Genomic DNA, 51,341 nt, shown 5'->3' on the forward strand with positions numbered 1-51,341 from the left:
AAAATCGGCGAAATCAACAAGAAGTACAAGCTCGGCTACGAGAAGCCTTCTGTTGACGACATCCAGGGCTGGATTGATCGTAGTAATGTTGAATGTTGATTGTTGAATGTTGAATTATGAGCAGCGCAAAAGATTTACTTATGACCAAGAGTATGGATTTTGCTGTACGCATCGTTAATCTATACAAATGGTTATGTAACGAGAAGAAGGAGTTTGTTTTAAGCAAACAACTCCTTCGTTCTGGTACTAGTATCGGAGCTAATCTTTCCGAAGCTCAGTCAGCAATCAGCAAAGCAGACTTTGCTGCAAAGGTTTACATTTCTCGCAAAGAAAGTAAAGAGACATTATATTGGATAGAGCTTTTGTATCGAACTAAATACTTAGACGAAAAGCTATACCTATCTATATATAAGGATGCCAATGAAATGGTAAGTCTTCTTGCTTCTGTTACTAAGAAATTACAACCAGACAGCCATTAAGTCTCACAACATCCAGCATGCAAGGCGTATGCCAACTCAACATTCAACATTCAACATTCAACATTAACATGTATAATTGCGGTAAAATAGCGATAATTGGCGGCGGTAGCTGGGCTACGGCAATAGCCAAGATTGTGGTGGGTCATACTCATCACATAGGCTGGTATATGCGTCGCGATGACCGCATCGAGGACTTCAAGCGCATGGGGCACAACCCTGCCTATCTGATGTCGGCACGATTCAATGTAGATGAGATTTTCTTCTCTTCCGACATCAACAAGATAGTGCAGAACTACGATACACTCGTGTTCGTCACCCCGTCGCCTTATCTGAAGAATCATCTCAAGAAGCTCAAGACGCGACTCAGCGACAAGTTCATCATCACAGCCATCAAAGGTATTGTGCCTGATGAAAACCTCGTTTGCTCAGAGTATTTCCATCAGGTTTACGATGTGCCTTACGAGAACCTCGCCTGCATCGGAGGTCCTTCTCATGCCGAGGAGGTGGCACTGGAGCGACTGAGCTATCTCACCGTGGGCTGTAGCGATACCGAAAAGGCGTGTGCCTTCGCCAACGATTGTCTGGCGAGTGAATTCATCAAGACCAAGACTTCGAGCGATGTCATCGGTATCGAATACTCTTCGGTTCTGAAGAACGTATACGCCATCGCAGCAGGTATCTGTGGCGGTCTGAAGTATGGTGACAACTTCCAGGCGGTACTCATGTCAAATGCCGTTCAGGAGATGCACCGCTTCCTGACAGCCGTCCACCCTATCGACCGAAGCATGTACGACTCAGTTTATCTGGGCGACTTGCTCGTAACAGGTTACAGCAACTTTTCCCGCAACCGCACCTTCGGAACCATGATAGGCAAGGGCTACAGCGTGAAGAGTGCGCAGATAGAGATGGAGATGATTGCAGAAGGATATTTCGGCACCAAGTGTATGAAGGAAATCAATCGCCACATGCACGTCAACATGCCGATTCTCGATGCTGTATATAATATATTGTACGAGCGCATCAGTCCGCAAATCGAAATCAAACTCTTGACCGACTCGTTCAGATAGGCACATCCTATCCTTCGGTTTCGGCAGAAGAGTTTGTCTTCAAGTAGTAACATTAACACATTCATTTAGATATTAAAAGAAAAATGAAAAGTATCAGCTTAAACATTACAAAGGCTGCATCATTCCTTGCAGAAGGTGCAGTAAAGGCTTACGAGCCTAAGGTTAAGGCCGCTCAGGAAGCTCTTGAGAACGGCACTTGTGAAGGTAACGATTTCTTGGGATGGTTGCATTTGCCATCTTCTATCACTCCTGAGTTCCTCAATGAGATTCAGGCTGTTGCCAATACTTTGCGCGAAAAGTGTGAGGTGGTTGTTGTAGCAGGTATCGGTGGTAGCTACCTCGGTGCACGCGCCGTTATCGAAGGCCTCGGCAACTCTTTCGCCTGGCTCGTAAACGACAAGAAGAACCCTACTATCCTCTTCGCAGGTAACAATATCGGTGAGGACTACCTCTTCGAGTTGACTTCTTTCTTGAAGGACAAGAAGTTTGGTGTCATCAATATCTCTAAGTCTGGTACCACCACTGAGACTGCTCTCGCTTTCCGTCTTTTGAAGAAGCAATGCGAGGATCAGCGCGGTAAGGAAGAGGCTAAGGATGTTATCGTAGCTGTAACCGACGCCAAGAAGGGTGCTGCACGTACTTGTGCAGACAAGGAGGGTTACAAGAGCTTCATCATCCCTGACAATGTAGGTGGCCGTTTCTCAGTTTTGACTCCAGTAGGTTTGTTGCCTATCGCAGTAGCTGGTTTCGATGTAAAGCAGCTCGTTGCTGGTGCGGCTGACATGGAGAAGGCTTGCGGCAAGGACGTAGCTTTCGAGGAGAATCCTGCTGCTATCTATGCAGCTACACGTCAGGCTCTCTATACTCAGGCTGGCAAGAAAATTGAGATTGTATGCAACTTCCAGCCTAAACTTCACTACTTCGCTGAGTGGTGGAAGCAGCTCTATGGTGAGAGCGAGGGTAAGGATCAGAAGGGTATCTTCCCAGCAGCTTGCGACTTCACTACCGACCTTCACTCTATGGGCCAGTGGATTCAGCAGGGCGAGCGCTCTATCTTCGAGACTGTTATCAGCGTAGAGACTCCTAACGAGAAATTACTCTTCCCTCACGATGATGAGAACCTCGACGGTTTGAACTTCCTCGAGGGCAAGCGTGTTGACGAGGTGAACAAGATGGCAGAGCTCGGTACACGTCTGGCTCACGTTGACGGTGGTGTTCCTAACATTCTGGTTAACGTACCAGAGTTGAACGCTTACTACCTCGGTCAGCTGATCTACTTCTTCGAGAAGGCTTGCGGTATCAGCGGTCTCTTGGAAGAGGTGAACCCATTCAACCAGCCTGGTGTTGAGGCATACAAGAAGAATATGTTCGCATTGCTCAACAAGCCAGGTTATGAGGCAGAGAGCAAAGCTATCCAGGAGCGCTTGAAGAATGAATAATTGATGAAGGAAATTATTTTTAAATATATGAAAGAACACGGCTTTGGGGAATTCAACCCTAAAGCCGTGCTTTTTGATATGGACGGCGTGCTGTATAACAGTATGCCAAATCATGCTGTGGCATGGCAGGAATCGATGAAACAGTTTGATATCCACATGACAGCAGCCGATGCTTATGCCACCGAAGGAGCCCGAGGCATTGACACCATCCAGATGATGGTGAAGAAGCAGAAGGGCATCGACATCACGCTGGACGAAGCACAGAAGATGTATGATGTGAAGACCGAAATATTCCACTCGATGCCTACTGCCGAAATATTTCCTGGCGTAAAGGAAATAATGCAGAAGATTAAAGATGCCAGCATGCAGGTAGGAGTGGTAACAGGAAGCGGACAGCGCCCGCTCATCATGCGACTGCTCAACGACTTCGGCGATTTTCTGGATGAAGCACATATCGTAACCGCCTATGATGTAAAGCGCGGCAAGCCAAATCCTGACCCATATCTCATGGGATTGCAGAAGGCAGGAAACCTGAAACCCTGGGAAGGCATCGTGGTAGAGAATGCTCCTTTGGGCGTCCGTGCCGGCGTGGCAGCCAACATTTTTACGGTAGCAATTAACAGCGGTCCGCTACCAGATGAAGAATTATCCAATAAGGGTTGCAATCTACTCTATCACCAGATGACTGAATTCTGTGATGACTTTGAAAACCTGATTGCTAAGGCTTAATCCGGTTTACCCACAGATATTCTGACTTATTCAATAAAAAGACATCATTAAAAACATATAATGACATGAATAGAAAAGTAGCTTTAATTACAGGTATTACAGGCCAGGATGGTTCATACTTGGCTGAATTATTGTTGGAAAAAGGGTATGATGTTCACGGAACTATCCGCCGATCATCTACCGACTACCGCGAAAGAATTGCCCATTTGGAGGGTACACCTAATTTCCATCTTCACTATGCTGACCTCGGTGACTCTATGAGTATCATCCAGGTAATGAACAAGGTGAAACCTACTGAGGTATATAATCTGGCAGCACAGAGCCACGTACAGGTGAGCTTCGACTCCCCTGAGTTTACAGCAGATGTAGATGCTACCGGTGTGCTCCGTATCCTTGAGGCTATCCGCCAATGCGGTCTGGAGAAGACCTGCCGCATGTATCAGGCTTCAACATCAGAGCTCTACGGTAAGGTAGAAGAGGTTCCTCAGAACGAGAACACTCCATTCCACCCTTATTCTCCATACGCTGTTGCCAAGCAGTATGGTTTCTGGATTGTCAAGGAGTATCGTGAGGCTTATGATATGTTCTGCTGCTCTGGTATCCTCTTCAATCATGAAAGTGAGCGCCGTGGTGAGACTTTCGTAACCCGCAAGATTACTTTGGCTGCAGCCCGCATCAAGCAGGGCAAGCAAGACAAGCTCTATCTCGGTAACCTGGATTCGCTCCGCGACTGGGGTTATGCCAAGGATTATGTAGAGTGTATGTGGCTGATTCTCCAGGCTGAGAAACCAGAGGACTTCGTGATTGCAACCGGTAAGCAGCACTCTGTCCGTGAGTTCGCCCAGCTGGCGTTCCACTATGTAGGAATCGAACTGAAATGGGAAGGCAAGGATGAGAACGAGAAGGGTATCTGCGTTGAGGGTCCTGAGGAACTCATCGGCAAGACACTCGTTGAGGTTTCTCCTGATTTCTACCGTCCTACCGACGTGGTGAACCTCTGGGGTGACCCAACAAAGGCAAAGGCTAAGCTCAACTGGAATCCTAACACCACCTCTTTCGAGGATCTCGTAAAGATCATGGTAGAGAGCGATATGGCGAAGGTAGCTGCCGAGGATGCCAGTCAGAAGGTTCGCTGCAATCTTGCAGAATATTTGGAAAAGGGAATTGTTAAGTAATTATGTTGGATAAAAACGCAAAGATTTATATTGCAGGACACCACGGACTCGTGGGTTCTGCTATCTGGAATAACCTCAAGAAGAGAGGTTATAACAACCTGGTAGGTCGTTCTCACAAAGAACTCGACTTGACCGACCAGTATGCAGTAGAGAAGTTCTTTGACGAGGAAAAGCCTGATGCAGTAGTATTGGCTGCTGCCTTCGTGGGCGGTATCATGGCGAATTCATTGTATCGTGCAGACTTCATCATGCAGAATATGAAGATGCAATGCAACGTAATCAGCAACGCTTATTCTCATGGCGTGAAGAAGCTCCTCTTCCTGGGCTCTACCTGCATCTATCCTAAGAATGCACCGCAGCCTATGAGTGAAGATGTGCTCCTTACTTCTCCGCTGGAATATACCAACGAGGAATATGCCATCGCCAAGATTGCCGGACTGAAGATGTGCGAGAGCTACAACCTTCAGTATGGTACCAACTATATCGCTGTGATGCCAACAAACCTCTATGGTCCAAACGATAACTTCCATCTGGAGAACAGCCACGTAATGCCTGCGATGATGCGCAAGATTTATCTTGCCAAACTCATCCACGATGGCGACTGGCACAGCATCGAGGTGGATATGAACAAGCGCCCTATCAACCCTACTGATAAGCTCCGCGAAATCATCGGAGAGGGTAACGTAGACGGCAGCAACTCTCACGAGCGCATTCTGAAGGCGCTGGAGTTCTATGGCATCTACGACAACAAGGTAGTGCTTTGGGGAACAGGAAAACCATTGCGTGAATTCCTCTGGAGCGAGGATATGGCAGATGCCAGCGTTCACGTGCTCCTGAATGTAGATTTCAAGGACATCATCGGTATCGAGAAGTACAGTTCTGTATTCTATGGTGCCAAGGTAGATGGTGCTGTGGATAGAAACAACTCTGAGGGTCGTGGTGGCGCTATCCCATCTCTCGGTGAGATTCGCAACTGCCACATCAACGTGGGTACCGGCAAGGAGCTCACCATCCGTGAACTTTCTGAACTTGTAGTAAAGGCAGTAGGTTTCGAAGGCGAAGTAGAGTTTGACGCCAGCAAGCCAGATGGAACCATGCGCAAGCTCATCTCTGTAGATAAGCTCCACAGCCTCGGATGGACGCATAAGGTAGAGATTGAAGATGGTGTGAAGAAACTCTTCGACTGGTATCAGGAGAGTCTGAAAGGCTAATAAAGAATATCGACTATGGATACAGAACAACTTTCTATGACCAAGAAAACCCTTGTGGGAGTACAGTTTCTGTTTGTGGCTTTCGGGGCAACGGTTCTGGTGCCTCTTCTGATAGGCATCGATCCGGCAACGGCTCTCTTCACCGCTGGTGTAGGAACCTTTCTTTTTCACTTCATCACCAAGGGTAAGGTGCCTATTTTCCTGGGCAGTTCCTTCGCTTTTATCGCCCCTATCATCGCTGCAACCAAGCAATGGGGACTGCCGGGAACAATCGCCGGACTAACCAGCGTTTCTCTGGTGTATTTCGTCATGAGCTCCCTAGTGAAATGGCAGGGCAAGAAACTGCTGGACAGGATTTTTCCTCCGGTAGTCATCGGTCCCGCCATCATCCTCATCGGTCTCTCCCTTTCGGGCAGCGCTGTGGATATGGCAAAGACCAACTGGATTCTCTCCTTTGCATCGCTCATCACCGCTATCCTGGTGCTTACCTTCTGCAAGGGCTTGATGAAGCTGGTTCCTATCATTTCGGGGGTTATCGTGGGCTATGTCATCGCCATCTGCATGGGCGAGGTAGATTTCTCGGGCGTGGCAGCGGCATCATGGTTCTCATGTCCTGTATCCTTCGATACCATCACCCATTTCTCCTGGTCTCCATTCCTCTATATGTTGCCCGTGGCAATAGCTCCGGTACTGGAGCATATCGGCGATGTATATGTGGTGAGTGCCGTAGCCAAGAAGGATTTCGTGGCAGATCCGGGATTGCATCGCACGATGTTGGGCGATGGACTGGCATGTCTCTGTTCAGCCTTTCTGGGCGGACTTCCTGAGACCACTTATTCAGAGGTAACAGGTGCGATGTCTATCACCAAGGTAACGAGTCCTGCCGTGATTCGCATATCCGCAGCCACCGCCATCTGTTTCTCTATCGTGGGCAAGTTGAGTGCTTTGTTGCAGAGTATTCCTCAGGCGGTTTTAGGTGGCATCATGCTGCTGCTTTTTGGAACCATCGCAAGTGTGGGCGTTCAGAATCTGATGCAAAACAAGGTAGACATGAATGAAACCCGCAATGTTATCATCATCTCTGTGATGCTGACGATGGGCTTGGGTGGCGCCGTTCTCTCATCCGGTTCCTTCGCCATTTCCGGCATCGGTCTTTCCGCCGTCATCGGCGTAGTTCTCAACCTCGTTCTTCCTAAGACGAAGAAGAAAGAGGCATAAAAAAGGAAAAAGCTTTGAAAACAAGATTGTTTTCAAAGCTTTTTCCTTTTTTATTAGAACAAGAAGAGGGGTAAAACAAGGATTTTAACCTACTAAAACAGTTCTTTCAACTAAGAAAAAAAACATTTATACCTAGATAAAATCTCCGTTCATAGACGTTGAATGTCCGTTCAACGTCGCTGAACCGCCGTTCATAGACGCTGAACCGCCGTTCAACGTCTATGAACAGAGATTTCAATAGGGTTAAAGAACATTTTATCCTATAATCAACCAAGACTTTTCCTGAGATTAACACATTATTAATACAGGAAGAAGGAAGAAAGGAGATAAGAGAGATGAAGAAAAGACGTTGTTTCTATCTTGAACTAAACCGATTATACAAGAAAAGCGTGCAAGCTACATCTCTGTCGCCTGCACGCAGCCTCTTTTTATTTAATCGCGCTATGATATATAATAGCTTTTTACAATCTCGCTCCGAATCTTGCGCTTGGCAATGGAGCGGTAAAGTAATAGTTCTGGTCGTTATTCTTATCCAGGAAATTCACCTGCTTCATACCGAAGAATGGCAGACCACCAGGGAAGAGCGGAGTAAAATCGGTTACACCACCAGAGAGAGCAGGACTGTTATCCTGATACTCGAAATTCCAAGTCTTATCGAATGCCAATGGAGCACCATTCTCCACTTTATCAATCTCGCAGTTGATGTTCATCTTGTCGCTCTGAGTGAAACTCTTGAAGAGAGGGTTGAACTGACCAGCCACGCTGCTCTTGATATCAGTATCAAACCAGATGCCGAGATTTGCATCCTTTGCCATCTGCTCTACTCCTGTTGCGGTAGATGCAAAGTAGTAGTTTGGAGTAAGACGGCTGTGCTCCATATCAGCACCATCCTTCTTTGGCTGCTTCAGGCCGAAACGTGAATCATAGATGAGGTTGTTCACAAAGATTGGCTTCGCAGCCTTCTCTATCCATACAGAACCACCCTTCTTGTTCTTGGCACGGCGCCATCCGCAATTAACTACGGTATTGTTGTAAGCAGTCATCTCGGTAAGCGGAATCACCTCACTATTGCCGGCATTAGAGAGTTTGAAGGCGTTGGTGCAGGCGTTGTAGATGATGTTGTTGGCAACATCGAGTTTGCAACCAGCCTTTACGTTGATAGCCTCGCCGCCATCGGCTGCATTTCCGCTATCAGCGAATATATTGTTGATAATCATACCGTTACCACCAGTAAAGTAAGTCTGATCGTTGTAGTTGTCATGGAAGAAACTGTTTGCCATCACGAACTTACCATTCACATTACAGAAGTGGAAGGCTGGCACACCACCATCAATGGTAGTCTTGAAAAGCTTGTTCTGGAAAGAAGCAGAACTCTCGGTAGGAGTAGCACCGGCATAGGCCACATCTACGTGGTTGAGCACCACCTCTTCTGAATTGTAGCCGCAGATGATGCCGCCCCAATCGGCAGGTTTCTTGGTATCAGAAGTGATGGTAACTGGCTTCTCGGCGGTTCCCAGACAATAGAGATTGCCCAATACCACGATTTCTACCGGCACCTGAACCTCTGATTTGCAGGTAACAGTTACGCCCGGCTCGATGTAGAGCGATGTTCCTACAGGAATCTCCACGCTCTCGCTGAGGGTAGTATCCTTGCTCCAAACCAGAGAGCCTTTAGGATATTCTGCCACCTTAGTTGTAATGACATCTTTAGAACCCTGGTTCTGGTTGCCATCACTTCCATTAGCGCCATTATTCACGTAATCGTATGGATTTATATTATCGTTCTCGCAAGATGTGGAGAACATTGCAGCTGCTGCCATCATAAGCAAAGCTGCAAAAGTATTTATCTTTTTCATTTTTTACCTTTTTTTCTTTTTTACCTTTTTGCCTTTAAAAGCCTTTTTACCATTTAAAGCTTGTATCTTACGCCCAGTAGGAAGGTTCTACCGTACTTATAAGTACCTACGATGGTCTTATCGCTCTTCTGTCCCTCATACTCCAGGTTGCTCTTGTTCACGGTCTTCAAGTATCTCTCGCGCTTGGCATCGAGCAGATTGTTTGCCTTGAAGAAGATGGAGATGCCGTTCTTGAATTGCTTCTCGGCACTCAGGTCGAGACCGAACATCGCCTTATCCCACTGGTCGGCATCCTTGAAGGGAGAAACCAGGGCGAGCTTGGTGCCCGTGAAGGAAGAGGCCAACTGCGCATTCCAGCCATTCTCCGTATCCTTATATAATAAGGAGATATTGGCGGTATGAGGAGCCTGGTTAACCAGCGGACGGGTCTGGGTTACGCCCGATTTATACTCGGCACTCCCCTCCTTGTACTCACGCTTCGAGGTGGTAATTTCTGAATGGGTGTAAGTATAATTCGCCTTTACTCCGAAGTGGCGGATGTACTTGATTACATCAATTTCGAATCCCATGTTCTTGGCATTACCCAGGTTATCCGGTGTATAGTAGGCATCGGTTCCGGCACCAATCTTGCCATCAGAAGTTACGAACACCTGCTCAATCGGGTCCTTCAGATACTTATAGAATACGCCGGCAAGAATCTGCTCGGTCTTGCTTGGGAACCACTCCCAGCGCAGGTCGATGTTGTCGATGCGCGCACGCTTCAGGTTTGGATTTCCCTTCTCCTGATACTCCTCGCCCATAATCTGATAAGGCACAATCTCATAGAAGCCCGGACGGTTGATGGAGCGATAGTAAGAGAGACGCACGTTCATCTTCTTGGTTGGAGTCCATTTGATGGATGCAGATGGCAGATAATCCCAGTAGCTCTGCTCGCCTACCTGTCCCATGTTGCGGAAGTGCTGGAGCATGGTGTAAATCTGGTTGGTATGCTCGGCACGGAAACCGGCATTCAGTTCACCCACCTCGCTCTTCAGGGTTACCATGGCGTAGGCGCCTCCGATGTGCTCCTTGGAATCGTAGTTGAGTTGCGAAGCCTGAGAATAAGGAGTTTTGCAAACCCAATCGATATTGGCATACTGCTCTAATCCGTTTCCATCCATCGTCTGCGAGATGTCAGCAGGATTGAAGATGTAAGAATAGTATCTGTTGCTGCGTTCTTTTCTGCGATACTGCGCACCCGCCTTCCAGAGAGCCTCCACATCATTGGCGAAATGGGTATCGTAAGAAAGGTTGATGTAACCCGCCCAGTCGGTATCCTTGTTGTGCTGGAACCGGCGCTCGGCACTCTTTGGCAGGGTCTTGGTGATGTTCTTGTCGGCATCCCAGATGGAACCCGATACGGCATCGCCGCCATTCTCGGCTGTTCGGCTCACGGTATTCGTCAGGGTTACGTAGGTTCTGTCCGGATCTTCCTCCTTTGCCTGCGAGAATACGCCCGACCAATCTACGGTAAAATCCTTGGTAAGATGATGCGTACCCTTCAGGTTAGTGGCGAAGATGCTCTGGGTGGTTGAGAGAGAGCGCACCTCATCGTCCTGGGTATAGCTGTCGGCTCCGATGTATTCGGTGTTGACGCTGTTATTGTATCTGATGCCCTTGGAATTGGTGTGCACATACATATTGTACCATTCCAGCTTGTGACCAGGCAAGGTTAAATCTATCTTGGCATGAGCACCCGTGGTAAGATCATGGATGCTGTAGTAGCGATGTTGCAGATTGGAAATGTACATTGCCTGCTCGCCCGAAGCCATCTTTACGGAATTGTAGGTGCGCTCGGTGCCACGGAAAGTATTCTGCACGCTTCCGGCGAGCATCACGCCCAGGCGGTCGCCCCAGAAGCGGTTGCCGATGCTCAGACCTCCGATGAAATTAGGAGATGGCATGGAATGGCTCTTCAACTGAACAGGGCCGTTCTTGAAATCACTCATCTGCGCCTTGTAGTCTTTTCCGAAAGCCTCGTAAGGAGCCTTCTTTGTATAATCAGAGCGGTTGCTGGTAAGATAATCTCTGCCATCCTTCCAGAAATAATCACTTGCTCCGATGGCTGCATTCGCCAGAATCTGGAAGCGGGATGGGGCATCCTTCATCACCATATCAACTACGCCACCAGCTGCATCACCTTCCATATCAGCTGTCAGAGACTTGGATACTACCAGGCGATCCATCAGATCTGAAGGGAAGATATTCAGCGGAATATAGCGGTTTTTATCATCCGGACTTGGAATCTTCACGCCGTTTACCAGGGTGTAGTTGTAGCGCTTGTCCATGCCTCGAAGGATGGCGTAGGAAGCCTCGCCCGATGCATCACGCTCCATGGTTACACCCGATACACGCTGCAGAACGCTCGCCACGTTGACATCAGGCGAAAGCTGGATGCTCTGCTGGCTCATCACGTTGAGCACGTTGCCGGCATTCTTCACGGTTTCTATGGCGCTACGGTCGCTGCGGTATTCACGGTGGCCTGTGACCACCACTTCGCCCAACTGCTTCAGGTCTTCATCCATCGGAATATCCACCTTGTCTTTCTTAGCCACATCTACTACCATCTCCCTGGTCTTGTACGACATGTAGGAAACGATGATGGTAAACTTGCCTTTATCAGGCAATTCATGCAGGGTGAAAGTACCATCGAATCCGGTGGTGGTACTCACGTTAGGCAGCTCCTTTACTCGGATTACGGTTCCGATGAGGGGTTCACCCGTTTTGTTATCCTTGACTATACCATCCAGCGTATGTGCCTGGATGGAGGTAGTCGCAGCGGCTAGAAGCGCCGCACTCAGTAAAATTCTTTTCATCTATATCGCTATTGAATTCTTCACTCTTCGTTCTTCACTCTTCACTTACTTTTTGAAATCGTGTGGATGATTTTTCCATCCTTGTCTATCATCGACATTCTCAGCTGCTTCTTATCTACTGTAAATACAGAGAAACCATCGGCAGAACTGCAGAACACAGTACCATCGATAGGCTTCACAGGGCGAGCCAGAGATGAAGAGGAATTGACTACGTAGTCGATGTTGTCGCCCTTCTTCTGGATGTGCTGGAAGTTGTGGATGTGGCCGCAGGCATAAATCGCCACATTATTATATTTATGGAGGATAGGAAGAAGGCGCTTCTGCATGTCGAGACGCTCACTCTCCTTCTTCTCGGTGTAGGCGTAGATAGGATGATGACCTACCACGATGACCCAGTCTTCCTTGGCATTCTTCAGGGTTTCATCGAGCCAGGAGAGCTGAGCCTCAGCATCCTGCTTGCAGGCATCAGGATATTTTTCTGTCGCCTTGCGATAAGAATCGATAAGAGGTGTGGTGTCGAGGAAGATGACACGGATGGTGGTTCCCTCGTGGTCGAACACCTTGGTGTAATATTTGGCTGGCATCATCCAGCGGCGGCTCACCTTACCATAGTCCATAAAAGCCTGAGTATTACCACGATACTCATGGTTGCCACAAACCGGGAACCAGTCGAGCATCAGGTCGGGATGAGAATAAACGTATTCGTAATTGGTAAGCCACAGAGGATCCTGGGTGGAAGCCACGCCATTGAAATGGTGGATGTCGCCTACGGCAAGTACGCATTCAGGATCTACCGTGCCAGCCATCTCGCCCATCAGTTCGGCGATAGACTTCTGGTCGTAGTAGCCGTTGCGACCCATATCATTGGTCATGTAGAGGGTGATTTCGCCCTTCAGTTTCTGCCATTCGGCAGCATTCGCCTTCCAGTTAGGATTCTGCGGAATAGCGGTTGCTGCACTCTGAGAACAAGTGGTTAATGCTGAGTTTTGAGCCTGTGCAGTCAAGCCTCCCCCCAATAATAAAGCCGAAGCCAAAACTACAGTTGCTACTCTACCTTTCATCATAGCAAAGCCATTCATGCTGCTATGCTTACCCGATACTTTCTTTTCCATTTTTCTTTATCTGACTATAATACCTTTATCAAAGATTTCCCTTTTCGGGGTAATACCTGTTAAATTTCGGGTGCAAAGGTAGGGGTATTATGTGTCAAAGAGGTTACAAGAATTTTAATTAGCAGATAAAAGATACTACAATCTTATTACGGGAGTTTCCCCCGATGCTTTTAGGGAAAATCATACGCTGGTTTATGGTTTTCCCCTTGTTGTTTTCAGCTATTCTCCCTATCTTTGCACCATCAAAAAGTTGATAGCGGCACCAAGTAGCCTCTTCAAGTAAAATAAATGCAGTAATAACCTTTTAAAGAAAAGATAGTTATGAAAAGAATGATTATGACATTGGTAGCAGTATGGATGATGATTACATCTGTGAATGCTCAGAGACTGACAGATATTCAGGCAGAGGCCCGTTTTATCACAGATAAGATGGTGGTGGAACTGGGATTGAGCAGCGCCCAGCGCAACAGCATCCTGAACATCAATCTCAATTATCTCAATGGCATCCGCAGCTATCGCGACATTGATGCCTACGGCTGGCATTATCGCAACAAGCAGCTCAAGCGCATGATGACCGCCAGACAATGGAAGAGATTCAAGGACTCTTACTATTTCTATCGCCCTATCGGTTGGAATAATCATGTGTATGTTCACCATATTTACACCAAGTATCCAAAGCATAACTGGGGACACGACAAGCGCCGCCCTCGTCCTGAGTGCAGCTACGGAAGACCAGGATGGCCAGGCGGAACTCATGAAACTTACGGACCAGGAAAGCCGGGCAAGCATCACAAGTATCACAAGCATCACAAGCACGATAAGAAGTGGAAGCACGACAAGAAGAAGTGGAAGCACGATAGAGATTGGGATGATGATGATGATGATTGAGATAATGACTGGGATGATGACTAAGATTAAGACTGAGATTAAGACAAACATTCGATGATAAAACAGAAGAAATCCAAGCTAGAGATGATTCTCCGGCTTGGATTTCTCGTTAAATAAAAACTAACTATGCCGACTAACTAATAACTAATCCTTAATAATTAATTACCAATCATTAATTACTAATCATTAATTACTAACAAAACGTCTTCCACAATCTGCTCATCGAGCAGGCGATTATCCGAAAGCAATTCCTTCACATCGTATCTGTCGTAGAGTCCCTTCCTGATGCCGCCCACCATCACCTTCATTTCTGAAGTGCCATAGTAAGAGGCGATACGCTCGCCGAATCCGCCATCCTTCGAACCATCCTCCAGGGTTACCACCAACTGATGGTTTGCCTTCAAGCTATCCAGCACTTCGGCATCCACCTCATTCAGATAACGGGGATTGATGAGCGTAGCATCGATACCCTTATCAGCCAACAGGCGGACTACATTCTCGCCCTTCTGATAGAACGAACCGGCGGCGATGACTGCCACCTTCTCGCCCTGGTGCATCACCTTGTACTTTGCCTCGTAACCATACTCTGTATCAACGATTTCTGAAGTATGAACCACGCCATTGCTTGGCACGCGGATGGCGATAGGTTTCTTATCCTGCAGAATGCTCCAGCGGAGCATGGCGAAATACTCCTCGCAGGTGGTTGGAGCCAGATAGATGAGCCCCGGAATGCTGCAGAGCATCGGAATATCGAAAAGGCAGATGTGGGTGATGTCGTTCATCGAATTCACTCCGCCTCCTACCACGTTGATTACGGCAGGGTTGGAATTGATGCAGAGGTCTTGCGCTATCTGGTCGTAGGTACGTTGGATGAAGGTACTGTAAACGGTCCAGACCGGATGCAATCCACCCTTCGCCATTCCCGAAATCATCGCTACCGCCTGCTCTTCGGCGATTCCCATATCGATGTGCTGCTTGCCAGCCAGTTGGCGTTTATCGGCAGTAAAGCCGCCTGCAGTAGGAGTACCGGCGGTTACGGCGATGAGCGTCTTATCCTGCTTCATCTTGCTGAGCATCCAGTCAGAGAATAATGTACCGTAATCTTCAGTCGGAGCAACCTTCGGGAGGGTTCCATCGGCATTCCTTCTTGGTCGCGAACCGTCTTCCAGATTGAAAGGCATTCCCCAATGCCAAGCCTCCTTGTTGGCTACGGCTGGTGCAAATCCATGACCTTTTTCTGTATGAATGTGAACCACGGTAGGCTTATCCGTATCCTTCACACTCTCGAAAACCTGGATGAGTTTTTCGATGTCGTTACCCTCTTCCAGATACTTGTATTCAAAGCCCCACGCCTTGAACCAGTTGTGCTCGCAGGTGCCGTTGCTCTGGCGCAGGGCACGCAAGTTCTTATAGATTCCGCCATGATTTTCGGCGATAGACATTTCGTTGTCGTTCACCACGATGATGATGCCCGTGCCGAGTTCCGAAGCCTCATCCAGTCCCTCGAAAGCCTCGCCGCCAGAAAGGGAGCCGTCGCCGATAATGGCGATGATGTTCTCATCGGTTCCCTTGATGTCGCGCGCCTTCTGCAAACCGGTGGCAAGACTCACGGAAGTGGAAGTATGCCCCACCTCAAAGTTATCATACTCCGGACATTCGGCAGGAGAAGAATAGCCCGAAATGGCATTCATATCATCCACATCGCCGAGGAATCCCGCAGCTCGTCCGGTGAGCACCTTATGCGGATAACATTGGTGACTTACGTCAAACACGAGCTTATCCTTTGGCGAATCAAACACGTAGTGAAGCGCCACGGTAGCCTCCACGAATCCCAGGTTCGGCCCCACATGACCGCCATGCTTGCTTACACGGTTCAGCACAGCCTGTCTGGTTTCATCAGCCACCACCTGCAGCTCCTTCAAATCCAGCTTCTTCAAGTCGGCTGGCGACTTTATTTTCTCAATATACATATTTTTTATACTTATAGTTATGATTATATGATGATTACGAATTCCGGGTGCAAAGATACGATGATTCCCGAAAACACGCATTACCCAAACTACAGAAAAAATGAATAATTTTCCGGAAATCTCATCTTGGAATATTTTCCGGGAAACTCATCTTGGAAATCAGCCTACTGCCTTATCCCTATCCTTCAGAATCACAGCCATGTTATCCAGCGCCCATCCTATCAGATGATCCATAATAGGAATAAGGGTTTCAGTACGGGGTGTGAGAGAATACTCCACTCTTGGCGGCACTTCGGCATAAGCCTTGCGGGTAACGTAGCCATCAGCCTCCAACGATTTTAACGTGCTGGTAAGCATTTTCTGCGAAATATCCGGAATCAGCTTACGCAGGGCATTAAACCGGAGAGGACCATCCTGATGATTTTTCAGGGTGTAGATTACCAGTAGCGACCACTTGTCGCAAACGCGCGCCAGAACGTTACGGATGGGACAGTCCTGCACTACCATTTCTTTTATCATTCTTGCCATAATCAATCTTCTTATATTCTACTATAATATTCTGCCATAATCTATAATATTCTGCAAAACTCTGCAATATTCTGCAATAGGCTACAAAAGTAACTAATATCCGGAAAGATACCAAACATACCAAGTTAATCTAAGTTAACGCTTCATTTTTCTTTCTCCCATTCCCACACAATAGTTACCTCCCGGTAACCATCTTACCCCCAAGTGCCCTCTTGCAGGAACCAGTTTTTCGCAGTATCTTTGCAGCGCAATTCAGAAATGAAAGCTGAAAGCAGAAGTATTCACAAATTCACAAAAAGAAATAACATAAAGTGAAATAAAGAAAGAAAAAAAGAAATATAAACATTTTAAAATAACAGACAAGATGAAAGAAACAAAGATTATTGCAAAGGCAGAAAACTTCACAGCCACAGATTTTGGCAAGATGAGTGAAATCAAGGATTACACCTTAGAGATGGGTCCTGAGATTAAGATTCCCGGAAAGGTATTCGGAGGCCAGAACTTGAACGCTACTGGTGGTGAGTTCTCATTCCAGAGCTTTGCTCCTGGCACAGAGACAGGATTCCTCCACACCCACAAGAACCACGAGGAACTGTATTTCTTCCTCAGCGGCAAGGGCGAGTTCCAGGTAGATGGCAAGGTATTCCCTATTCAGGAGGGAAGCGTGGTGAGAGTAGCACCAGCCGGCAAGCGCTCTGTTCGCAACAACGGTACAGAACCACTCGTGATGCTCTGCGTGCAGTATAAGGCCAAAACCTTTACAGCCGAAGATGCAACCGACGGCGTGATTCTCAACGATAAGGTGGAGTGGTAGAAACTACTCCACCACCTCCATGATTTCAGGATGCTCAAGCTTTTCCTGTTTCTTGAGCTTCTTCACTACTTCGGAATAACTGTGGCGAATCAGGGCCTGGATGAAATCATCTTCCAGCGTGCCATAAAGGTTTACCTGATTCCAGTATTTCTTATTCCAATGCCATGCGCCTTCTATTTCGGGATGCACTTCCCGGAGTTCGAGGGCGTAATCGGCATTACATTTCATCGTAACCCACTCGGGGCGCTCCAGGTCAACACAGGCAAAGATCTTGCCCAAGATGCGAAACACCAAGGTCTGCTCATCAAAAAGAAAAGCCTCGGTTACGAGGGGAAGCGAGAGGCAATACTCTCTAACAGATTCTATATTCATAATTTCTTCTGATTAAAATGTTTCTATGTTTTAGGGGACAAAGATAATGAATTCTAATGAAACCGCAAAACTTATTCCACAAAAAAACATCAGATTTTCCAGCACAACGAATTCTACGATGTTTTCTCTTTAAAGTACAAAGATTATTATAACTTTTTTATTGTAATGAGACTGCAAAGATAGGCGATTTTTGGGGAGAAGATTTTAACATAAAGGAATAAAACGAGAGTTTTTAGAGAAGATAGATTACTTTTTGATGGATAAACAGATGAAATTAAAAAGAAAAACTTTAAAATAACTCCCTTATGGGATATCTAAAAACAACCTTTTTGTAACTTTTTCAAGAAAATATTTGGTAGTTACATAATTTTATTGTAGATTTGCAGCAGATTTTTTAAAGAAGGAGTGCTTATGCAGAAGAAAAAGGATAAAAACCTGATGAAAACGGATGTAAAACCGATGAAACAAGGACTGCTGTCCCGGATATTCCATCTCTATTACGATGGTTTCAGGACGATGACCCTGGGCAAGACGTTGTGGGCTGTCATCCTCATCAAGCTTGCCATCATCTTCCTGGTGCTCAAGCTCTTTTTCTTTCCAGATTTTATCAATACGAATGCCAAGAACGGAGACAAGGCTGGCTTCGTTTCCAAGGAAGTTCTGAACAGATAAAACTCTGGATTTCAATCCTATACCATCAAAATAAATACAAAAACATTATATAATAACAATTATAAAACCATTCAACTATGATGACAAATTTATTGTTAGACATTACATCAGCCACCATCGACTGGTCGAGGGCGCAATTCGCACTCACGGCCATCTACCATTGGCTGTTCGTGCCGCTCACCCTGGGACTGGCAGTAATCATGGGCATCGCCGAAACATGCTACTACCGCACCAACAAGCCGTTCTGGAAGCACGTAAGCCGTTTCTGGCAAAAACTCTTTGGCGTGAACTTCGCCATGGGTGTTGCCACAGGCATCATCCTGGAGTTTGAATTCGGCACTAACTGGAGCAACTACTCCTGGTTTGTGGGCGACGTATTCGGCGCTCCCCTAGCCATCGAAGGCATCCTGGCATTCTTCATGGAGAGCACCTTTGTAGCCGTAATGTTCTTCGGCTGGGATAAGGTGAGCCGGGGCTTCCACCTTGCCTCCACCTGGCTCACGGGACTTGGCGCCACCATTTCTGCCTGGTGGATTCTCGTAGCCAACGCATGGATGCAATATCCTGTAGGTCAAGAATTTAATCCCGACACCATGCGCTTCGAGATGACTTCGTTTATGGATGTGGCACTCTCGCCATTCGCCATCAACAAGTTCACCCATACCGTTACTTCCTCCTGGATTATCGGCGCCACCTTCGTAGTAGCCGTAAGCTGCTGGTATCTCCTGAAGAAGAGAGAAACCCAACTGGCGAAGGCGAGCATCAAGATGGGTGCCGGAGTAGGACTCATCGCCACCCTGCTGGCTGCGATGACCGGCGACAGCTCTGCCTATCAGGTGGCACAGGTGCAGCCGATGAAACTGGCAGCAATGGAAGCCTTATATAATGGTGGAAAGGGCGAGAGCCTTACGGCGATAGCAGCCGTTCACCCCTTCAAGCAGCCCGATTACGAAAGCGAGCAGGAGCCAGCCATGCGCATCGCCATCCCCAACATGCTCTCGTTCTTAGCCACCCGCACAGCCGATGGCTACGTGCCAGGCGTAAACGATATTCTCAAGGGTTACACCCACGAGGATGGCACCCGGGAACCATCCGTGCAGGAAAAGATAGCCCGGGGCAAGAAGGCGATAGTTGCCCTGAAAACCTATCGCGAAACCAAGGCGCAAGACCAGCTCCCTATCTTAAAGGAAAATATGAAATACTTCGGATATGGTTACATCAAGGACGCCAAGGAACTGGTGCCGAGCATCCCTATCTGCTTCTACGCCTTCCGCCTGATGGTGGGAGTAGGCTGCCTGCTCATCCTCTTCTTCGCCCTCAGCCTATTCTTGGTCTATAAGAAGGAAATCGCCCAATACCGATGGTTTCTCATTTCCGCCATCATCATGATTCCGCTGGCTTACATCGCCTCAGAATCGGGCTGGATAGTAGCAGAAATCGGTCGCCAGCCTTGGACCATCCAAGACCTACTGCCAGTAAGTGCCGCCATCTCCGACATCGAGGCAGGCAGCGTGGCCACCACCTTCTTCATCTTCCTGACACTCTTCACCACCATGCTTGCCGTGGAAATCAGCATTCTGGTGAAACAGATTAAGAAAGGACCGGAATATGAATAATCTCTCTGATAATCAATGCTTTTCAGAAAGATTTCGAAAAGAATCATAGGATAGTTTTTCAGTAAACAACAAAACCCGAAAGTATTATGACATACGAATTTTTGCAATCATACTGGTGGTTCCTCGTATCATTATTAGGAGCCATGCTGGTGTTTCTCATGTTTGTACAGGGAGCCAACACCTTGATATTCTGTTTGGGAAAAACGGAAGAAGAGCGTCGCCTCATCATCAACTCCACGGGCAGGAAGTGGGAGTTCACCTTCACCACGCTCGTCACCTTCGGCGGAGCCTTCTTCGCCTCGTTCCCATTGTTCTACAGCACCAGTTTCGGTGGAGCCTACTGGCTGTGGATGATCATCCTGTTCTCGTTTGTGATTCAAGCCGTGAGCTATGAATTCCAGAACAAGATAGGTAATTTTCTTAGACCAAAGACCTTCCAGATCTGCCTCATTATCAACGGCATCGTGGGTCCGCTGCTTCTTGGCGGAGCCGTAGCCACCTTCTTCAACGGCAGCAATTTCCTGATAGACAAAGGCAATATTACCAACAGTCTGCAACCCGTCATCAGCCGCTGGGCAAACGCCAGTCATGGTCTTGATGCCCTGCTCGACCCATGGAACGTGGTGCTGGGACTTGCCGTACTGATGCTAGCCCGCATCCTGGGCATACTATACATCAAGAACAACATCGAGCACCAGCAGATTCAGGAGCGTTGCACCCGCCAGTTGCCATGGAATGCCCTGCTCTTCCTATTGTTCTTCCTGCCATTCCTCATCAGATTGCTGGTAAAGGATGGATTCAGCACTTCTTCTTCCGGCATTACGATTGAGAGCATGAAGTATCTTCACAATCTTCTGGAGATGCCAATCTTGATTGTAATATTATTAATAGGTGTAGTACTCGTTCTTTTCGGCATTTTCAAGTCATCGAGGAGCGTGCAGTATAGAAAGGGAATCTGGTTTACGGGCATCGGAACCGTGCTCACCGTGCTGGTTCTGCTGCTGATAGCCGGCTGGAACAATACCGCCTACTATCCATCCAACATCGACCTTCAGAGTTCGCTCACTCTCGCCAACAGTTGCAGCAGCGAGTTCACGCTCCGCACCATGGCGATAGTTTCCCTCCTCATCCCGTTCGTGCTCGCCTACATCGTCTTTGCCTGGCGCGCCATCGACCGCAAGCGCATTACGCAGGAAGAAATAGAGCAGAGAGAAGCGTATTAAAAAAGACTGAAAAAGTGAGTCTCTTCAAAAGTCCCACAGATTCCACAGATTTACACAGATTCATTCTTGCCATAATCGGGAGGGAAATTCCCCAAATATCCAAACAAAAAAATCTGCGAAATCCCCGACCGTACAGGTCAAAAATCTGTGTAAATCTGTGGGACAAATAAAATTCTACAGCTCGATTACCTCCAAATCATCCGGAACGAAGATTCTACCCTTGAAATTCTCGGCAGCTTCACGGGTGTAATTTTCTTTACGATTAGCGAGTGTTTTCTCCTCCGTATGATACAGGATAAGATTCTTCACGCCCAGTTCCTCCGCCAGTTTTCCGGCATCAAGCGCCGTGCTGTGGCACTTCTCATAAGGCTTGAAAGTATCGCGGTCGGCATAGAGACAAAACGCCTCACACATCATCCAGTCAGCCCCCACTATGTAGCGTCGGTTCTGCTCGTTATAAGGTTCATCGCCCAGGCACGCCAAGACCAAAGGCTTACCCGATTCATCAGAAGAAGAAGGCAACTCAGCCCTGAATCCGAGCTGCTTCTCCTTAGTAGATTGAATATCAAAGCATTCCAGCTTCATATCCCCCACTTCGAAACAATCGCCATCTTCCAACTGATGGAACACCACCCTTTCTGCCACCTTAGTCAGTTGCTTCTTGGCAAGAATCATGTCGATGATGGTCTTGATCACCTTCATCACCTTGTCGTTTCCATACACATGCAGCAATCCCTTGTACCCCTTACATTGTGCCACCATTCGGATTACCCAGATCACACCCAACACATGGTCGGTATGGGCATGGGTAACGAAGAGGTGATGAATATCAGAAATCTGAACATTCACTTTCTTCAGCTGTGAAAGAATTCCGTTTCCTCCTCCCGCATCCACCAGCATCAGGGTGCTGGGAGTTTGGAGCACAAAACAGGTATTATAAATCTGGGAAACCGTAGCATTTCCCGTTCCGAGCATCGTAATTTGAGTCGTTATCTTATCCATTATCTTATTCGTTATCTATTTGATTCACGCCCACAAAACTAGTCATTTTCTGATAAACCACCAAGAAAAAGCCCCAAAAACTTTGCTTATTCCAAATAATAATCTTAACTTTGCGGCATAAAAACAAAAAGCAGGTTTCGATTATGGCAAAAATAGAAAGACAAAAGCGAATCTATCGCAAACGCATCCCTTACGGAATGCAGAACTTTGAAGATGTAATGGAAAGAGATTGTTACTATGTTGACAAGACCCCATTCATTGAGAAAATAGAAGAATCTAACATGTATTTCTTCTTCATTCGCCCTCGCCGATTTGGCAAGAGCCTTACCCTCTCCATGCTCGAAAACTATTACGACATCAACAAGAAGGATAAGTTCGAAAGCCTCTTCGGCAAGCTTTACATCGGAGAGAATCCTACCCCCGAACGCAACAGCTATCTCATCCTTCACCTGAATTTTGCCATGATTTCAGCAGGATTGGATAATTATAAAAAAGGACTTGATGCCCATTGCAGCAACAAGTTCAATACCTTCTGCAGCAGATACGCCCACCTTTTGCCACCGCACACAAAGGAAGAGATGAACCAAAAGGAAGATGCCGTTGCCCAATTGGGATTTCTATGCGACAAATGTGCTGAAGCAGGCTTGAAGATTTATCTCTTCATCGATGAATACGACCACTTTACCAATCAGATTCTTGCCCCCAAGGAGCATGAAAAACGATACCGCGAGCAGACTCACGGTGAGGGATATTTGCGCCATTTTTTCGACACCATCAAGGGAGCCGCAGGAGATTCATTGGGCAGAGTTTTCGTTACAGGAGTAAGTCCAGTAACAATGGACGATCTGACCAGCGGTTTCAACATCGGCACCAACTATTCCCTATCCCCGGAGTTCAACGAAATGGTGGGATTCACCGAGGAGGAAGTGCGCCAGATGCTGGCTTATTACTCTAGCGTGCTGCCATTTCACCACAGCGTGGATGAGCTGATAGAAGTGATGAAGCCATGGTATGATAATTATTGCTTCTCAGAAGAAGAGTACGGCAAGACAACCATGTACAACTCCGTGATGGTACTCTACTTTGTAGATAATTACATCCGCAACAACTATGATATTCCGAAGAAGCTGGTGGAAACCAACATCCGCATCGACTACGACAAGATACGCATGCTCATCCGCCACGACAGGGAGTTTGCCCACGATGCCAGCATCATACAGGATATCGTGACCAAGGGATTCACCACGGGAACCCTGATGGAGAATTTCCCTGCCGAGCGCATCAACGACCCAGATAATTTCCTGAGTCTGCTCTTCTATTTCGGCATGGTAACGATAGACGGCACCTACCAGGGCAACACCCGCTTTGTGGTTCCCAACGAGGTGGTGCGCGACCAGATGTACACCTATCTGCTGGATACCTACAAGGAGAACGACCTCACCTTTGAACAATACGACAAGACCCAGCTGGAGAGCAAGTTGGCTTACGAAGGTGCATTCAAGCCCTACTTTGCCTACATAGCCGATTGTCTGAAGCGCTTCTCCTCCCAGCGCGATAAGCAGAAGGGCGAAGCCTACGTTCATGGTTTCACTCTGGCGATGACGAGCCAATGCAAGTTCTACCGTCCTATTTCTGAACTTGACAACGATGGCGGTTATGCCGACATCTTCCTGCTGCCCCTCTGCGACATCTATAAGGACATAGAAGATTCCTACATCGTGGAATTGAAATATTGCAAGCCGGGCACCAGCGATGAGCAGCTGAACCATCTCTTCGAGGAAGCCTCAGCCCAGATAAGGCGCTACGCCAATAGCGACATCGTGCACAAATCCGTGAAAACCACGAAGCTTCATCAGCTCGTTGTGATTTACCGGGGAGCAGAGATGGCGATGTGCGAGGAGGTGGAATAAATAAAACGGAAGAAAAGAAAGGGGAATAAAAGACATACAGAAAGAAAGGGCAAAAGCATCATACCATATATTGACAAGGTAATGCTTTTGCCCTTTTATCTTTAACGGATAATGTATTTCAAAACGCCGATGGTAGCAATTTTGGCTTCATTATCCTCTGGAATTTCTATGGTCTGGAAGCCATCTTTATTGAGTGGCTGCAGTTCTATTTTTGAATGAACTTCCACCCCTTCTTCGTTGCGTTCTTCGCTGAAATAACGACTTGAAAACTCCTGAAGAGGAATGTTGATACTACTATACTACTATTAAGAGATGACAGAGAACCGCAAACATTTTTTTTGATGATTGCGAGGGTAAAAAGAGATAAAACGGAGTGAGGCTTTCTAGAGGAAATGGGGACTTCGGGGGGCCGGTAACAGGATTATCCCTACCCTCATTTCCTCTTCAAAACAGTCTCAAATCTCAGTCTCAGTTAGGAAAAATGTCACATTCCAACTTCAAACCCGCTTCTTAAACCTTTATAACTCACTGATTATTAATTAGTTATATATAATATACATAGGAAGCGAGACCATAAAAAAACAACTGAGACTCTGAGACTGAGACTGCAAGCAAGGAAAAATGAACATGAAATTTGATTTAACTCTCTAAAAAGCAATGGATTATAATATTTTTAGCAACATTGCTCCGGCGAAGCCCAAACCCAGCAAGGGTACTGAATTTGTAAAATTTGCCATCTCTCAGGCATCAAAAGACATGCAGGAAACCTTATATCCGATGCTCTTCCAGATACTCGAAGTGGAGATAAATGGGGCTATTTTTCAGTATTCCGCCCTCAATTAGGAGAAATCATGCCGTATGAAGACCTATCTTGTTGCCGATTCGGGCTATAAAACAACTGTCCAACATCGTTGAAAACAACTGTCCAACATCGCTGAAACTATCTTTCCCAACTTCCGTGAACACGAAGAAAAGAGATTAGCGGAAAATGTTCCGCTATCGCATGGCAACGCTCGCTATCGCACAACTGACAAATCGGGATTTCGTATCTTTGCATCGTGATTCAGAAAGCGCGCAAAATCATTTGCCCAGTTGGAGAAAAAAATCTCCCTAATTGGGAAAATAAAAAGGCCTGATTTAACCCGATAAAAAAAGAGCCCCCAATGCGGGAAAAACATCAGGGGCTTTTATTTTGATATCAAAAATCCTTAGTAAGGAAAAAGGAGCGGAAGAACGAAGGTCATCACAACGCCGATGATAATCTGCAGAGGCAAACCTACCTTCACGTAATCCATAAACGTATAACCACCCGCCTTCATCACCAGCGCATTAGGAGGCGTGGAGAACGGAGAGGCAAAGCACATGCTGGCACCCAACGTAACCGCAAAGAGGAAGGAATAAGGACTCACACCCACCTGCTGGGCAGCCACCAAGGCGATAGGAGCCATCAGCACAGCCGTGGCGGTATTGCTGATAAACATCGTCATCAGAGAGGTGGTGAAGTAGATGCCTGCCAAGAGAGCCGTAGGACCCATCGAACCCAAACTCTCTACCAGTCCCTGAGAAACCAAGGCAGAAGCACCCGTCTTCTCCAGCGCCGTAGACATCGGCATCATGGCGGCTATCAGCACAATACTCTCCCAGTTGATGGTCTTGTAAGCCGCCTCCACATTCCGGAAACATCCGGCAAAGACGGTCAGCAGTCCGGCGATGATGACCGCCGTGACCGGAGCCACAGGAATGAAATCGAACACCATCATCGCAATCATCAGCAGCATGATGGCAGCCGCCACAGGCGCCTTGTAATCCAAGAGCACCTTGTCGGCAGTCTTCTCAGGCTGGTCGATAACCACCCAGTTGCTCGTATCGGTAGCCAGATGGGCAAGATTGGTCCATTCGCCCTGCACCAGGAGCATATCGCCCACATGCAGCTTGGTGGCAATCAGATTGTCGGTAATATATTCATCGCCCCGCTTTACGCCCAGCACGTTGATGCCGAAACGCTTGCGCAGGTTGGCATCGCCTATGCGCAGACCGGCGAAATTAGACGTAGGCATCACCACGATTTCGGTCAGTCCCAGGTCGTAGAAATCTATCTTCACATCCTTCATCTTCCTGAGACCGTAATCTCGGGCAAAGCGGTTTATCTTCTCCTCCTCACCTATTATATATAAGGTGTCGTGAACCTGAATGGTGCTGCTGCTCTTCGCCATGTTCTGGCTCACATCCTTCACCAGTCCCAGCCGCGATTTCTTCTCGTTTCTTATCTCGATGATACTCACGCCATATTTCTTCTGGATGCTCAGATCCTTCAGGGTTTTGCCCACGATATCCATCTGTTCGCCATTCTCATCAAGGGCGGCAGAAGAGCGTCGGCTAGGCACGATGTAGCGATGCAGATTATCGAGCAGCTGATATTCATCTACCAGGTCATCGAGCGATTTACCCTGCTTTTTTTTCTTTCCGTTCTGCTTTTTGCTGAGGAAGATTTTGCTGAGCGGCATGAGCACGATGATGCCGATGGCGATGACGATGATGCCCACAGGGAAGAAGCTGAAGAAGGCAAGCGGCTGATAACCGCCCTCGGTCAGCACCTCGTCGATAACCAGGTTGGGCGGCGTACCGATGAGGGTGAGCATTCCGCCCAGACTTCCGGCGAAGGCAAGCGGCATGAGGAAACGCGACGACTGCATGCCCGAACCCGCAGCTATGCTCATGATGATAGGCATCATCAGGGCTACCGTTCCGGTATTGCTCACGAAGGCTCCGATAAACGAGGTAACGAGCATTACGAGCAGAAAGGTAATGGTTTCGTTGCCACGCGAAAGCGCCATGAGCTTATTGCCCGTAAGCTTGGCAAGTCCGGTCTGCATGATAGCTCCACCCACCACGAAGAGTCCTATCATCATGATGACGATGGGCGAAGAGAAGCCCGCCAGCGCCTCGGCAGGCGTCAGGATACCCAGAACCAGAAGTGCTGCCAGGGCGGTAAGCGCCACGATGTCGGCCCTCACCCTGCCCCAGATGAATAGGGCTACCGTAATAACCAATATGATAAGTGTTGTTGTCATGTTTTGAAAATTTTTATGTTATAATTACTGTGTTCATTCTCTCACCTGCTGCGGCGTCATTCCGGTATGTTTCTTGAAATAGCGGCAGAAGAAGCTGGCATCGGCAAAATGATATTCCCACGCCATCTCCTTGATGCTCTGGGCGGAGCGCTTGAGCTGCATCTTCAGCTGGAGCACCACATACTGGTCGATGATGATTTTGGGCGTATGGCCCGTTACCTGCCTCACGATATTAGAAAGATACTTGGAGGTAATGTTCATCTGCTCGGCATAATAGTTGACATCTCTCGATTTCTTGTAATCGCGTTCCATCAGCATCATGAAGCGGTTGAAGAGTTCCCTCACCCTGTAAGATTTCACCTCGTCGGGGCAGTTCTGCGGATTGCGTTGCAGATATTCGTGGAAACCTACGAAGAAGGCCTTGAGCTGATAGAGTACCAGCTGCGGGATGCAGGTACAGTCGTGCTGCTCGAAATAGAGCCTGAGGAGGGAAAACATGCTGTCGATGATATGGGTAACCACGGGTGAATCCTGCCGGCATCTGTCCTCGCGCAGGGCCGAATAAACCGTCTGTTCCAGCTGCAGACTGGCTTCGCGCAGCAGAGAAGGATTATATTTCAGCATCTCCACCTTGAAGGTTGAAGCGTCCATTCCGGAACAGGCATCCCCCTCGCAGGAAGCAGAAGGCTCCATCATCTTCACCTCTACCACATCATTCGGAAACAAGGTGATGACGGCTCCCTCGTAGAGATCCCAATCCTTATAATTCACATTCAGCACGGCCCTGCCCTTGCGGCAAAGGAGAATGGCGCCATAAGTCAATACCTGCGGACCCTCCTGCCACTCGCTCAAATCGGAACAGAAAAGACTGGCCTCCTGATAACTGTTCAGTTCTGATAATTCTATCATAAATACCTTTTATTCGCTTTTTGCGTGCAAATATACGGAAATAATGTGAGAAAAAAGAACTTTTGTTCCGAAAAATTCCATGCGGCACGAAAAATTTAAAACGGATATTCGCCAAAATCGCCGTACCTTTGCACCCGAATTCATGAGATAACGGAATTTTTAAAGAACAATAATAATAGATTTTTGAATGATAAAGAAAATGATGATTGCAGGCCTTCTCATCTGGGGAGGCTCTCTATGGGCTGTGGCTCAAACCAGGATGACCATCGCCCAACTCTTCGACAGAATCGAAGAAAACAGCAAGTCGCTCCGAACCTCGAAATCGGGCGTAGAAGCTGCCAGCATCGGTATAGAATCGGCTAAAAGCAAGAAACTGCCCGACCTCGATGCATCCCTCTCCTTCAGTTACATCGGAAACGCCCTGATGACCGACCGCGACTTCAGTAACGCTCAAGGTTTGAAATCGCCCCACTTCGGCAATAATTTCGCCTTCCAGGCACAGCAGGTGGTTTATGCAGGTGGCGCCATCAACGCAGGCATCCGCCTCGCCGAACTGGGCAAGCAGCAGGCAGAGGTGGGCGTGAAACTCACCCGTCAGCAGGCCCGTTTCATCGCCCTGGGACAGTATCTGGACCTCTACAAGATAGACAACCGCATCAAGGTATATGAAAAAAACATCGAGCTCACCCGCCAGCTCATCGCCGACATCAAGGCGAAACAAACCCAGGGAATGGCTCTGAAGAACGACATCACCCGATACGAACTGCAGATGGAAAGCCTCAAGCTGGGACTCACTTCGCTACGCAACAGCCGCAACATCCTGAACCACCAGCTGCTGAATACGCTCGGCATGAACCTGGGAGAACAAAGGGGACAGGAGATGCAGATTATTCCAGACGCCACGATAGCCGACAAGGCTTACGCCAAGGATGGCGAAGCTTACTGGCAGACGGCAGGCACGATGAATTCGCCCCTGCTGGAACAGAGCAGCAACGCCATCAGGATAGCTGAACAGAAGGAGAAGATTGCCAAGAGCGACCTGCTGCCGAAAGTGGCCCTGGTGGCTGCCGAGAACTTTGACGGACCTATCCTCTTCGAGTTGCCGCCGATAGACAAGAATCTGAACGTATGGTATGTGGGCGTAGGCGTGAAATACAGCCTCAGCTCGCTCTTCAAGAGCAACAAGCGCATCAAGCAGGCTGCCGTAGAAACCCGACAGGCAAAGGAAAAACACGCCCTACAGGCTGAACAGCTGAACAACAACGTGCAGGCTGCCTACGTGCAATATCAGCAGACCTACGTAGAACTGGAAACGCAACGAAAGAGCGTAGAACTGGCGCAGCAGAACTACGAGGTGATGAACGCCCGCTATCTCAGTCAGCTGGCGCTGGTAACCGACATGGTGGATGCCTCGAACCTGAAGCTCAACGCCGAACTGAGCGAGGTAGATGCCCGCATCAACATCGTATACGCTTATTACCGCATGAAATACATAGCGGGAGAAATTTAGGAAGTGAAGAACGAAGAGCGAAGAACGAAGAATTCATCTGCTCTTTTTTCAAACATTAAAACAAACATAAATTATGAATAAGAAGATTATCAAGAGAATATATAATGTAGTTATCATCCTCTGTTTTATAGGAGCCATCGGCTGGTGTTTCAGCCATTTTTATCATGGCAGCAACGTGGCTTATACCGATGATGCCCAGGTGAACCGCCACATTACGCCTATCAACACGCGCGTATCAGGATTTATCAAGGAGATCCGTTTCTCCGACTATCAGCACGTGAAGAAGGGCGATACACTCGTCATCATCGAAGATTCAGAATTCCGCCTGCATGTGGCTCAGGCAGAGGCTGGTCTGCGCGGTTCGAAGGCCGGTTCTTCAGTTGTATCTGCCAGCATGGGAACCACCACATCCAACGTTCAGACGGCTTCGGCAGGTATCAAAGAGGCTCGTGTAGACATGATGAATGCCAAGCAGGATTTCGACCGCTTTGCAGCCCTGATGAAGAAGGATGCGGTTACCCGCCAGCAATATGATAATGCCTACGCACGCTATCTGGGAGCCAAGGCACGTTATGAGCAGGCAAGCAGCCGGAAGGCAAGTGCCGCCTCGGTTCGAAACGTACAGACCCAGCAGCTGGGCGGTTCGCGCGCCGGAGAGAGTGTGGCAGAGGCTCAGCTCAATCTGGCCCGTCTGAACCTTTCTTATACCGTAATCGTGGCTACCTGCGACGGCGTGATGGGCAGGAAAGATATCCACGAGGGACAGCTGGTTCAACCAGGACAGATGCTCGCCCGCATCGTGGATGACAACGATGTATGGGTGGTGGCCAACTATCGTGAAACCCAAATGGACGGTATTCAGGTGGGCAAGGCGGTAGACTTCACAGCCGATGCCATTCCGGGTGTAGTATTCCACGGCAAGGTAGAGGCTCTCTCAGCAGCTGCCGGCAACGCCTACTCCATGATTCCGGTAGATAATGCCACAGGCAACTTCGTTAAGGTAGAACAACGTGTACCGGTCCGCATCGCCCTCACCCGCGACAACGACCCGAAACAGGTAGCCCTGCTCCGTGCCGGTCTGAACGTAGAAACCAAGGTTCGCCTCAAATAGAATGTTCTATAAACTATAGATAGAATGTTCTATAAACTATAGATAGAATGTTCTATAAACTATCAACTATAAATTATAAACTATAAAAAGAATGCCAGGACCTCCTATGTTACAGGGACCCTTCCGCGTCCCTTCGTTCAACGGATATATTCCTCGCCGGTTACAGCCATGGATTTATCTCCTCTTCGCCTTCATCTTCCAGATGTCGGGCGGAATTTACGGAGGAGCCATGAGCCAAGTGATGGGCGAGTACAGTTTGATGAGAGAAGACGTGCTCATGATTGTCATGTTCAACGTGGTGGGCGTGGCGATGCCATTCCCCTTCCTCTTCAAGATGAAGTTTCATTTTACCAACCGCCAGCTTCTGCTGAATGCGGCGTTGGTAATAGCGGCTTGCAATTTCCTCATCATGTGGACCGATTCGGTTCCCGTGATGTGCATCCTCTCTTACCTAGCAGGTTTCTTCAAACTCTGCGGAACCTTCGAATGCATGAGCAACATCCAGTTGTGGATGACCCCCAAGCGCGATTTTACCATCTTCTTCCCCCTGCTCTATAGCGTGGTTTTGGGAAACATGTTTTTCACGCCTTGGGTTACCGAACACCTTATTTATATATATCAGGATTGGCGCTTCATCAACTGGACGATGACAGGCGCCCTGCTGCTGGTAGCACTCACGGTCTTCGTAACCACCCACGACTTCCGCTTCATGAAGCCCCTGCCCTTCATCAGCCTCGACTATCTGGGATGCTTCCTCTGGTCGGCATGGATGCTGGAGTTCATCTTCTTCTTCACCTACGGCGAGCATTACAACTGGCTCGATTCGAAGATCATGCAGATAGATTTCGTGCTCTTTATCATGACCGGCTATTTCTGCATCCAGCGCATGCTCCACATCCGTCATCCTTTCATCGCCCCCGCAGCATGGAAGTATAAGCGGCTCATCCCCCTGCTCATCCTCTTCACCTTCGTAGAGTTTATGGGCAGTACGCCCAAGGTGCTGCAGACAGCCTTTACGGGCGGCGTGCTTCATTTCGGCACGTTTACCACCAATGTGCTCAACTTCGTAGAATGGGTGGGTTCTATCGCCGGTTGCCTCTTCTGCCTGTTCTGGTGCAAGGTGCTCCATCAGAAATACACCCGACTGCTCACGATAGGCGTAGCAACGATGGTATGTTATCCCGTAATGATGTATTTCCTCATCGACCCGGGGCTCAACATCGAAGCGCTCTATCTGCCACTCTTTCTCAGAAGCATCGGCAACGCCATCTTCTTCTGCATGCTTACCGTATATCTGGAAGAGCTGATGCCGTTTGAGCATTTCTTCATGGGACTGACGATGGCAGGCATCATCCGCAACGGCCCTATGTCGGCGATGTGCTCCGGACTTTACAGCTACGGGCTTCGCCATCAGATGGCAGCAAACATGTCGCGCGGACTGCCTTATGATGCCGGCAACCTGCTGATGATCAGCATCCGCGAGCTCTACGGCCTAACCTGTCTCATCGGCATCGGCGTGCTCATCATCTTCCTGCTCTGGGACATCCAGCCTATCCGCAGCACCCTGAAGAAGATGCCTGCCTGGAACTTTGTGGGAAGAAAAATGAAGAAAAATCTTGCATAATACAGAGATTTATGCTAACTTTGCAAACAAAAAAAGTTAGCAACATGACAAAGAAAGGTAAACATACCGTATTATTTATCTGCCTGGGCAACATCTGCCGCTCTCCGGCAGCCGAGGGAATCATGAAGAGTCTTGTAGAAAAAGCAGGACTCCAGGATGAGTTTGAAATCGATTCTGCGGGCATCGGCAGCTGGCACGTAGGGCAGTTGCCCGACAGCCGCATGCGCAAATGTGGCGCCGAGCATGGCTACAATTTCAACAGCCATGCCCGCCAATTCCAGAAGTCAGACTTCGCCCGTTTCGAAACCATCGTGGTAATGGACAACGAAAACTACCGTGCCATTACCTCCATGGCTTCTTCAGAGGCAGACAGAAAGAAGGTGGTCCGCATGGCCGATTTCCTGACTCATCATCGCGAATACACCACTGTTCCCGATCCCTACTATGGCGACTATAGCGACTTCGAACTCGTCATCATGCTTCTCGAAGATGCCTGCCAGGGATTGCTGGACAGCATCATCGGGGAAGGGTAAAGAATTTGATTTCTATGCAGTTTGTTTTTTTTAGAGAAATAAATCAATAAAAGAGTAAGAATATGTATCAGAAAGAAGGTTATTGGGATGTAAAGCCAAAGATAAAGGCTTTATCCTTTCCCAAAAGAGGTAAGTTTGAAGTTACCCTGCAAGATGGCCGTTCCATAACGATGCCTATCTCTGCATTCCCAAGCATGAAAAAAGTGCCAGTAAAAGAAAGAAACAACTGGTATCTCATGGGGGGTGGCTTTACTTGGGATTCTTGTCCAGAAGTAATCCATATTGAACAGATTTTGGGCAACTATGCTAATTATGCCCACGAGCAAAATGCCTGAAACAGAATTATAAATATTGGGAGTATTCAGCAAATACAAAAATGCTGATATACTCCCTTTTTCTTTTTATACCATTTTATACCGTAATCTCACCCGAACCATAGCAACGATGATGATGCTCATCATAAACTACACAGAACTGGCCGGGAGCTACACCATGAATCGCCTCTTCTGAATGAATCATCCAGCGGCCGTCTTCCAACTTTTCTATCGTAGCAGGATGATACTCCGGCGTATGACGAATCTTGAACGTTACCTTCTGCATCGCTACCTCGCGCGTAAGGAAATGGAAATCATGGAGAGGAAAATCCTTCTTGTAGGCCGACTGCGGATCATAACCATGACTCACATACAGGATATTGTTCTCTACATCCTTCTTTATCACAAACCAGGGACCGCCGCCAAAGCCCAAGCCCTTGCGCTGGCCGATGGTATGAAACCATAAACCCTTGTGCTCGCCTATGCGCTTACCCGTTTCCATCTCTATGACATCGCCCGGTTTCTCGCCCAGATAACGGCGGATATAATCATTATAATTTATCTGTCCCAGGAAGCAGATTCCCTGACTGTCCTTGCGCTTGGCATTTATCAGATGCTCCTCTTCGGCTATCTCGCGAACCTCATTCTTGACATGATGACCGATAGGGAAAATCGCTTTCTTCAATTGCCAGCTCTCTATCTGAGCCAGGAAATCGGTCTGGTCTTTTACAGGATCAGGACTCGTGACAAGCCATTTGTCGCCATTTTCATCCGTTTCGGTCTGCGCATAATGCCCCGTGGCGATGAGGTCGTAGTTGTGACCCATCTTCTCATCGAAGGCACCAAACTTAATCAGACGGTTGCACATCACGTCCGGATTAGGCGTAAAACCAGCCTTCACCTTCTCCATCGTATAACGGGTTACCTCGTTCCAATATTCATGATGACAGTCAACCACTTGCAGCTTGCACCCATACTTTCTAGCCACAGCCGTAGCCATCTCCAGGTCCTCCTCCGAAGAGCAGTCCCACTCCTCTTTCTCCTCAGGACCAATCTTGATGTAGAAGCAATCAGGATGCAGGCCCAGCTGGGCAAACTCCCAAACCACAACCGAACTGTCGACGCCCCCCGAAAGGAGCACGGCAATTCTCTTATCCATTATTTCATCAATATTCAGCATATTCTTTCCTGTTTATAATAATCCGGTTGCAAAATTACGAAAAAAAACTGATATAATGAGCAAAGAAGGGGCTAGAAATGCATGAGAAAGAGAAAAGAAAAGCCCGCAAAGCCTATTTTAGCTACAGAAAACACTTATAACCGCATTCGTAGCTTTTAAACATAAAACGAGTTTTGCTTTCGTTTTTATCTATACCTTTGCAATCGATTTCAGAAATCGATAAGAAAGAATGTTTTTGAAAATTCAGTATTTACATTAATAGATAAAGAAAAATGGAGATTTTAAAAAATCTATTTTATGGCTTCCCAGACCTTTGGGGAGGCGGAGTAGCCCACTCTGTGATGATTCTTTCGCTGGTCATCGCCTTGGGTTTGTGTTTAGGTAAGCTCAGAGTTAAAGGTGTTTCCCTGGGCTTGGCTTGGATTCTGTTCATCGGTCTTATCTTTGGACATTTCTCTCTCAACCTTGACGAGCATCTGCTCCACTTCCTCAAGGAATTTGGCTTGATCCTCTTTGTCTACTCTATCGGTCTGGAGGTAGGTCCGGGTTTCTTCGCTTCGTTCAAGAACGGCGGCAAGAGTCTCAACCTGCTCAGCATGATTGTTGTGGCCCTGAGTATCATTACTACCTTGGTCATCTTCTCATTTTCGGGAACATCCATCACCTCTATGGCAGGTATCCTTTCGGGTGCCGTAACCAACACTCCTGGATTGGGTGCAGCCCAGCAGGCATTCAGCGACCTGCGCCACATCGACGCCCCATCCATCGCAGCCGGCTATGCCATCGCCTATCCTATGGGTGTGCTCGGCGTCATCCTCAGCTTCATTATATTAAGGTTCGCGCTACGCGTAGACAAGCAGAAGGAAGAGGATGAAGCTAAGCGAGGCAAGGGACATCTTGAGGCGATGACCCTGAACACCTTCGCCGTAAAGGTTTCTAACCAGATGGTTTTCAAAGATACCGTCAAGCAGATCCGCTATCTGCTGAAGCGCGACTTCATGGTTTCCAAGATTATCCGTAATAACGGCGAACGCCAGGACGAGGTGGTTAACGGACAGACCGTGATAGAAGAGGGCGACATTCTGCAGATTGTGGCTCATCCTACCGTAGAAGAACCTATCATCGCCCTGCTCGGCGAGAAGGTTGACGTAAAGGACGAGGAATTCAGCAGCGAACTCATCAACCGCCGAATCCTGATTACCAAGCCGGGCATCAACGGAAAGAGCATCAGCCAGTTGCAGATTAGAAGCAACCTTGGCGCCAACATTACCCGCGTAAACAGAAATGGTGTAGACCTCATCGCAACCCCAGACCTGAAACTCCAGTTGGGCGACCGCGTAACCGTAGTGGGCAAGGAACTCGCCATCGCTCATACCGAGAAGGTGCTGGGTAACCAGATGAAGCGTCTGAACTACCCTAACCTCATCCCAATCTTCCTGGGCATCATGCTGGGTTGTATCGTAGCCAACATTCCGTTCTTCATCCCAGGCATCAACGAGAATCTGCGTCTCGGACTTACCGGCGGCCCATTGGTAGTAGCCATTCTGATAGGTTATTTCGGACCGAAATACAACCTCGTTACCTACAATACCATTTCAGCCAACCTGATGCTGCGCGAAATCGGCATCTGCATCTTCCTGGCTTGCGTGGGTCTCGGCACAGGCGAACAGTTTATCCAGACCGTAGCATCAGAAAGCGGACTTACCTGGATTATCTACGGCATCGCCATCACCATGATACCAATCATCCTGGGCGGCATCATCGGCAAGCTCGTGTTCCACATCAATTATTATACATTACTCGGCGTATTGGCTGGTGCCAACACCAACCCTTCTGCCCTGGCTTACGTGCGTGAGCAGACTTCGGCAGATGCGCCAACAGTAGGCTATGCGAATGTATATCCGTTCGCCATGTTCCTCAGAATCGTAACCATTCAGATTATTATTTTTGTATTCGGATAAACATATATGACAGAAAAAGAATTGAAAACCTGCGCTTGCGGTGAGGATAACTGCAACTGCAAGGAAATAGCAGAATCAGAACTCAGAAGAAAACTCGACTTATTATTACGTACCGGTAGCATTCTCATGGAGAGTGCTGCCGACACATCCCGCATCATGCGAACCATGAAGCGTGCAGCAGCTTTCCTCGGTCTTGACGAGCGATACATGCACCTTTACATCAACTGGAACGTGCTGATGGTGAACTATAGCGACGAGGAGCATTCCTTCTCGAAGTTCCAGCGATGCGAGAAGCACGGCATCAACCTTACCTCTATTTCCCAGGTTAGCAAGCTCACCTGGAAGGCCATCAAGGAAAACTATTCGCTCGAGCAGTATGAGCAGGCTCTTAACGACATCAAGGCCACCCCACGCAGCTTTACCCCTTGGCAGGTAGCCATCGGCGGCGGTTTTGCCTGCGGCGGATTCTGCATCCAGTTCGGTTGCGACTGGCCAGCCTTCTTCTTCTGTTCGCTTGCAGCCATTCTGGGTTTCCGCCTGAGAATGTTCTTGCCAACCAAGGGCTGCAACAACTATGTAGCCATCGGAATTTCGGCTTTCGTAGCCACTCTGATAGCCTGGTTGACCTCATTCCTTTCGCTCAACCCATCGATTGCCGAAGCGCTTCCAGCCTTCATGCATTCAGATACCCCTTGGCATCCGCTGATGGCGTGTGCCCTCTTCATCGTGCCGGGAGTTCCACTCATCAACTTTGTAAGCGATATGCTCGACGGATATATTGAGGTGGGAATGGTTCGTGCTCTGAACACCCTGCTGATGCTCTTCGCGATGGCTTTCGGTATCGCCTTCGCCATCCAGGTTTGCCACATCGACAACTTCGTGAAGGATCTTACGATGACTCCTCATCACGAATACTGGGAGTTTGCCATCGCAGCTGCCGTATCGGCCATGGGCTTCTCTACCATCTTCAGCATACCTCGCCGTCTGTTGCCGGTTGTAGCTGTGGGCGGTATCATCGCCGTATGCTTCCGCAATTTCGTCAATCTGGGTCCATCTAACGGCAACATCGGTCTTGACATGGGTCTGAGCATCGGTTCGCTTGCCGGTTCTGCGCTCATCAGCATCATCGTGATCAAGGCGCGCCATTGGTTCCATACCCCTCACCAATGCATTACCATTCCTAGCGTTATCCCAATGGTACCGGGAGTTCTGATGTATCGCGCCCTGTTCGCTTTCATCGATATGCATGGCGTGGTAGGCGAAGTAACCATAGGTATGAACAACCTCATCAAGGCTTCGCTCGCCATCATCTGTATCGCCCTGGGTGTGGCTATTCCTAACGTATTCTTCCGCCGCTTTATCGCCGACAACCGCAAACGCAAGCTGCTTGCCATGCTGGTAGAAAGAAAAAAGAAGAATGGCGAATTCGTAGATTTGCACGAAGTAGAAATCAAGTAATCGTCTGGTTAGAAATCTGATTTTCATCGGATGATAATCGGAAATTCATCCGATGTTAACCGGTTTTTCATCCGATGATAATCAGGTTTTCATCGGATGATAACCGGATAAAAAGAAGTAGAGATGCGATAAAACATCATTTTATTCTTCAAAAAAAGAGGATATTAAAATAAATGTTTTATCTTTGCACCCAAATTTAGCTATCGGTTATTTCTATAGCCGATAGCTTCAATAAAGGAACAATATGGAAATACGACAACTGAAATATTTCTTGAAGGTAGCCGAGACGCTCAACTTCTCAGAAGCTTCGCGCAAGTTATACATCACCCAGAGCACCCTCTCACAGCAGATTTCGCATCTGGAACAGGAGATAGGTCTGCCTCTCTTCGAGCGCAATTCTCATGAGGTTTACCTCACAGAGGCGGGCAAGGAATTGAGACCTTACGCCCAAAACGCGGTCAATTCTGCCGAAGCCTGTGTAGACCACATGAACGATCTGAAGGAAATGCTTACAGGCGAACTGAACATTGGCGTAACGTTCTCCTTCAGCAACATCATGTCCGAGACGCTCATCGCCTTTCTCCACGCCTATCCTCATGTAAAGCTCAACATCCAATACCGCACCATGCAGGAACTGATGGACGGACTGAAGAAGCGCGAACTCGACCTCGTTCTGGCTTTCAAGCCTCTGAAGAACGAGAAAGCGGTAGACAGCCGAGCTATTTTCAGCAACCGTCTTGCCGCTATCGTGAACGTGAATCATCCGCTGGCGCGCCTTTCATCGGTCAAGCTTTCCGATCTGGAGCGCTACGACCTCATCCTTCCTTGCAAGGGTCTGCAGGCACGCAACGCCTTTGATCACATGGTAGAGGGCAAAGATTTGAACTACAAGATTATGGTAGAGGTGAATAATGTAAACATCATCTTCGACCTTCTGAGCCGCAGTAATCTGGTGACCATTCTCTCCGAATCGACCACCATTCTGCAGAACGGCATGAAGGCGATTCCTATCGATGCTGCCGACAACGAAATGGATGGCTGCATCCACATTCTGAAAGATGCTTACATGAAAAACTCAGCCCAGGAGTTCATCCGCATGCTGAGCCAGAGCACCAGCATCCTCGCCAACTTTGCCCTGAAGGATATTCTGAGATAATCATCTTAACGCCTGGCGGCTTGCAAGCCTATTTGCTTGCGGCTAGAACTGATAAAAAAAATCCTCGTTCGAGTTCTTTTTCGAGCGAGGATTTTTTCTTCTTTTTACCTTTTTACCCTTTCTTTCTTGCGATGATAATCGTTACGCCAGCCAGGATAGCGAGGATGCCTATCGCCAGCTGAAGGGAGAAACTCTCGCCGAAGACGCAGACGCCGATGATTACCGCCGTTACAGGCTCCAGGGCTCCCATGATGGCGGCTGGCGTGCTGCCGATGAGATTGATGGAGATGGTCATGAAGAAGAGCGACAATACCGTTGGCAACAAAGCCAGCTGGGCAGCACAGAGCCATTGTTTAGGCGTTTGAAGCATCTGTATCGGCTCGCCTGCAATAAACGAATAGATGAGCATCGTGATGAGTCCGAACACCAGAATGTAGAAGGTAAACTTGATGTTCGACATGCCCGGATTCTTCCATTGGTTGATGGAGATGATGTAAAGGGCATAGAGCAGGGATGAACACATGACGAGGGCAAAACCCGCCGTGCTCAACTTATCGTTTCCATCGCCCTGATAGAGCAATCCTACTCCCGATACCGCCAGAAGAATGGCAAGCGAGGTAGACCACGTTACCTTCTCGTGGAAGAAGACCGTCATCAGGATGGCCGTCATAATAGGATAAACGAAGAGGATGGTGCTGGCAATACCTGCCGCCATATAATGGAAACTGACATAAAGCGTAGCTGATGAGAGCGAAAACATGCAGCCCAGCACGCCAAGACGAATCAGATGTCCCCACTTCACCTTGAAACTCTCCTTGCGGAACAGCATCACCACGGCAAACATCAGTACCGCCAAGAGATAACGATAGATGAGTACAGAACTGGAATTGAATCCGTCGCCATAGAGTTCGAGCGTGCCCAAAGGATTGGTACCATAACATACTGCGGCAACAATACCCGCCGCAAAGCCTTTAACTTTATTACTGCTTGTCATTAGATTAAATACTATTTTTTTCTTATACTTCTTGTTATCTATCTATTTCGGGCTACAAAGTTACAGCAAATATTCGAGATAAGCTAACAAAATCGTATAAATATATTGTAATATCTGAGAAAAAACGCTCTTTTCTTGTGCTTTACGAAAATAAATTGTACCTTTGCAATATCTTTGAAAAAAGATAATCAGATGAAACATTAAAAACTAAACAAAAGAATTAATAACAATGGAACAGATTAAGAATGATCAGCTCACACTTGAGATTTCATCTCTCGGAGCAGAACTTCAGAGCATCAAGGATGCTAATGGTAATGAATATCTCTGGGATGGCGACGAGAAATACTGGAACCGCCACTCTCCTATCCTCTTCCCTATCGTATGCGGATTGTGGAAAGACACTTATCGCACAGAGGGCAAGGAGTATCACCTTTCTCGCCATGGTTTCGCACGCGATACAGAGTTCAAACTCGTTGGCAAGACTGCCGACCGCCTCACCTTCGCGCTCATCGACAACGAAGAGACTCAGAAGAACTATCCTTACCACTTCAACCTTGCCATCTCTTACCGCCTGCAGGGCAACGAGATTCATGTCATCTGGCACGTAGAGAATACCGACGACAAGGAAATCTTCTTCCAGATTGGCGGTCACCCAGCATTCATGGTTCCTGGCTGCAAGAAGGGCGAAGAAATGAAGGCTACCCTGAAACTCGACAACGAGGCTCCTGTTCGTCTCTATGGTAACGTAGGCGGATGCATCGACCGTCAGGCTAAGGAAACCGTAGAAACCGACAAGGGTATCTGGGAAGTAAACGAGGAGACTTTCGCAGAAGATGCTGTTATCTTCGACAAGAGTCAGGTTAAGCAGGTGAGCATTCTCAACGAGCAGGGCGAACCTCATGTAACCCTCGAGTTCAAGACTCCAGCCGTAGGTATCTGGAACCCAACAGGCAAGCACGCCCCATTCATCTGCATCGAGCCATGGTATGGTTTGAGCGACTGGGCTGAATATGATGGCGAGTTTAAGGACAAGTATCTGATGAACCATCTGCAGCCAGGTGCAAGTTTCATGAGTGAATACATAATTCGAATTGAGAAATAATGGAAGAAAAAGACAATTTGCAACTCCCCGAGAACGCATTCCGCGAACTGAAAGACGGGGAGGAATATAAGCCGCTGATGTCGCCAGACAAGGTTTATCCTGAGGTGAACGGATGGTCGGTTACATGGGGTATCGTGATGGCAGTCATCTTCTCTGCCGCCGCAGCTTATCTGGGCTTGAAGGTGGGTCAGGTGTTCGAAGCAGCCATCCCTATCGCCATCATCGCCGTGGGCGTAAGTACCGCTACCAAGCGTAGCAAGGCGCTGGGCGAAAATGTCATCATCCAGAGCATCGGAGCCTGTTCGGGTGCCGTGGTGGCAGGAGCTATCTTCACCCTGCCAGCCATCTACATCCTGCAGGCTAAATACCCGGAAATGACTACTTCGTTTATGAAGATTTTCATGGCTTCTGCCTTGGGAGGTGTGTTGGGAATCCTGTTCCTCATTCCTTTCCGCAAATACTTCGTAAGCGATATGCATGGCAAATATCCATTCCCTGAAGCTACGGCTACCACACAGGTGCTGGTAAGCGGAGCCAAGGGTGGCGACCAGGCTAAGCCGTTGCTCATAGCCGGACTGGTGGGTGGTCTTTACGACTTTATCGTAGCCAGCCTGGGATGGTGGAACGAGAATTTCACATCGCGTGTGGTAAGTCTGGGATGCGACCTGGCTGACAAGGCGAAGCTCGTGTTCAAGGTGAATACAGGTGCTGCCGTATTAGGTCTGGGTTACATCATCGGTTTGAAGTATGCCTTCTTCACCTGTCTGGGTTCACTCGTAGTATGGTGGCTGATTGTTCCGGGCATGAGCGTTATCTTCCATGATAGCGTGCTGAGCGCCTGGGATCCTAGCATCGTGAAGACCGTGGGTGCGATGAGTCCAGAGGAAATCTTCCGTTCCTACGCCCGCAGCATCGGTATCGGCGGTATCGCTATGGCGGGTATCATCGGCATCATCAAGAGCTGGGGCATCATCAAGAGCGCCGTAGGCTTGGCTGCCAAGGAACTGAAGGGCAAGAGCGATGTAGATGAGAATGTGAAGCGCACCCAGCGCGATATCTCTTTCAAGATTATCGCTATCGGTTCGCTCGTTACCATCCTCGTAACCTTCCTCTTCTTCTGGTTTGGCGTGATGGAGGGCAACCTTCTCTTCGCCATTATCGCCATTCTGCTCGTGGCTGCCATCGCCTTCCTCTTTACTACCGTAGCGGCTAATGCCATCGCTATCGTGGGTTCAAACCCTGTTTCTGGTATGACCCTGATGACGCTCATCTTCGCCTCTGTGGTGATGGTGGCTGTAGGTTTGAAAGGTCCTGGCGGCATGCTGGCTGCTCTGATTATGGGTGGTGTGGTTTGTACAGCCCTCTCGGTAGCTGGTTCGTTTATTACCGACCTGAAGATTGGTTACTGGCTGGGAACAACTCCTAAGAAACAGGAGGGATGGAAGTTCCTCGGTACCTTGGTGAGTGCGGCTACCGTGGGCGGCGTGATGATGCTGCTGAACGAGACTTACGGATTCGCATCAGGTTCGCTTGCTGCTCCTCAGGCTAATGCGATGGCTGCGGTCATCGACCCTTTGATGAATGGCGTGGGCGCTCCTTGGGTGCTCTATGGTATCGGAGCCGTAATAGCCATCGTGCTGACTTATTTCAAGATACCTGCCCTGGCTTTCGCTCTGGGTATGTTCATTCCGCTGGAACTGAACGTTCCTCTGCTCGTGGGTGGCGCCATCAACTGGTACGTTACTTCACGCAGCAAGGATGCGAAGGTGAACAGCGAACGTGGTGAGAAGGGAACGCTCATCGCCAGCGGTTTCATCGCCGGTGGAGCCTTGATGGGTGTGGTTAGCGCCCTTCTGAAGTTTGGCGGTATCGAGTTAAGCATCGCCGACAGCTGGTGGGTAAATCCGATGTCTGAGGTTTGTTCACTCCTGGCTTACATCTGCCTCATCGGTTTCTTCATCAGAGCCACAAAGAAATAAAGAATAGGACAACTCCTATTTATAATAAAAGACAATCGCCTGGATGCATCTGAGCACCCAGGCGATTTTTTATTCTATTCTATCCGAACAGTTCTTTTATCCTACGATTCCGCAGCCACGAAATCCATCGGCTTGACGCCAAACTGCTTCTGGAAGCACTTGGCAAAATAGCTAGGACTGCTGAAACCTACCATATAGCTAATTTCGCTGATGCGATAGTTTCCTTCTTTCAGAAGCTGTGCGCCCTTCTTCAGTTTCACGAGTTGTATCATCTCGTTTGGCGTAACATCGGCAAGACCGCGAATCTTATTGAAGAGCGACGAGCGGCTCATGCCCATCTTCTCGGCAAGGAACGCCACGTTGAGTTCCGGATTCGCCACATTCTCTTCGATGATGCGAGACATTCGTTCCAGGAACGCATTATCAACCTGAGTTGGAGCAATCTCTGCTATCGGCTCAAGCGGAGTATGAGAGAACTTACTCCTCAACAGACGGCGCATCTCAAGAAGCTGTCTTACGCTTGCCTCAAGATACTTCATCGAGAACGGCTTTTCTATGTAGACATCGGCTCCACAGTTCATACTCTCCGTCTTCGCCGCATCATCGGTCTTTGCCGTGAGCATCACGAACGGGAGATGAGAATATTCAGAATTTTCACGCACCCTACGGCAGAACTCCGGACCATCCATCTCCGGCATCATCCAGTCGCTTATGATGAGCGAAACCGGATGTTTCTCCAGTTTACGGAGCGCATTCTTTCCGTTGTCGGCGGTATAAACTGTATACATCTTTTCGAAATGAGCCTTCACAAACTGGCGCATGTCTTCATCATCATCCACAATCAGCATCACCGGTTTTGCCGGTTCACGAAGTGGACTGACAACAGCAACGCCTACCTTTTGAGAACCTTGCTCAACTGGAGTTTCATCTGTCAGCAGATTTTCCTCAGCAACAGTTTCTTCTTCCTTCACCATTTTATCCGCCTTCTCAACCACAGCATCCAACTGGTTGAGCGGCAAGGTTACGATAAAGGTAGATCCCTTACCTACTGCAGATTCTACTTCAACCATACCATGATGAGCCTCAACGAGATTCTTCACGATGTTGAGACCGATTCCGGTTCCCGGTTTGTTGTCGCGTGCCTGATAGAAAGCTCCGAAGATTTTCTCCTTTTCGTCAGGACTGATTCCCAATCCGTTGTCTTCCACCTCTATGCGGAAATGGGTTCCATCCTCCAGCAAGCGGCAGGACAAGCGTACATAATCCTCGGTATATTTCAAGGCGTTGCTCATCAGATTGCTGATAACCTTGGTAATGGCCTCCTGGTCAATCATCGCCACGAGCTCATCGGCTGGATAATCTACATCAAGACGGATGCTTTTCTGCTCGAAGGTAGGAGCAAAGCGTTCTGCCACAGCATGCATCAGCTTCGAAATGTTGTTCAAACGGAAATGAACCTGCATGCCCTTCTGCTGCACTTTGTTGAAATCGAGCAGCTGATTTACTAGCAGGAGCAAACGCTGGGCGTTACGGTCGATAACAGAAAGCGTCTGCGTAATAGTCTCACCATCGGAAAGTTTTCCGGAAACCTGTTTCAAATGCTCTTTCAGGCTCTCCAAAGGTCCGATGATAAGCGTTACCGGCGTACGGATTTCATGGGCAATCATCGTGAAGAACTGCAGGCGGGCATCTCTCATCTCTTGATCCTGCTTGAGTTCCAACTGGTCGAGTTCTTCCTGATGACGGAGTTTCTCACGTTTCAACCGGCTCTGCATGAACCAGTAGATTGCGTAACCGATGAGCAGAAGATACAGAATCTTGGCTGGCAGAGACCACCAGAACGGCGGATGAACCACAATCTGCAGTTTTGCCTCATTCTTCGACCATACACCATCATTATTGGTTGCCTTAACCAGGAAGGTATAGGTTCCGGCAGGAAGATTGGTATAGTTGGCACGATGCTCGTGGGTATAAATCCAATCCTTGTCTACTCCCTCAAGTTTGTAAGCATACTGGTTCTTCTCAGGCGATACATAGCTCAGGGCGGCAAACGAGATATTGATGGTATTCTCGTTATGAGACAGATTGAGTTCTGCTGCATGACTCAGAGATTTCTCCAGCTGGTCGCTCCCCGCCTCTATCGGCTGTCCGAAGAGTTCTACCGAGGTGATTGCCACAGGAGGAGCTACCTGGTTAATCTTGACGAGATATGGATAGAAGCAGTTGAAACCTCTTGTAGAACCGAAATAGATTCTGCCATCAGAAGCCAGGAGTCTGGCGTTTGGCATAAACTGATCACAAGTGAGTCCGTCATATTTATTGAACAGCTGGACAGGTTCACCCGGCGTATATTTCACAATTCCCTTGCTGGTAGAAATCCACATTACTCCCTGCGAAATGACAAGACTCGAGAATTCCTGACTAGGCGCATCGATGGAGATGCGTCGGAATATACCTTTTGAAGGCAGAAATTCGCAAAGCCCATCGCCGGTTGCGGCATAGAGCTGCCCCTTTTCGCCAATAACCAGACAGTTTACCTGATCACTCCCCAGCGAAGTAGAATCATTCTCAACATGCTTATACTGTTTCCAGGCATTATTCTTGTCCAAGCGCCACAAGCCACCTCCCTGGGTAGCAAACCATACGTTGCCCTGAGGATCTTCCTTGATATCGATGGTAAGCGACTTGAACGACTTGATTTTTCTAAACTTCTGCTGCCCTTCATCGAAAAGGCTGGCTCCATCCATCGAAGCCGCCCACAGCCGATTCTTCCGGTCGCGATAAATACAATAGGCATTACTTCCCGAAGCCATTCCATCGGTTTGGAAAATCTGCTGCGCTCCGGTAGCCATATTCATTCTGATGACACCATTACCATAGGTTCCCACCCACAAATCATTACCATTGGCAAAGAGAGCATGAACATTATACTTGCCCATAGCCGCCTTGCCCGGATAAGAAACAAAACTGTTGGTCTGGGGATTGAAGCAGTCAAGTCCGGCATCATCGGTAGCTATCCAGATGCGATGCTGCTGGTCTTCGAAGAATCTTCCTACCACATTACCGCGCAATCCCCCCTGTCGAGCTGAGTAAGCACGGAAACGTTCTTCAACACTCGTAGAAGGAAGATAACTTACGCCACCATAGAAAGTAGTTACCCAGATGCCGCCTTCATTATCGCCAGCAATACCATAAACAAAACGCTCGTTGGTACTCCGGCTCGGATCGTTTACTTCCGACAGCATACTCCAAGAGCGGTTCTGGATGTCATACTGCACCAATCCATCATCGCTGGCTATGAGAATATACTTGTTGCCGTTGTTGTAAAGCTGGTGGATATGATGAACAGCATTACTCAAGGTTCCGCTGATGAGCTGTTCGGCACTACCATCGGCGTTGAGCTTGTAAAGTCCGTTTTCCCAGGTTCCGACATAAAGATTGCCATCGGGAGCAGCCAGCATCGCCATGCCGTAAAACATGGTTGCATCGCCCTTCAGAGGGAATGCTTCAAACTGGTCGGTCGACTTGTTGAGATGATAGATGCTGGCTCCACCATGGTTACAGAGCATCCATACCTGGTTGTTGGCATCAACCAGCGTACTTTGCACTTTACCCTGAATATTCTTCATCGGATACTGATGCAGTTCGTGAGTAGTCCGATTGTATCTGAACACGCCCTGTCCGTTGGTAGAAATCCAAATATTCTGATCGCCGTCAAGCGAAAAATTAAGGACAGGCGCCGTAATCTTATCACTCAGTTTCTGGAATCGGTCAGTTGCATTACAGAACAGATAGGCTCCATTATTGCAACCTACCAGCAGGCCTTCTTCGCAAGCAGTAAGGGCGCTCACAAACTGGTCTACAGTCGTAAAGGGATTATTATAGGTTTTGACATCGTATCCGTCAAAACGGCACAATCCGTTGTCTGTACCAAACCACATGTATCCCTTGGAACCCTGAACCACGCTACGCACAGCATTACTCGGCAAACCATCATCCATCGTGATAGAGCGCACCATAGGATCAATAGGAGCCCATTGTGCACCCGAGTTGGTTTGCGTTACCGTATGTGGCTGCGCCTGAATATCCGTAGCCCCTTTCGAAACAAAGGCTGTCGGCACCTGCGCCTCAGCCCCTACAGGCATCATCATGCAGAGTACAGAAACCATTAGAGTAGATATCTTTCTCATTATATGGGTCTTTATTTTCTGTTGTTAGATAATTTAATGCCGCAAAATTACAAAAATATAACGAGAAATACAACAAAAAGAACAAAAAAAGCCCTGAAACAAACAAATAGCTACTTTTTTAAAGTAAGACTATCCGTTTGCTTCAGGGCAAAACTTAAATAATGATTCAAGTGAGAAGTTACACTATCAACAGATTGAAACCTGAATTACTTGCTCTTTACATCGCTCCATTTAGGCGGTTTCACACCCAGCAGATTCTTCACGAAGAAATCGTAACGCTTGTGCTCGCCATAGAGTTCGCCCATGGTATGATGGGCTCCAGGAATCACCACGAGTTCAAAATCCTTGTTGGCCTTTTCCAGGGCATTCACCACCTGATAGGTGCTCGATGGATCTACGTTGTCATCTATCTCGCCTACCACCAGCATCAACGGGCGCTCCAGCTTGTAGGCGTTCTCCACGTTGCTGCACTCTACGTAGCTGGAATCGATAGGCCAGCTCATCCATTGCTCGTTCCACCAGATTTTATCCATCCGGTTGTCGTGACAGCCGCAGGCACTATAGGCTGCCTTGTAGAAATCGCCATGCAGCAATACGGCTGTGGTACTCTCCTGTCCGCCTGCCGAACAGCCATAGATTGCCACATTATCAGCATCCATATAAGGATATTTCTTGGCTGCAGCCTTGATCCAGAGTTCACGGTCTGGGAATCCGGCATCCTTCAGGTTCTTGTAACAAACCTCCTCAAACTTCTTGCCGCGATAGGAAGTGCCCATCGCATCGAGCTGGACTACGATGAAACCGAGTTCGGCAAGCGAAGTGGTGTACCAGTTGTATGGCATGAAACTCTTCGGAGTATAGGCATCGCCCGGACCCGCATAGATGTATTCGATGACCGGATATTTCTTATTAAGATCGAAATTGGTAGGGCGCTGGATGATGCCCCACATATCGGTCTTGCCATCACGCCCCTTAGCCACAAATACCTCAGGAGCAACCCATCCGTGCTTCTTCAAAGTAGCAATATCAGCCGTCTCCAGGGCCTTGACGAGCTTGCCGGTCTGCGCATCTCTGAGCACGGTAACAGGAGCAGCATCCACCTTAGAATAGGTATCCAGGAGATAACGGTAATCATAGGTATATTGGACACTATGATTTCCCTCTTCAGGAGTGAGCGCCACCATATTCTTGCCGTCGATACCTATTTTATAATAATGTACCAGATATGGGTCCTCATTCTTGTTCACGCCACTAGCCGAGAAATAGATTTCTCCCTTCTCTTCATCCACACGCTGGATACCGCGAACAAACCAGTCGCCCTTTGTAATCTGTCGGATAACCTTCGACTTCTGCACATCGTAGAGATAGAGATGATTCCAGTTGTCGCGCTCGCTCATCCAGAGCAGCTGCTTGCCATCCTTGATAAACTGACGCCACAGACGACCATAGTTCACGAAAGTATTGGCACGCTCTTCTACCACGGTACGCAGTTTGCCGGTTTCGGCATTCATCGCCAGCATCTGATAGAGATGATACCCACGCTGGTTGTACTCCATCGTCACCTCCTTGCTATCTGGTGTCCATTGCATCCATTCCAGTTCATACTGGTTTTCTATCTGATGTCTGTCAGCCTCCACTTTCTTTCCGGTAGCCACATCGATAATGACCGGATAATGCTGTGGCAGGGCATCGCCCGGCTTGGCATACTCCTGCTTGTGGAGGATAGGCTGCAGCTGGTCGGCAGGCGAAGATTCCACGTAGTAAGCATAGCGCTTCTCTACCGGCACACGCTTGCATACGAAGATGTGCTTGCCGTCTGGACTCCATTGGATGCGGTTGCTGTAATAGCATCCGATGGTACCATCCTGAGTGAGGATTCGCTTGGCTTCGGTATAAGGTTTTCCTGCCTCATGAACCACCACGTTGTAACCTTCGATGTAGGCTTCCATCTTGCCGTCGGGCGAAAGTACCGGATAAGCCTCATTCTCCTCATCTACCTCCATCCAATGGCGCTCGTGGCGTCTGCCAAACTGAGGTTTGTTGGCAAGACGAGGCTTGATGCCCAGCGCCTTTTCCATCGCATCCTGCGAATCATAGGTCTTCATTTCATCCTTGTCGGCATCATAGGAAACAAACTTCTTGCCCTGAGGAGTAGAAATCTGATAATGCAGTACGTGGGTGGAATCGCACCAAGCCGATGATCGTGCCCAATGGAACACGGAATCGGCAGAGAACTGATGACGCAGCGCATAGGCTCTGTTGTAATCTTCTAATGTGCCCTGTGCTGAAGCTGTAGCTGCCGGCATCGACATCACCAGGGCAAGAGATGCCGATAATAAAGTCTTATTCTTCATAAGCTATGATTTTTTTATTTTATGTAGATGATTTTTATTCGATTCGTACTCGATTCTTATCTGAATCGTATTCACTCTTACTTCACTCTTACCTCATAAGGGAAACGGCGGGAAGATGGATCGAGCGAATGATTCGAAGGAGCTCCCATCACCACCAGATAGAGCGCCTTGAGAGGCTGGGACTTTGGAGCCACAAGCGAAACCTTTCCGTTCATCGCTTCACCCATCGGACTGTAAATACATTCATCGGTATCGGCGGTTACTCCCACCAATCCATAACGGTAACCGATGGTGCGTGCCATCTTGTCCTTGGATGCCTTGAACACCTTACCCTCGGCATCGAGTGCTCTGAAATCTACTGTAACCTTCTTGCCAGCCTTCGGGATTTCCAGTTTGATGGCATTAAAACCATAGTTCTCTGGAACCGAAGCTGTATCCGGACGAAGATAACCATTCTTCTGCTTCAGCATCTTGGTATCGAAGGTGCAGGCATAAGAACGGGTCTCCTTGCGGGCATAATCGAAATCGAAGTTCACGAGATGGCGGTAGCAGTCGAACATCTCGTCATTAAACTGCTTCTGACTCATCTTATACTTCCGCTTGTAGGTAACAACCGGATCCTCTCCTGCTTTTCCCTCCCGATAGAGCTGGGCGATGCTTTCCAATCCATGCTTCTCGGCCCACCACTCTATCACGTATGGCGAATGATAGATGTTGTCCAGATGCAGATAACCTTTGTGGGTAAGCTGTCTGAAGGCATCGAAATGATACTTCTCATCTGTTATCCAGTCGGGATTCACTCTCCAGAGCATCCATTGGGATGTCATCTCGAAGAAGCCGCTTCCTCCCCAGGCTTCGCCCGTCTTGTCTGCCATGATCTGAAGCTGGAAACTGTGTCCCAACTCGTGAGCCAGACAGTTGAGTTTTTGATCTTGAATACGGTTAGGTGTTACCCAGAGCGCTCCGATAAAGTCATCGTAAGTTCCGCCGTAAGCAGTTCCTTCCAGCGAATAGTTCACCATCACCATCATCTTATACTTGTCGCAGATGCTGCCCGGCAGAGAGAACTTCAGGGTGTCACGGAAGAAACGATAGAACCGTTCTACCTGAGTCTGTAGATTGCCCAGGTCGAATTTCATCGGCTTACCTTCGAGCGAAGGAGGATTCTGCGGATTGTCTCCGAATGGCTTTTCCCAGAAATACACGATATTCTGGGTCTGTGCACTATGTCGCCAGCACCATCTCTCATCATCCTTGTTGAAATCATAGGGTTTCAGAGAGTCCGGTACGAAGATGAGTTTCTGTGGTGCAGAAACAGGATTTACGGGTCTGGTGGCAGGAGCCTCAGATGGGTCCTGCTGTGCCAGGACTGCAGTAGCCCAAGGCAAGGTAGCTGCTGTAAGTATCAGCGATAAGAATATTCGTTTCATTTCGGTTATGATTTTTGCGTTATTTATTATTTCGCCACAAAAGTACTGATAATCTTGCAAAAACGCTCGCAATATCGTCTAAAATGATACAAATATCGTATCTTCTCAAAGAACATCTTAGAGATTTGTCAAAAATTACATCAAAATGATAGATTTATGCCAAAAAACTTGGGAGATATTATAAAAAGTCGTATCTTTGCCAAAAGATTGCGACGTGAAGTCGTACAAGTAATTGTTCTTTGAAACTAAAGAACCTCTTATTCCGTTAAGAGTAGCCTACCGAAGCATGCGTGGTTGGTAACGACTGGGTGCGGAGCCTTCGGGACAAT

The 51,341-nt window shown here is 48.2% G+C and carries 40 protein-coding genes (1 of these 40 only partly in view); 25 read left to right on the forward strand and 15 right to left on the reverse strand.

Translation table 11 applies throughout. The features are described 5' to 3' along the window. From lysS to ACWJAO_RS00495, 8 genes are all read left to right on the forward strand, one after another. On the forward strand, positions 1 to 99 hold the final stretch of the coding sequence (gene lysS / locus ACWJAO_RS00460) for a lysine--tRNA ligase (protein ID WP_144151993.1). It extends 1,638 nt beyond the left edge of the window; 99 of the gene's 1,737 nt are visible here — the last part of the coding sequence; its start codon lies beyond the left edge, outside the window; its stop codon occupies positions 97 to 99. Between the two features lie 17 nt (positions 100 to 116). Next, positions 117 to 479 (forward strand): four helix bundle protein, encoded by a 363-nt coding sequence (locus ACWJAO_RS00465; protein WP_287851784.1) that lies wholly within the window; start codon positions 117 to 119, stop codon positions 477 to 479. 68 nt (positions 480 to 547) lie between these two features. Then, positions 548 to 1,546 (forward strand): NAD(P)H-dependent glycerol-3-phosphate dehydrogenase, encoded by a 999-nt coding sequence (locus ACWJAO_RS00470; RefSeq protein WP_449138867.1) that lies wholly within the window; start codon positions 548 to 550, stop codon positions 1,544 to 1,546. A gap of 83 nt (positions 1,547 to 1,629) precedes the next feature. Further along, a complete protein-coding gene (locus ACWJAO_RS00475; RefSeq protein WP_006847211.1) occupies positions 1,630 to 2,985 on the forward strand; it encodes a glucose-6-phosphate isomerase in 1,356 nt (451 codons plus the stop codon). A 3-nt stretch (positions 2,986 to 2,988) separates the two neighbouring features. Further along, complete coding sequence (locus ACWJAO_RS00480; protein ID WP_287827987.1) at positions 2,989 to 3,714, forward strand: HAD hydrolase-like protein; 726 nt, start codon at positions 2,989 to 2,991, stop codon at positions 3,712 to 3,714. Between the two features lie 65 nt (positions 3,715 to 3,779). Next, the gene (gene gmd, locus ACWJAO_RS00485; protein WP_287894777.1) at positions 3,780 to 4,889 is read left to right on the forward strand and encodes a GDP-mannose 4,6-dehydratase; all 1,110 of its coding nucleotides are present in this window, start codon (positions 3,780 to 3,782) and stop codon (positions 4,887 to 4,889) included. A 5-nt stretch (positions 4,890 to 4,894) separates the two neighbouring features. After that, a complete protein-coding gene (locus ACWJAO_RS00490; RefSeq protein ID WP_287867680.1) occupies positions 4,895 to 6,100 on the forward strand; it encodes a GDP-L-fucose synthase family protein in 1,206 nt (401 codons plus the stop codon). Positions 6,101 to 6,115: 15 nt separating this feature from the next. Next, positions 6,116 to 7,318: a uracil-xanthine permease family protein gene (locus tag ACWJAO_RS00495; RefSeq protein ID WP_449138868.1), complete on the forward strand. Its 1,203-nt coding sequence runs from the start codon at positions 6,116 to 6,118 to the stop codon at positions 7,316 to 7,318. Positions 7,319 to 7,779: 461 nt separating this feature from the next. On the opposite strand, the gene ACWJAO_RS00500 is transcribed toward ACWJAO_RS00495, so the two are convergent. From ACWJAO_RS00500 to ACWJAO_RS00510, 3 genes are read right to left on the reverse strand one after another with little or no spacing between them, the layout of a single operon-like run. Further along, positions 7,780 to 9,174 (reverse strand): hypothetical protein, encoded by a 1,395-nt coding sequence (locus ACWJAO_RS00500; RefSeq protein ID WP_449138869.1) that lies wholly within the window; start codon positions 9,172 to 9,174, stop codon positions 7,780 to 7,782. Between the two features lie 53 nt (positions 9,175 to 9,227). Next, complete coding sequence (locus ACWJAO_RS00505; RefSeq protein ID WP_449138870.1) at positions 9,228 to 12,029, reverse strand: TonB-dependent receptor domain-containing protein; 2,802 nt, start codon at positions 12,027 to 12,029, stop codon at positions 9,228 to 9,230. A 41-nt stretch (positions 12,030 to 12,070) separates the two neighbouring features. Beyond that, positions 12,071 to 13,141 (reverse strand): metallophosphoesterase, encoded by a 1,071-nt coding sequence (locus tag ACWJAO_RS00510; protein WP_449138871.1) that lies wholly within the window; start codon positions 13,139 to 13,141, stop codon positions 12,071 to 12,073. A 321-nt stretch (positions 13,142 to 13,462) separates the two neighbouring features. On the opposite strand from ACWJAO_RS00510, the gene ACWJAO_RS00515 reads away from it, so the two are divergent. Then, positions 13,463 to 14,029: a hypothetical protein gene (locus ACWJAO_RS00515; protein ID WP_449138872.1), complete on the forward strand. Its 567-nt coding sequence runs from the start codon at positions 13,463 to 13,465 to the stop codon at positions 14,027 to 14,029. A 179-nt stretch (positions 14,030 to 14,208) separates the two neighbouring features. Here the strand turns inward: ACWJAO_RS00515 and ACWJAO_RS00520 are convergent, their stop codons facing one another. Together ACWJAO_RS00520 and ACWJAO_RS00525 are read right to left on the reverse strand one after the other, a co-directional pair. Next, complete coding sequence (locus ACWJAO_RS00520; protein ID WP_449138873.1) at positions 14,209 to 15,999, reverse strand: 1-deoxy-D-xylulose-5-phosphate synthase; 1,791 nt, start codon at positions 15,997 to 15,999, stop codon at positions 14,209 to 14,211. 159 nt (positions 16,000 to 16,158) lie between these two features. Then, positions 16,159 to 16,527 (reverse strand): winged helix-turn-helix transcriptional regulator, encoded by a 369-nt coding sequence (locus tag ACWJAO_RS00525; protein ID WP_449138874.1) that lies wholly within the window; start codon positions 16,525 to 16,527, stop codon positions 16,159 to 16,161. A gap of 364 nt (positions 16,528 to 16,891) precedes the next feature. On the opposite strand from ACWJAO_RS00525, the gene ACWJAO_RS00530 reads away from it, so the two are divergent. After that, positions 16,892 to 17,341, forward strand: a complete 450-nt coding sequence (locus ACWJAO_RS00530) for a cupin domain-containing protein (RefSeq protein WP_287852017.1) — start codon at positions 16,892 to 16,894, stop codon at positions 17,339 to 17,341. A 3-nt stretch (positions 17,342 to 17,344) separates the two neighbouring features. Here ACWJAO_RS00530 and ACWJAO_RS00535 read toward each other — a convergent pair whose 3' ends face one another. Then, positions 17,345 to 17,713 (reverse strand): MmcQ/YjbR family DNA-binding protein, encoded by a 369-nt coding sequence (locus ACWJAO_RS00535; RefSeq protein ID WP_449138875.1) that lies wholly within the window; start codon positions 17,711 to 17,713, stop codon positions 17,345 to 17,347. Positions 17,714 to 18,124: 411 nt separating this feature from the next. On the opposite strand from ACWJAO_RS00535, the gene ACWJAO_RS00540 reads away from it, so the two are divergent. The 3 genes from ACWJAO_RS00540 (at position 18,125) to cydB (ending at position 21,224) form a co-directional block, all read left to right on the forward strand. Continuing rightward, positions 18,125 to 18,385, forward strand: a complete 261-nt coding sequence (locus ACWJAO_RS00540) for a DUF4492 domain-containing protein (protein ID WP_260849705.1) — start codon at positions 18,125 to 18,127, stop codon at positions 18,383 to 18,385. Positions 18,386 to 18,465: 80 nt separating this feature from the next. Beyond that, a complete protein-coding gene (locus tag ACWJAO_RS00545) occupies positions 18,466 to 20,001 on the forward strand; it encodes a cytochrome ubiquinol oxidase subunit I (RefSeq protein ID WP_449138894.1) in 1,536 nt (511 codons plus the stop codon). Between the two features lie 86 nt (positions 20,002 to 20,087). Beyond that, a complete protein-coding gene (gene cydB, locus ACWJAO_RS00550) occupies positions 20,088 to 21,224 on the forward strand; it encodes a cytochrome d ubiquinol oxidase subunit II (protein WP_449138876.1) in 1,137 nt (378 codons plus the stop codon). Positions 21,225 to 21,398: 174 nt separating this feature from the next. Here cydB and ACWJAO_RS00555 read toward each other — a convergent pair whose 3' ends face one another. Next, entirely contained in the window at positions 21,399 to 22,226 is an 828-nt protein-coding gene (locus ACWJAO_RS00555) for an MBL fold metallo-hydrolase (protein ID WP_449138877.1), read from the reverse strand. A 143-nt stretch (positions 22,227 to 22,369) separates the two neighbouring features. Here ACWJAO_RS00555 and ACWJAO_RS00560 point away from each other — a divergent pair, with 143 nt between their 5' ends. Beyond that, positions 22,370 to 24,136 carry an AAA family ATPase gene (locus tag ACWJAO_RS00560; protein ID WP_449138878.1) on the forward strand — a complete coding sequence of 589 codons (1,767 nt, stop codon included), beginning with the start codon at positions 22,370 to 22,372 and terminating at the stop codon, positions 24,134 to 24,136. Between the two features lie 101 nt (positions 24,137 to 24,237). Here ACWJAO_RS00560 and ACWJAO_RS00565 read toward each other — a convergent pair whose 3' ends face one another. Further along, on the reverse strand, positions 24,238 to 24,363 hold the full coding sequence (locus tag ACWJAO_RS00565) for a hypothetical protein (RefSeq protein ID WP_287579059.1): 126 nt from the start codon (positions 24,361 to 24,363) through the stop codon (positions 24,238 to 24,240). Positions 24,364 to 24,793: 430 nt separating this feature from the next. On the opposite strand from ACWJAO_RS00565, the gene ACWJAO_RS00570 reads away from it, so the two are divergent. Further along, a complete protein-coding gene (locus tag ACWJAO_RS00570; RefSeq protein WP_449138879.1) occupies positions 24,794 to 24,979 on the forward strand; it encodes a hypothetical protein in 186 nt (61 codons plus the stop codon). A 365-nt stretch (positions 24,980 to 25,344) separates the two neighbouring features. On the opposite strand, the gene ACWJAO_RS00575 is transcribed toward ACWJAO_RS00570, so the two are convergent. Both ACWJAO_RS00575 and ACWJAO_RS00580 read right to left on the reverse strand, forming a co-directional pair. Then, positions 25,345 to 27,207 carry an SLC13 family permease gene (locus tag ACWJAO_RS00575; RefSeq protein ID WP_449138880.1) on the reverse strand — a complete coding sequence of 621 codons (1,863 nt, stop codon included), beginning with the start codon at positions 27,205 to 27,207 and terminating at the stop codon, positions 25,345 to 25,347. Positions 27,208 to 27,240: 33 nt separating this feature from the next. Next, complete coding sequence (locus ACWJAO_RS00580) at positions 27,241 to 28,116, reverse strand: helix-turn-helix domain-containing protein (RefSeq protein WP_449138881.1); 876 nt, start codon at positions 28,114 to 28,116, stop codon at positions 27,241 to 27,243. 187 nt (positions 28,117 to 28,303) lie between these two features. Between ACWJAO_RS00580 and ACWJAO_RS00585 the strand changes: the two genes are divergently transcribed. The 5 genes from ACWJAO_RS00585 to ACWJAO_RS00605 all read left to right on the forward strand — a co-directional run bounded on the left by ACWJAO_RS00585 (position 28,304) and on the right by ACWJAO_RS00605 (position 33,229). After that, on the forward strand, positions 28,304 to 29,626 hold the full coding sequence (locus ACWJAO_RS00585) for a TolC family protein (RefSeq protein WP_449138882.1): 1,323 nt from the start codon (positions 28,304 to 28,306) through the stop codon (positions 29,624 to 29,626). Positions 29,627 to 29,696: 70 nt separating this feature from the next. Continuing rightward, positions 29,697 to 30,737, forward strand: a complete 1,041-nt coding sequence (locus ACWJAO_RS00590; RefSeq protein WP_449138895.1) for an HlyD family secretion protein — start codon at positions 29,697 to 29,699, stop codon at positions 30,735 to 30,737. Positions 30,738 to 30,828: 91 nt separating this feature from the next. Continuing rightward, positions 30,829 to 32,361, forward strand: coding sequence for a hypothetical protein (locus ACWJAO_RS00595; protein WP_449138883.1), 1,533 nt, complete (start codon positions 30,829 to 30,831; stop codon positions 32,359 to 32,361). Positions 32,362 to 32,405: 44 nt separating this feature from the next. Then, complete coding sequence (locus ACWJAO_RS00600; RefSeq protein WP_449138884.1) at positions 32,406 to 32,894, forward strand: low molecular weight protein-tyrosine-phosphatase; 489 nt, start codon at positions 32,406 to 32,408, stop codon at positions 32,892 to 32,894. Between the two features lie 62 nt (positions 32,895 to 32,956). Continuing rightward, positions 32,957 to 33,229 carry a DUF2442 domain-containing protein gene (locus ACWJAO_RS00605; RefSeq protein WP_117691669.1) on the forward strand — a complete coding sequence of 91 codons (273 nt, stop codon included), beginning with the start codon at positions 32,957 to 32,959 and terminating at the stop codon, positions 33,227 to 33,229. A gap of 76 nt (positions 33,230 to 33,305) precedes the next feature. Here ACWJAO_RS00605 and mnmA read toward each other — a convergent pair whose 3' ends face one another. After that, positions 33,306 to 34,388: a tRNA 2-thiouridine(34) synthase MnmA gene (gene mnmA / locus ACWJAO_RS00610; protein WP_449138885.1), complete on the reverse strand. Its 1,083-nt coding sequence runs from the start codon at positions 34,386 to 34,388 to the stop codon at positions 33,306 to 33,308. A gap of 272 nt (positions 34,389 to 34,660) precedes the next feature. Between mnmA and ACWJAO_RS00615 the strand changes: the two genes are divergently transcribed. From ACWJAO_RS00615 to ACWJAO_RS00625, 3 genes are all read left to right on the forward strand, one after another. Continuing rightward, a complete protein-coding gene (locus ACWJAO_RS00615; protein ID WP_449138886.1) occupies positions 34,661 to 36,349 on the forward strand; it encodes a putative transporter in 1,689 nt (562 codons plus the stop codon). Positions 36,350 to 36,355: 6 nt separating this feature from the next. Continuing rightward, on the forward strand, positions 36,356 to 37,807 hold the full coding sequence (locus ACWJAO_RS00620; RefSeq protein ID WP_449138887.1) for a threonine/serine ThrE exporter family protein: 1,452 nt from the start codon (positions 36,356 to 36,358) through the stop codon (positions 37,805 to 37,807). A 244-nt stretch (positions 37,808 to 38,051) separates the two neighbouring features. Beyond that, positions 38,052 to 38,963, forward strand: coding sequence for a LysR family transcriptional regulator (locus ACWJAO_RS00625; protein WP_117586008.1), 912 nt, complete (start codon positions 38,052 to 38,054; stop codon positions 38,961 to 38,963). Between the two features lie 112 nt (positions 38,964 to 39,075). On the opposite strand, the gene ACWJAO_RS00630 is transcribed toward ACWJAO_RS00625, so the two are convergent. Next, positions 39,076 to 39,957 carry a DMT family transporter gene (locus tag ACWJAO_RS00630; protein WP_117586009.1) on the reverse strand — a complete coding sequence of 294 codons (882 nt, stop codon included), beginning with the start codon at positions 39,955 to 39,957 and terminating at the stop codon, positions 39,076 to 39,078. Positions 39,958 to 40,186: 229 nt separating this feature from the next. On the opposite strand from ACWJAO_RS00630, the gene ACWJAO_RS00635 reads away from it, so the two are divergent. Further along, positions 40,187 to 41,059 (forward strand): aldose 1-epimerase family protein, encoded by an 873-nt coding sequence (locus ACWJAO_RS00635; protein WP_418857691.1) that lies wholly within the window; start codon positions 40,187 to 40,189, stop codon positions 41,057 to 41,059. Beyond that, positions 41,059 to 43,038, forward strand: a complete 1,980-nt coding sequence (locus tag ACWJAO_RS00640) for an OPT family oligopeptide transporter (RefSeq protein WP_449138888.1) — start codon at positions 41,059 to 41,061, stop codon at positions 43,036 to 43,038. The genes ACWJAO_RS00635 and ACWJAO_RS00640 overlap by 1 nt, the downstream gene beginning before the upstream one ends. A gap of 101 nt (positions 43,039 to 43,139) precedes the next feature. Here the strand turns inward: ACWJAO_RS00640 and ACWJAO_RS00645 are convergent, their stop codons facing one another. The 3 genes from ACWJAO_RS00645 to ACWJAO_RS00655 all read right to left on the reverse strand — a co-directional run bounded on the left by ACWJAO_RS00645 (position 43,140) and on the right by ACWJAO_RS00655 (position 51,012). Continuing rightward, positions 43,140 to 47,228, reverse strand: coding sequence for a hybrid sensor histidine kinase/response regulator transcription factor (locus ACWJAO_RS00645; RefSeq protein ID WP_449138889.1), 4,089 nt, complete (start codon positions 47,226 to 47,228; stop codon positions 43,140 to 43,142). A gap of 206 nt (positions 47,229 to 47,434) precedes the next feature. After that, a complete protein-coding gene (locus tag ACWJAO_RS00650) occupies positions 47,435 to 49,582 on the reverse strand; it encodes a DPP IV N-terminal domain-containing protein (RefSeq protein WP_449138890.1) in 2,148 nt (715 codons plus the stop codon). 77 nt (positions 49,583 to 49,659) lie between these two features. Next, on the reverse strand, positions 49,660 to 51,012 hold the full coding sequence (locus ACWJAO_RS00655) for a DUF6055 domain-containing protein (RefSeq protein WP_449138891.1): 1,353 nt from the start codon (positions 51,010 to 51,012) through the stop codon (positions 49,660 to 49,662). Between the last annotated feature and the right edge of the window lie 329 nt (positions 51,013 to 51,341).

Source organism: Segatella sp. (assembly GCF_977051555.1).

Bases quoted from the DNA above. Each gene is read 5' to 3' on its own strand.
- ACWJAO_RS00465 (WP_287851784.1), top strand. From the start codon at position 117: ATGAGCAGCGCAAAAGATTTACTTATGACCAAGAGTATGGATTTTGCT.
- ACWJAO_RS00470 (WP_449138867.1), top strand. From the start codon at position 548: ATGTATAATTGCGGTAAAATAGCGATAATTGGCGGCGGTAGCTGGGCT.
- ACWJAO_RS00475 (WP_006847211.1), top strand. From the start codon at position 1,630: ATGAAAAGTATCAGCTTAAACATTACAAAGGCTGCATCATTCCTTGCA.
- ACWJAO_RS00480 (WP_287827987.1), top strand. From the start codon at position 2,989: ATGAAGGAAATTATTTTTAAATATATGAAAGAACACGGCTTTGGGGAA.
- gmd (WP_287894777.1), top strand. From the start codon at position 3,780: ATGAATAGAAAAGTAGCTTTAATTACAGGTATTACAGGCCAGGATGGT.
- ACWJAO_RS00495 (WP_449138868.1), top strand. From the start codon at position 6,116: ATGGATACAGAACAACTTTCTATGACCAAGAAAACCCTTGTGGGAGTA.
- ACWJAO_RS00500 (WP_449138869.1), bottom strand. From the start codon at position 9,174: ATGAAAAAGATAAATACTTTTGCAGCTTTGCTTATGATGGCAGCAGCT.
- ACWJAO_RS00505 (WP_449138870.1), bottom strand. From the start codon at position 12,029: ATGAAAAGAATTTTACTGAGTGCGGCGCTTCTAGCCGCTGCGACTACC.
- ACWJAO_RS00510 (WP_449138871.1), bottom strand. From the start codon at position 13,141: ATGGAAAAGAAAGTATCGGGTAAGCATAGCAGCATGAATGGCTTTGCT.
- ACWJAO_RS00515 (WP_449138872.1), top strand. From the start codon at position 13,463: ATGAAAAGAATGATTATGACATTGGTAGCAGTATGGATGATGATTACA.
- ACWJAO_RS00520 (WP_449138873.1), bottom strand. From the start codon at position 15,999: ATGTATATTGAGAAAATAAAGTCGCCAGCCGACTTGAAGAAGCTGGAT.
- ACWJAO_RS00525 (WP_449138874.1), bottom strand. From the start codon at position 16,527: ATGGCAAGAATGATAAAAGAAATGGTAGTGCAGGACTGTCCCATCCGT.
- ACWJAO_RS00530 (WP_287852017.1), top strand. From the start codon at position 16,892: ATGAAAGAAACAAAGATTATTGCAAAGGCAGAAAACTTCACAGCCACA.
- ACWJAO_RS00535 (WP_449138875.1), bottom strand. From the start codon at position 17,713: ATGAATATAGAATCTGTTAGAGAGTATTGCCTCTCGCTTCCCCTCGTA.
- ACWJAO_RS00540 (WP_260849705.1), top strand. From the start codon at position 18,125: ATGCAGAAGAAAAAGGATAAAAACCTGATGAAAACGGATGTAAAACCG.
- ACWJAO_RS00545 (WP_449138894.1), top strand. From the start codon at position 18,466: ATGACAAATTTATTGTTAGACATTACATCAGCCACCATCGACTGGTCG.
- cydB (WP_449138876.1), top strand. From the start codon at position 20,088: ATGACATACGAATTTTTGCAATCATACTGGTGGTTCCTCGTATCATTA.
- ACWJAO_RS00555 (WP_449138877.1), bottom strand. From the start codon at position 22,226: ATGGATAAGATAACGACTCAAATTACGATGCTCGGAACGGGAAATGCT.
- ACWJAO_RS00560 (WP_449138878.1), top strand. From the start codon at position 22,370: ATGGCAAAAATAGAAAGACAAAAGCGAATCTATCGCAAACGCATCCCT.
- ACWJAO_RS00570 (WP_449138879.1), top strand. From the start codon at position 24,794: ATGGATTATAATATTTTTAGCAACATTGCTCCGGCGAAGCCCAAACCC.
- ACWJAO_RS00575 (WP_449138880.1), bottom strand. From the start codon at position 27,207: ATGACAACAACACTTATCATATTGGTTATTACGGTAGCCCTATTCATC.
- ACWJAO_RS00580 (WP_449138881.1), bottom strand. From the start codon at position 28,116: ATGATAGAATTATCAGAACTGAACAGTTATCAGGAGGCCAGTCTTTTC.
- ACWJAO_RS00585 (WP_449138882.1), top strand. From the start codon at position 28,304: ATGATAAAGAAAATGATGATTGCAGGCCTTCTCATCTGGGGAGGCTCT.
- ACWJAO_RS00595 (WP_449138883.1), top strand. From the start codon at position 30,829: ATGCCAGGACCTCCTATGTTACAGGGACCCTTCCGCGTCCCTTCGTTC.
- ACWJAO_RS00600 (WP_449138884.1), top strand. From the start codon at position 32,406: ATGACAAAGAAAGGTAAACATACCGTATTATTTATCTGCCTGGGCAAC.
- ACWJAO_RS00605 (WP_117691669.1), top strand. From the start codon at position 32,957: ATGTATCAGAAAGAAGGTTATTGGGATGTAAAGCCAAAGATAAAGGCT.
- mnmA (WP_449138885.1), bottom strand. From the start codon at position 34,388: ATGCTGAATATTGATGAAATAATGGATAAGAGAATTGCCGTGCTCCTT.
- ACWJAO_RS00615 (WP_449138886.1), top strand. From the start codon at position 34,661: ATGGAGATTTTAAAAAATCTATTTTATGGCTTCCCAGACCTTTGGGGA.
- ACWJAO_RS00620 (WP_449138887.1), top strand. From the start codon at position 36,356: ATGACAGAAAAAGAATTGAAAACCTGCGCTTGCGGTGAGGATAACTGC.
- ACWJAO_RS00625 (WP_117586008.1), top strand. From the start codon at position 38,052: ATGGAAATACGACAACTGAAATATTTCTTGAAGGTAGCCGAGACGCTC.
- ACWJAO_RS00630 (WP_117586009.1), bottom strand. From the start codon at position 39,957: ATGACAAGCAGTAATAAAGTTAAAGGCTTTGCGGCGGGTATTGTTGCC.
- ACWJAO_RS00635 (WP_418857691.1), top strand. From the start codon at position 40,187: ATGGAACAGATTAAGAATGATCAGCTCACACTTGAGATTTCATCTCTC.
- ACWJAO_RS00640 (WP_449138888.1), top strand. From the start codon at position 41,059: ATGGAAGAAAAAGACAATTTGCAACTCCCCGAGAACGCATTCCGCGAA.
- ACWJAO_RS00645 (WP_449138889.1), bottom strand. From the start codon at position 47,228: ATGAGAAAGATATCTACTCTAATGGTTTCTGTACTCTGCATGATGATG.
- ACWJAO_RS00650 (WP_449138890.1), bottom strand. From the start codon at position 49,582: ATGAAGAATAAGACTTTATTATCGGCATCTCTTGCCCTGGTGATGTCG.
- ACWJAO_RS00655 (WP_449138891.1), bottom strand. From the start codon at position 51,012: ATGAAACGAATATTCTTATCGCTGATACTTACAGCAGCTACCTTGCCT.